This window comes from Marinibaculum pumilum (assembly GCF_042646425.1).
Lineage (GTDB): Bacteria > Pseudomonadota > Alphaproteobacteria > Ferrovibrionales > Ferrovibrionaceae > Marinibaculum > Marinibaculum pumilum.
The window spans coordinates 1-47,438 of sequence record NZ_JBHRTR010000022.1 but is presented as its reverse complement, the minus strand read 5'-3'; the positions used below and the strand labels follow the sequence as shown (position 1 = coordinate 47,438).

The window sequence follows — 47,438 nt, the reverse complement described above, 5'->3', positions numbered from 1 at the left end:
CCGCCCCTGGGCACCACCGCCTTTCTAGGCGGTTGATTTTACATTGTTTTTCGCGCTGATTGTCTCACCCGGGGCGCACTCCTCGACAGGTGAGACAATTTCGTTCCCGTCCTGGTCCAGCTGCAGACGGAAAAGCCGCATGCCCTCGTCGGCCAAGACGGCTTGGCGTGCGGCCTCGGTATACCGTTCCGCCTGCTTGATCGACCGCCAGCCGTAGATGGCCTGCAGCTGCTTCGTCGTCGCTCCAAGCTCCGCCAGGATGGTGGCGCCGGCCTTGCGCAGCCCGTGTGCAGAGCATTGCGGCAGGCCGGCCGCGTCGCACTGCCTCCTGAACCAGTTGCCGAATCCCGCGCTGCTGTAGGGCGCGCCGTGCTGGGTCGCGAGGTAGGTCAGGTGGCCGGACGGGCAGGCGTCGATGCTGCGCTGCAGGGGCGGCAGGATCGGCAGGATCCGCTGCTTCACGATCCTGGTGTTGCCCTTCGTCTCGCTGAAGTGCAGGCGGCCGGCCCGTGCCATCTGGGGGCCGAGCCGGACCGCGTCGGAGCGCCTGGCGCCAGTGAACAGCAGCAGATCGGCGGCCAGCCGTGGCTTCGTGCCGAGCGGGTGCCGCTGATAGAACTGCGCCACTTCCGCGATCGTCCAGGTGTGGAAGCCATCGGGGTTGTTCGGGCGCAGGTAGGGCACCCGGGCGGCCGGGTTGTCGCGCGCCAGGCCGACGGTGTCGTCGCAGGCCCACCGGAACAGCTGGCGCAGCGCCTTCACCTTGGCGTTGCCGGCCTCCGGGTGCTCGACATGGGGGTCGCGGAAGAACTCCCGGATGTGGCGGGGCTCCAGTCGGGCATAGGGCTTGTCGCCCTTGGCCTCGGTGATCCTGTCGAGGATGCCGCGCCGGACATATCGGGTGCGCTCCCCCAGCTGCAGGAAGTCCGTCGACTGCAGATACCGCTCGACGAGCCAGCGCAGCGTTTGCGGTGCCGCCGGCGGCTTCTGCGCCGGTCGGGCGTCAGCCGTTCCGGCCGTCCCGGCGATAGCCGCCTGATAGGCTGCCAGGAACTCCGGCGTGCCGGGCGTCTCACGAATCCGCACGCGCTTGCGCCCGGGCACGCGGACATAGAGCCGCGGATTGCCGTGGCGATCGATATCGGGCAGGAGGTAGCGCAGCTTGACCTTCACCCCGGGCGCCTCCGTCATGGGTCGGGGTCATCCCAGGGGTTCGGGGCGCCGCCGTCAAGGTCACCACCGGGCAGCTGCAGGAATGCCGCTTCGAGCAGCGGCCGGGGCCATAGCCGGCGCCGGCCGATCTCGCGTGGCGGAGGCATGCGACCGTCGCCGACCATCTCGTCGAAAGTCGTCACGCCGACACCGAGATAGGTCGCGGCCTGGGTGCGGTCCAGCCCGAACGGCCAGTCGGGCAGGCGCTCTATGGGCAGGCGGGCGGTCATCCTGCTTTGGCGGCGCGGGGCATGGTCAGTCTCGGAACCACAGTGCGGCGATGCCGACGTTGAATGCACCGGCGGCCAGCAGCGTGAAGGAATCTTCTGCCGTCATGCCGGCGAACTTGACCCCAGCCCATGCGATGGCGATGCAGGCGAGACCCAATGTTCCGTGGAGGCGGCGAAAGAACGTGTCGCTCGTCATCTGTTCGCACCCTCCTGGTGGGTGGCGGGTATCTGGTCCCAGACCTGTCCGTCGAGCATGCGGCCGGCGCGCCTTTTGCCGACGCGAACGGCCTCGGCCTCTCGGTCATAGGGGCAATGGTCATAGGCGCCGAAGCCTGGACCGCCGCCACCCGGAAGGTTTCGAAGGTCACGAACGCCGATCCACTCGCCATGCTGCTTCAGGAAGAATGCGACGCCGGCAGCCGTGCACTGATCCCGAAGGCTGTCGAACCCGCCGTCGGGTGGCGGACGGGCGCCGCCTCCGCTCTCGCCGCCGGCAATCACCCAGTCCAGGGTCGGGGTGTCGGGGTGCTGATGAACGGCGTTCGCCTCGCATCGCGGGCACACAGAGCCGAAATCCTGCTTGCCGCAGCGACAGCAGAACTCGCCGGCATTGGTGCCAATCCAGCCGCAAGCGTGGCACACGTCCTCCGGCGGCGCTGTCCCTGAGCGCCAGCCACATTCTTCGGCGCACTCGTAGCAGCCCGGCAGCCATGGCCGCAGATCTATCGGCCCGAGCAGCGGCTCGCACGACAGGCCGACCCACGGGATCCGCAGCCGTTCCTTCAGCGCCAGCAGGCGCGGCACGTCGCGGGCGGCCTCCGGCTGGTTGACCACCGTGATCATCAGGCCGGCATGCTGCGGCCATTCCGTGCGCCCGATTGCGTCGAGCCGCTTCTCGACGGCGCTGACCCGCTTGGTAAGGATCTGGAGCGCCAGGCGGTCGCAGGCCTCGATCGTCTCCCATGCCTCCCGGAACCAGTCGAGCGGCACCTCAAGGTCGAACATGTCCGACATCGACTGCAGGAAAACGCGGCGGCGGAGCGTCGGATTGATCTTGCCGATGGCGTGATCCGCTGCCCACCAGGAGTAACCGTTGTCGAGGCGGTGCAGGGTCTGCACAGCGCTCTTGATCTTGCGCCGGGGCACGCCCTGGCCCCAATGCGCGCCGCCGGCACGGCGGTCCCATGCCTCGGCATAGCAGCCGTCGCATCCCGGCCCGACCTTGGTGCAGCCCCACCAGAAATTGACCGTCGCATCGGTCCATTCGATCTTGGTGTCGTCAGCCATCGGCGCCTTCCATCATCGGTGCCGCTGCTGTCGAGAACGTCGCCCCGGGCTCGAAGCGTCGCCACTCGATAAGCACGCCATCCCAGACCGCGCCGTTCGGGAAGGGCCCATCCGGCTTGCCGAACTCGGGCGGCACGTTGTGCCTAAGCCAGAAGGCGCGCATCTCAGCCCAGGACGCGAAGCCGTCGGACACGGCGAACAGATCGAGCCAGTCGGCCCGGTGCTGCACGGCCATCGCCCCGGTGGTGGCGGCGAGGTCCACGAAATCCAGGGCGGGATCGAGGGCATGCAGAGCGACCTCGATCGCTCGGACGCGGAAGGCCTTCGCCCGGCCGACCAGCCGGCAATGCCGAGTCCGCATGCCGACATAGAGCTGCAGCTGCTCACCGGGCCGCGCATGCCGGCTGCGGCCGATCCGCGGCGCCCGGATGGTCTGCTGCTTCCGGCCGGACAGGATGGGATCCACGAACTGGCGCTGGAACGAGTAGGCCACCATTAGCTTGCGCCCCCCTCTGCCGCGCGGTTCAGCCACGGCGTTGGATCCCATGGTTGCAGCGGTGCATCGTTCGGGATTCGGTGGCGGCCGCGGGCAAGGGTGTGCTTCGGGCTGCCGTCGGCGGTGACACCGAGGCAGAGCATGTCGATGCCCGCTTCGGCGAATGCTTCGACCAGGTTGCGGCCATGCGGCAACAGGACCGGTGGCAGCCGGCCAAAGGCCATCACGACCAGCTTCGCGACGCGGGCGGTGTTGACCTTGCGACGGAGGGAACCGGGCGCCACCAACGGCACGGGCGCGCTGCGCAACGCGCGCGGATCAGTGGCGCGATAGTCGCCGACATTGATCTTCCAGTAGGCGCCGACCGGCCATTGCTCCGTGAACGCGAGCTCGCGCCGGATGGTGGGATCGTCGACCTCGGCTTCCGCCGTCGAGGGGTTCATGCCGACCCAGAGCGCGTATGGCGCATATGGCGCCGTCTCCCTGTCGCGGATCAGCCGCAGCCGATAGCAATCGCCGGGCCCTGCGAAGGTGGCGGCGCCGCGATAGCCCGGCAGCAGCGGCCAGCAGGCCTTGCCGCCGGCGTCGTGGCTGGGCGCATTCTCCCCGCCGTCGACGAGATCGCCCGGAACGTCACGCATCAGGCTTTCTCGGCCAGGGTTGAGGCGATGGCCTCGCGCACTCGCGCCGTCTCGGCCTTCAGGATCTCATCCTGCTTCGCCTTCAGTGCGGCCCGGACCTCGCGGATAGCCTCGTTGGTGGCCTTCTCGACCTCTTGCTTGAAACGATCCAACAGCAGCCGCTCGACTATCCGCTCGATACGCGGCCTGCCGTCGCTCGCCCAACCGTCTGTGGTCGGATTGCCCTCGCGGTTCACCCGCTGCGACAGGAACTCCCGACCGCACAGGCCGACGAACTCCCGCATGGAGACCGGCTCTTTGCTAGACGGGGCGGTGATCGGCTGCTCTAGGATTTCGGTGGTCACCGGGGCGAGCGTGTCGTCGATCTTCTGCGACACCAGGTCGATGCACCGGGCTTCGATCCGCTTCGCGAGGTCGGTGTCGCTGCGCCGGCCGACGATCTGCCGTGCCGCGGCCTCGACGATCAGTTCTTCCATGTCGGACAGGGTCCAGGACTTCATCTGCACGAAGAACTCGACCTTTTCGCGGGTCGGCTGTTCCGTGGCCTCCATGTGCTCCCGCGTGTAGCCGTCCTCATCCTCCGAAATGTCGGCGGTGTCGATGATGCTGTTCATGGCTTCGGTCTCCTGGTTGTCGCCGCTCATCAGGCCCACCGCTCCTGGTTCGACAGGCCGCGGAACTCCGGGGCCGTGACGGAGCATTCCGCGGCCAGCCATTCGGCCTCGGCCTGCATCTCGGTGCCGAGCGGCGCGTCATCGGACGGGGCCGGGCCGAGCATGTCGCGGAACCAGACGCGATATCCGGGATCCCAGCGGTACCCGCGCAGCCGCAGCCGGTCTTTGGTGTGGAAGGGCGAGCCCCAGGCGAAGACGCGGACCGTGCCGGCATTCCAGGAGCGCAGCAGCTCTGCGAAGCCGGTTGTGGTGGGGTGGGGATCGAACGGCGTCTCCGGGGGCTCGCCGGTCAGGACGGGCACGGCCAGGGTGTGCAGGAGCGCCTGCACGTCGGCCTCGGCACCGTGCGCGCCCTCGAAATAGAAGCCCTGCCAGTTGGCGAGGGCCTGCAGGTTGTGGCTGTGGGCGCCGAAGTCGCGCCACCCGATATCGCGGTCGCTGCACGCCCAATCCAGATCCGCCATCCAGGGCCAGAGGTTGATGCACATTGCCCGGTCGAAACGCGCGTTGTGCGCGACCACCAGGTCGACGCCATCGAAGACCTTCCGCAGCGCCGCTTCGTCGATCGCCTGACCTGCCAAGGCCTCGGTGCTGATGCCGGTGACCTTGGCCGCGCCCTCGGACATCGGAACGCCGGGCTCGCGGCGGCCGACAAAAGCCGGCTGCTGGTGGCTTGCGAGTGCCGCCGGACAGCTGTCTTTCGGGTCGAGCGGCTCCACGATCGTGACCGGCCGAGCCGCGATCTCCACCACCTCGTCATGGTCGGGGTCCAGTCCGGTCGTCTCGGTGTCGACCACGACCAGATTGACAGTGTTCACCGGGGCGGTTGGCCGCCTGGCGTAGCTGACCGTTTCATGTAGCTGGTGCTCATCGATCCGGCGGAGGACCCTATGGCGCCCGCGCTTCTTCAGCATGCCGCTGGCGATCGATTCCCAGTAGTCCAGCAGGTAGGACTCGAGAGTTTCAGCGGCGGGTTGATCGGTCATGGTGTCCCCCTGGATCTGGTTGCCGTGCATCAGACGCTCGCTCCCTTCTCGGAGGCGATGCCCCGCAGTTCTTCGAACAGCTCCGGCTCTGCCCGATCGAGCCGATCGAGCATTGCGGCGTTCTGGCGCCAGAGTTCGGAGACAGCCTTGGCGGCGCTCTGCGCCTCCAGGACACCCTTGAACCGCTCGTGCCAGGCCTCGCCCGTCGCCAGCACGCTCTGCGTCCCGCGCAACGGCTGGAACGGCCAGGGCTCCGGGTCGCCATCGCCGGCCGCGACCTCGGCGGCTCCGTCCGACTCTGGGAAATCGCCCGGGAAGTCGTCGGCGGGTTCGGGCTCGTCGTCGGCCGGTGGGGGCGACGGAGGCGGGGCGACCGCGGCCCGCGGGCGCGGCGGCTCGCTCGTTTCCAGCTCCTGCGGCGTCACGTCCCGCATGGAATCGTCGTAGCCCAGCTCCTCCGCCACATAGAGCCCGCCGAGCACGTCCGCAAAGCCGTCGCGCAGGGCAAAGCTGCGGGCGCGCATCTGCAGCATGCGCCGCGGATACTCCGTCCAGGGCCCGTTCTTGCCCCAGAGCTTCGCCCGCTTCGCGTCGCCGACGGAGAACTGCCCGACGATCGGTTCGTCCTCGTCGCGGCGCTTCGCCTTGCAGAAGGCGGTGTAGTCGTCGCCCTTGCCTTCGGTCCACTCCCGGACGTACTCGCAGGCGCCGGAGGCCCGCACCAGGCCCATGGCAGCATCGCCCCAGATGGTCGGGCGGCCGTTGATGACGGCGATCCGCTGGATGGCCTGCAGCGGCTTCAATCCGACTTCCATCCCCTGCATGATCGCGATGAGGCATTTTTCCGGGCTGTTCATGTCCCGCGGCGCCATCCCGGCCTTCACGACTGCGGAGGCGAGGCGGTAGGCATCCTCCATCGTCTGGGGAACGATGGCGCGGACGCTGCCGCCGGCGGCCAGTTCGCGGCGCGCCGGCAGGTTCTCGACAGGGGCGTTCATGCGACCTTCCTTTCCTCGCTGACCTCGACGCCGTCGATGGTGTGCCCGGCGGCCACGGCGCGCTGTGCCAGTCTGGAGATCAGGTCGCGCAGTTCGGGATGGGTGCGCATCGCCATGTAGGCCTTGTCCTGGTCGACCACGGTCGCGACCTTGATGACCTTCACCGACGCGGCCCGGCCGTAGCCGCCCTTGATGGTGGTCTGCACCGGGGCCGGCTCGGGCTCCGGCGGGACGTAGACACTCTGAACCTCCATCGCCGGCCCGCTGTTCGGCTCCGCCGCCTTGCGCGCCTCCTCCTCGGCTTTCCGGCGAGCCTCCTCGGCCTCGCGCCGGGCCTTCTCCGCGGCTCGCGCCTTCGCCGTCTCGTAGGCGCTCAGGTTCTTGGCGAGCGTGTCGGCGTGGGCCTTGGCATCCTTGACGATCGGCTGCCACTTCGCATCGACGGCCTTCCCGGCTTCCAGGTGCGGCGCCTTCTCCGCCGTCCGCAGCTTGTCGGCCTCGCGGCTCAGTTCGTTCAGCCTGGCGCGCAGGCTCTGCGCCGCGGCGGCGTGTTCGTCGTCGGCGATGGTCGCGTACTTCGGCACGCCCGCGGCGGCAGCGTCGATCTGCTCGCGGATCGCTGCGGCATCGTCGGCCGGCGGGGGCTGATTGTGGCCGGCGGTTGGCGGTGCCGCGGCGTTGTCCATGTCGGGCCAGCCGTGGCCCTCGAAAGCGCGGCGGTAGACCTTCTCGGTGACGGGGTTCTGCGCGACGAAGGTCCAGGCCTCCGCGGCGTCGATGCGCCGGGCGTCGTCGCCCACACCGGACAGGCACACCGCCTCGCGGCCGCCGTCGACGCCTGTCGCCCACCAGATGGCGACGGGCACATAGGTGCTGTCCTTCCGGCGCTGCCGATAGAACCCGGCCTGCGGGTCGCTGTCGTGGATCTTCGGCGCCTTGCCAGCCAGGGCGTCGCGCCACCAGCTGTAATCGTCTGCTGTCGTCGTCATGTCGGCCTCACAGGGTTGCGGTGGCAGCGGCCACCAGGATCACCAGCGCCCAAGCGGCGCCGATCAAAGCCGCCAGGGCGGCGAGGTTGAAAAGGAAGCGCCGGATCACCGGATCACCCATTCGCCGGGGCGCAGGTCCAGCGACAGCGCCGCGACCAGCAGAACCAGCGCGATCACGATCAGGGCGTTGCGGAGGATCAGCTTCATGGCTGCGCACTCCGCAGTTCGTCGCGCAGCCGCATCTTGGCGACGGCGTTCATGTGCCCGGCCTTGCGGTTGCACTGCTCGTGCGCCAGGCCGAGGTTGTTCTGATGGTTGGTCCCGCCGGCGCCGATCGGCACGATGTGCTCGACGGTCATGTCGTCGTCAGGCATCGGCCGGCCGCACAGGCAGCATTCGTTGCCGTCGCGGGCCAACAGCGTTTCGATCAATCGGGCCTTCTCGCCGCCGTAGTAGCGACGCCTGTTGAACCCGGCCGTCCACTTCCTGCCAGCCTTGAAGGCATCGAAGGCGTCCGACGCCTCGCCGGTGAAGGACCGCCGCCCCTTGTTGTTCTGGTAGATCACCGAGACGGACCGGGACGAACGGAAGCGCAGAACCTCATAGGGGTTCGTCGGGGCCAGGATCTCGGCACCGCGGTCGGTCAGCCACGTCTTGAACTCGTCGACGTCCTTCATTCCGCAGCCCTCCGCTCCACCGCCGGGCCGCCGGCCTGCGCCTCAGTCCATGCCGCCGCCCGCTTCGCCAGCCTGTCGGCGATAAGCGCCAGGCTCGCCGCGTCGTGCCGAGAGACCGCAAACGCTGCGTCGCAAAGCAGTTCGTTCGCCTGGGTCGCGTGCATCCGGTCGGCGGTGTCGTTGACGACGCGGGCGGCTACCTGGCCGAGGGTCTTGCAGTCCCCGGTCATGCGCGGGGCTCCCGGTCGAGGGCGGCGAACATCGGCAGCTCCAGCCGTGGCGCATCGAGGCATTCGACCCGCAGACCGCGCCCGGCCTCTTTCGCCGCCGCCAGCATCAACGCCAGCCCAGCGGACAACGGGGAGCCGGCCAAGGCCGCAACCCGGCGCCGCCTCGCCATCAGCCGCGGGAACGTCTGCGGCCCTTTGCAGACCTTCCGCTTGCGCCTTGCAGCCAGCTTGCGGCTGCGGATCTGGTCAGCCTTTCGCATCGGCCCGCCTCCCTATTGCGGTGAGTGCGGCTTCCGTGGCGCTGATCTCGCTTTCGAACTCACTCCACGGCGACGGATCGCCGTTCAGGTGCATGCCGTAGATGCCCTGGCTGTCTCCGACGATGGCAAGCCATGCCTCGCACGCCGCCGCCAGCCCCTCGACCTGCGCGCGGAGGGCGACGACCTCATCCGGCCGATCTGCTTCCGCCTTGAAGTCGGGCAGCAGCTCGGGGAACCCCTGGGGCCGCTTGGCCGGGGCGGGGGCATCGGTGTCGGTTGGCGGCCGCCAGCCCGCGGCGATCAGCACGCCGACGATGACGCCGCGGGTGTGCGCGTCGTGCGCCTGCAGGGTTGCAAGCGCCTGCTCGATCCGAGCCGCTGTTTCGGTCGGCGTCGGCAACGCCGGCTCCACTGCGGTGGTGTCGGTGCGCTGCGCCGCGTCTGCCAGCAACGCCTTGTCCATGATCTCGTTGAGGCGCTGCCGCCCGGTGAAGCTGTAGTGCAGGATCTGGCGGTCCCGGCCGAACTCCTTGCGGATTGCCAGCACCAGGCCCTGCAGGTTGGTCTCGCTCATGCCGCGTCCTCCGGCCCCAGATCTTCGCCATGGACCGGACAGAACGCCGGGCCGGGGCACTGGCCGGGCCAATCTGGATACCCGCAAAGGCAGCTGCGACGGCGGGACATGGCGCGGCGGAAGTCGATGGCCTCGCGGCGCTCGTCTTCGTCGATCTCGCGTTCGTAGGTCATGCCGCGTCACCCGACAGGGCGGCGGCCTCGTCATCGCCTTCCGGTCGGTAGCCGAACCGCTCGTCGGCCTCGCCTTCCAGGATGCGGAAGATCGCCTCATGCTCGCCGCTGCGCAGGTAGCTGCGAACGACCGGCCACAGCGTTTCGCTGGCGTAGAGGCTGGTGCCGTCGTGCCAGCAGCGACCGCCGGTCAGCGGGCAGTTCACATGCGACGGCGCATGGTCCCGCATGTAGTCGGGCGGGCTGCAATAGTGGATCTCCAGCCCGCAGGCGTATTCCCCGTCGTTGTGGCTGTACGGCCCGCTTGCGTGGAAGTGGATAGCGCCGTCCGGGCCAACCAGTTCCCAATGATGCCGCTCGCTGCCGAAAGGTTTCGTCCAGGTGTACTTGTGGTGCCGGTATCGGTTGCTCACGCCGCGTCCCTCCCTGTGCTGTCGATCTGTTCCGCCGCCCGCTCCCGCTGCGCCGCCCATGCGACGTGCATCAGCTTGCGGGCCGCCTCTTTCAGCGCCGCCGGGTCGTAGACCGGCAGCACGTCGTCGGGGCCGAACTCGGCGAGCATGTGCATGGCGCCGTAGAGGTCTTCCGCGTCCCGGCTCAGGTCGGCCAGCTGATCGCGGGCGCCCATCACTCCGCCGCCTCTGCCAGCACCGGCGCCGCAAGCGCCGCGTCGATCGCATCCGCCACCGCCGCGCGCTGTGCCGGCTCCATCGCGAAGTCCAGCAGCAGCCGGCGGGCCGGGCGGATCCTGATGTGCATCGCCCGGATGCCGACGGCCGACCGCAGCCGCGCCGCGTCTTCCGCCGCCGTCGCCCGGTCGATCTCGTAGGAGGCGCCGGACGGGCTGCGGATGCTCAGGTGGCCGCTCGAGGCCGGGGCGATCTGGTAGGGGCTGGGCATCGGGGGTCTCGCTAGTACCGTTTCGGTTCGTTGAGAGAGATATAACCATAACGGTACATATACGCAAGGGCAGAAAGTGCGAAAACGGTACTTTCTGAGGTAGGGCACGGCGGCAGCCAGGCGCTTGCCCAGCCGCCGGCCAGGTCAGAAGATGCAGCGATGCAGGAAGATGACTGGATCAGGCCGCCGGCGCCGGGCGCGCGCTATCGGTGGCGGGAGCGGCGGCACGGGCAGGTGATGGTGTGCGAATGGCTGGGTGTCTGGCACAACCCGGCGCGCAGGACGCATCATGCGCTCTGGCGGCTGCCGAGCGGGGATGAGCGGTTCGCGGAGGCCCTGGACGGGCTGGCGGAGATGCTGGGGGAGGCTTAGGGCGTCGGGCCCCAAACGGTCACGGCGATCGCGATCACCCCGATTGTGGCGGCGAACAGCGCCAGGCCGATGCCGATGCCAGCGAGAGACCAGTTGGCCACTTCTCGCGAGCTGGCCTTGTCGCCGAGCTTGTCCTCGATGCGGGTCAGAGCGTCCTTGATGTCGCGCACGTCGTCGCGGACATGCTCCATGTGGGCTTCAAGTGCAGCGACGCGTTCCATGTCGTTATATGTGCCGCCAGGGCCGCCAGTGCGCAAGGGTTGGTCGCGGAAGATGCGATCGGGAGGAAACTGGTCAACCGTCATTGCCAGAAGCCTCCATTCGGAGCCGTTTGGCACGATCGAGCAGTGCTCTCAGATGGAAAAACATCCCGTATCCGCAATTGCGGCAGAAAATCGGTACGACAACATGGCCCTTTCCGAAATACGGGGACCCAGTGTCCGCATTAATCGACGGTAAAAAGGTGACAGAAACGTCGCCGTTGTCTTCTTGGCTCAGGCTCAAGTCTTTTGAATGACAGGACGGGCACCCATCGACGAGCATCCGGCTGTCGTCTAGCGCTTCCTCGATATCCTTGCGCTGGATCACGTAGCGAGTAATTGGTGTTTCGTCCCCGCTCACAGCCGCCTCATCAGCCCGATCACCCGGCCGGCGATGCGAACCTCTTCGGCCGGCAGCTCGTATGGCTCATAGTCGTGGTTCTTGCTGCGGATGCGGAGCATCACGGGATCGCGCGTACCCATGATCCGCTCTACCTGCTTGATGACGGTTCCGCCGCCGTCCCATAGGACGAAGACGCCAGGCGGCGAGGGGTTGGTGTCACCGGCATCGATCACGACCTTGTCGCCGCTGAACAGCATCGGCTCCATGCTGTCGCCCCAGACCTCCACGACCACACAGGCGCCGGTTGCGCGGCGCATCCAGCGGGCGGGGATGCCCCAGCGCTCGATCTCCGCTTCCTCGACAGCCAGGGCACCGAAGCCAGCCGACACCCGAACGTCGTAGCCGGAGAGGATCCGCAGCCCGTCCTCAAGGTCGACGATCGGCGGCTGGTCCGGCTCCACCGGCCGTTCCTGCGGCTTCTCCAGGATCTCGCAGACCGGAACCCGCAGAACGCGCGCGGCATCGCGGATATGGCGCTCCCGCAGCTCCAGCTTGCCGCGCTCCAGGCGCGACAAGGTCTGCGGTTCCATGTCCATCTTCGCCGCCACGTCGTCTAGCGTGCGGTCCTGTGCCAGCCGGATCTCGCGAATTCGGTTCGCCATCCCGGCATCGTGCCGCGTGCGTGCCAGTCCGGTAAGGTGGGATTTCGGTACATCCACCTTGCCAGAACGTACCGATACGGTTATATCGGTCATCATGAGGCTCGCAGACTTTCTGAAACGGGAAGGCATTTCGGGCGCCGAATTCGCCAGGCGGATCGGCGTGAAGCACCCGACCGTGTCCCGGTATCTCGACGGGCAGCGAATTCCGCGCCCGGAGCAGATGCAGCGCATCCACGAGGTGACCAACGGCGAGGTCGGCCCCGCGGATTTCTACTCCACCCAACCGGCCGCACCGCCGGCGATGCAGCCGGCAGCCGAGTAACTCCCATGCCCGCCCCCGTCGTTGCCACACGCAATGACATGGCAGGCGGTGCGGCCTGGGTCACGTCGAATCAGCTTGGGAATTTCGGAAGATGACGAAGCCGCGTTCTCCGGGCACGGAGCACCATGCCATCTATCAGAGCTTCGTCGCTCTGGGCGGCCCGGACGCCGCTGGCGAGTTCATCGGCAAGCCGGGCAGCTACCTCTACGACTGCGCCGACCCGCTCCGCAACAGCCGCTTGAAGGTCGACGAGGCGATCCGCCTGGAGTTCGCCGCGGTCAGCCAGGGCGGGCGCGGGTACTTCGCAGAGATGTTTCTTGCGACCGGCGAGCGGGCCCGCAACAGCGACAGTGACTGCAGCCCTCTGCAAGCCTTCCTGAACGCCTCTGGGGCCTGGGGCAAGCTCTGCACCGACCTGGACGCAGCCATTCACCCCGATAGTGAGGAAGGCAAGCGGTTCTCCACCTCCGAGGTCGAGCAGCTGATCGGACGGCTGTCCGACATGCGCCACCTTGCCGATCGCTTCGAGCGCACCCTGCTGGCCGAACTCGACCGGCGGAGGTCTCGCCGATGAGCGCCGCATGCCAGGATGCGCTGAAGGTGCGGCAGAACCGATCACATGCGGTGATGGCGCAGCGCCAGGAGGCGCGGGACAGCCTCGACGACTTCCCGACTCAGCAGTGGGGTACGCGGGCGCTGGTGGAATACGTCATTGGGCCCGCGCTGCGACGGGCCGGCCATATCGAGATGCTGGCCCACCTGCGCGGACATTCCGTTTGGGAGCCGGCGAGCAACCGCGGCTTCATGGTGCGGCCGCTGCGCGAGTATTTCGGGATCGTCCGCAGCAGCGATGTGCACGACTACGGCGACGAGGCGGTCGACTGCCAGGACGCCGTGTTCGACTTCCTGATTCCCGGTCTGGAATCGCCCTGCATCCGCGCCCAGGGCATCGACTGGATCATCACGAACCCACCTTTCCGGCTGGCCGACCAGTTCGCGCGCCGGGCCCTGGATCTAAGGCCGCGCGAAGGTGTCGCGCTCCTGGTGCGCACCGGGTTCCTGGAGGGCTGCGGGCGCTGGGAAGCTCTTTTCCAGCCGCACCCGCCGACGATCGTCGCGCAGTTCGTAGAGCGCCTGCCGATGGTGCGCGGGCGCTGCGATCCCGATGCATCGACGGCGACCGCCTACTGCTGGCTGGTCTGGCTGAAGGGATTCGGCGGCGCGACGACGCTGACCTGGATCCCGCCCTGCCGGCGAGCCTTGGAGCGCCCTGGCGACTACGAGGTCACGGCATCCATGGAGGCAGCGGAGTGATGGTCAGCGCCAGCACCATGCGCCGATTCCAGAAGCACGAGCGCAAGTGCGCCGGCAGCGAGCTGGCCGAAGACCACGGGGCGGCTGTGGAGGGCCGCACGCGCTATCCGGCGATGGTGCAGCACCCGTCCCTGGTCGACCGGATCCTCAAGTCCGGCCACCACAACGCGAAGATCGGCCGGCTGGCGATCAAGAGCCGGTGGGCGGGGATGCCGATCTACACCCTGACCCTCGAGGAGCGCGCGACCTGTCCGCGGACCTGCCTGCAGTGGCGGACCTGCTACGGCAACAAGATGCATTTCTCGACGCGGGTGATGCACGGGCCGTTCCTCGAGGCCCGCCTGCAGGAGGAACTGGCCGAGCTGCAGGAAGACCACCCGGACGGCTTCATCGTCCGGCTGCACGTCCTGGGGGATTTCTACAGCGCCGCCTATGTGCACCGCTGGGCGGAATGGCTCTGCGACTACCCAGCCCTGCATGCCTACGGGTACACGGCTTGGCCGCGCGACAGCGAGATCGGCGCGCTCTTGGAGACCATGAGCCAGGCGCGCTGGGATCGGTTCGCGATCCGGTTCAGCGGCTGCCAGGGAGAGCGCGCAACCGAAGTCGTCGAGCGGCCCGCGGACGCAGCGCCCGGCGCTGTCGTCTGCCCGGCACAGGTCGGCCGGACCGACTGCTGCGGCACCTGCGGGCTGTGCTGGCAGACCCGCCGCCCCATCGCCTTCCTCGAGCACTGAGGCCGCAGAGTGACGGCCCACGAGATCCACAGCCCGCCGCCCCTCGGGGCAGTGGATGAGTACGGCGGGGCCACGGCGCCGTCCGAAAGCGGGCAGCCCTTCTTGGGCGTTTCCTCCCTAACTGGCCGGGCCGTCCCTCGGGGCGCCCGGCCTCTTTTCCCGGAGACCTGACATGGCCCGAAAAGCCAAAGACGAGGCGGCTCGCGTGCTGCCGGACCTGAGCGAGATCCGCACGACCCTGAAGGGTGTCGCCACCGCTTACAGCAAGCTGGAGACGGCCAAGGCGCAGTACCGGAACGCCCTGAAGGGCGCCAAGGGCATCGGCCTGGAAACCAGCGCGATCACGATGATGCTGAAGGCTGACCCGCAGCGGCTTCTGTCCGATCTGGAGACGATGCGCCTGGCTGCCGAGTATGCCGGGCATGTCGGTCGCCACGACGTTGCGAAGGCCGGTGACCTGTTCGCCGAGGCCGAAAGCCGGATGCGCGATCTGGTCGAGGCGCCGTTGCTGGCGGACGGCGAGGAAACGGACGACGACGACGACGACTTCGAGGAAGACCCGCCGCGCGAGCCCGCCGCCGCGAAGCCCGGTACGAAGCCGGCGACGAAGCACAAGGGCGACGGCGCCACGATGGCCGAGATCAAGGCCGCCACCGAAGCCGCCGGCATGACGGTGCAGTGATGCGCCTGCTGGCGCTGGATCAGAACAACGTGACCGGTGGGGCCGTCGGCGATGCCGGCGGCTCGCCGCTGTTCTGGTCGTGGCGTTTGCCCGCCGGCAAGGATGGCGACAACGGGCCGCGCTTCGCCGCGCTCTATGACCACGTCTGTGGCGCGATCCGCGAGCATCAGCCGGATCGGGTCATCTACGAGACGCCGTTCCTGAAACTCCGGCAGCGGGCGCAGACCACCCGGCTGGTGATGGGCTATGCGGCGATCGTCGAAGCCGCGTGCGTCGCCTGCGCCACCCCGTGCTGCGAGGCGACAGTGCAGGAGTGGCGTCGGTTCCTGCTGTCCGTCGTGCCCAAGGGCAGCGAGGCGGCGAAGGCGGCGACGATGGCCTATTGCCGGCGCCTCGGCTGGCAGGTTCGGAACGACCATGAGGGCGACGCCTGCGGCCTCTGGTTCTATGGGTGCTCGCTCTTCGTGCCGTCGCTCGCCGCGCGCACCGGGCCGTTGTTCCAGGGGGCGGCGTGATGTCTGAGACGATCGACAGGCCGCAGGTGCAGCTGTTCGCGCCGGACCTCGACACCGAGGATTTCAGGCCGGACCTGACCCTTGAGCACGAATTGCTCGGCACGCTGCTCGTCTACGAGGCGCAGGGCCGCACCGACGTGTTCGACGAGATCCGCGCCGCCGTCGCGGCCGAGGACTTCTTCTTCCCGGCGCACCAGACGATATGGCGGGAGATCTGCGACCTGAAGGGCCGCGGCCTGCCGGCGACGCCGAAGGCGATCTCGCCGCGCGTCGAGGGCGTCGAGGGCCTGGAGATCCACGGCGCTGCCGGCTACATCCGGGCGCTGTCTGAAGGCGCCTCCCTGTTCGACCGGGAAATGCAGTGGGCGGCCCTGGAGCTTCGGCGCAAGCGGCTGTGCCGCGGCGCGATGGAGGCGGCGGCCAGGCTCTACGAGGCGGCGCGGGATGCGCAGACGGACGGCGACCCGGAGGTTGCCCTTGCGACCGCGGAACAGGCGATCGCCGGCCTGATGGTCGACAACATGGGCGAGAGCATCACGACCATCGGCGCCGCCGCTGACCGGGTGCTGGACGCCGCGGAGGATCGCGCGAACGGCGCCCCGCTGCCGGCGGTGCGGACGGGCCTGCCGAGCCTCGACGGCATCATCGGCGGGCTGCCGATCGGCGGCATGACGATTCTCGCCGCGCGCCCGAGCATGGGGAAATCGGCCCTGGCCGGCTGGATCGCGCACCAGGCTGCCGCGAAGCACTGGGCGACGGCGGGCAAGGAGGGAGCGGAGGTTGCCTTTTTCAGTCTCGAGATGAACGCCGAACAGCTGGCGAGCCGCGTTCTCGGGATCGGCTCCGGGGTGACCTACTCCGACATTCACCAGGGGCAACTGCGGCCTGACGACTTCGGCAGTCTAGAACTCGTCCGGGCGGATCTGCACAACCTGCCGCTGACGATCATCGACAAGGCCGGCATGTCCGCCGGGGACATTGGCGCCGCCGTCCGCACCCTGCGCCGCCGGCACAACATCAAGCTGGTGGTCGTCGACTACCTGCAGTTCATGCGCTCCGACGATCGCTACCGCGGCCAGCGCGTCAACGAGGTCGCGGAGATGAGCCGGGCCCTGCGCGAGATCGCGAAGGCGGAGAAAGTTGCGATGCTGGTGCTGTGCCAGCTGAACCGCGGCGTCGAAGCCCGCGCCACCGAGCGGCGAGGCGATGCCCGGCCGACCTTGGCGGACCTGCGCGATTCAGGCTCGATCGAGCAGGACGCCGACGTCGTGCTGATGCTCTATCGGCCGGAGGTCTATCTGGCGCGGCAGCTCGACGGCGCCACCGGCGAAAAGGCTGAAGAACTGGCCCGCGACCTGGCCGCCATGCGCAACGTCGCTTTCGTCGACGTCGCCAAGCAGCGGATGGGCCGGCTCGACCGGGCGAAGCTGCACTTCCTGAAGGAGAGCGGGCGGTTCACTGATCGCGGACTGCCGTTTTCTGAACCCGAACAATTCGACCTGTGAGGCTGCACGATCATGGCAACCGGACCCTCCCGTTTCGACTGGTTCCGCTCGCACCACGGTGCGCCGACAGATCCGAAGTGGCAAATGATTGCCCGCCGGGCCGGGGTTCGCCCGGGCGACGTCGCCGCTGTCTGGTGGGCGCTGATGGACTTCGCCAGCCAGCATGAAGACCGCGGCAGCATCGACGGCTTCGACCCCGAGGAACTGGCCGCCGCCTACGGCTACGAGGAAGACGAGGTCGCTAAGATTCTTGCCGCCCTGGAGGGCAAGGGGCTGATCGCAGACGGGCGCCTGACGGCCTGGGACAAGCGGCAGACGAAGCGCGACGACGACAGCGCGGAACGGGTCCGGGCCCACCGGGAGCGGAAGCGTCAGGCCGCACAGAAGGGTAACGGTACGGTCCCCGATGACACGTCGGAAGGGTCGGATGAAACGGACGGAAACGCCGATGCAACGGCGGGTAACGAGCGTGTAACGCGATGTAACGCACCAGATAGAGAGGTAGAGGAAGAAGAAGATAAAGATTCCCCTGGAGAGGTATGTGCTCAGCCCCCCGCGCCTGCGCGCGACCCCGATCCGCCGGACAACGACGGCAAGGCGATCGTGTTCTCGGGGAGGTTCATCCGGCTCAACCGCGGCGACTTCGACACCTGGGCGGAGTCGTACCACGCCATCCCCGACCTGAAGGCCGAGCTGCGGGCGATCGACGACTGGATCGCCGCACAGCCGGCCGAGAAGCGATCCCGCAAGTGGTTCTACTCGGTGAGCCAGATGCTGCTTCGCAAGCACCAGGAGATCCTTGCCCAGCGCCAGGCGGAGGCGAAGGCCGAAGCGGAGGAAATCCCGTGGTGGCGGAGGCTTGACGAGCGGCCGGCCTGGGCAGATCCGCCGCCGAAGCGCGATGATGCCGACAGCGTTCACTGAGGAGGCGAGCATGCAAGGGCAATTCGAGATCAAGGACGGCCGCGAAGGGGCGGTGCACATCGAGGCGAACACGGATGGCAGGGCGCGGCCTGTGCACCTGGTGGTCGGCCACAGCATGGAACCGAACGACAGTTCGCAGTGGCAGGAGATCTGGTTGACGCCGGACGAGGCGGAGGCCATCGGCGCAACCCTGATGGCGGCCGGCCGCATGGCCCGAGAAACTGAGAGGCTCAAGCGCGGACGATGACCGCCCCGCGCCCCACCACCCCTGCCGAGGTCAAGGCGCTGCTGATCGAGGCGCTGCAGACGCTGGCGGCGCTGCCGGACCCGGAGCGGCGCTTCCTGCGGCAGAAGGGCACCGGCTGGCCCGAGACACTGCGGGAGGCGCAGGAGGTGTTCAGCAACGCTGTCGACGCAGGTGGCCGCTTCGAGGCAATGCGCGCCCCGCGGTCTGCGCCGGCACCTGCTGCCATCGATCGGATGTGGCTCGTGCTGCCCTGGCTGCACGGCGTCGACAGCGACGATGCATGGATCTTCGTCGCCCGGGCCCGCGGCTGGCATTGGCAGTGGATCGGCGACCGCCTGGGGATCACCGACCGCGGCGCGAAGAAGCGGGCCGACCGGGTCGCGACCACGATCCTGGAAAAAGTGCAAGGGGGCAGTTCCCAAATTCGGGAACTTGTGGCATTTTCGCTGTCATCGTCGCGAGACGCGCGACACTGAACCGGCCGCCAGGGCAACCTGAGCGGCCTTTTGCGTTTCTGGGGGTAGCATGACCGACCAGCCGAAGCAGCCGAAGGCCGACGCCAAGCCGGCCCCGAAGGTGCACTTCCTCAAGGCCAACGACCTGACGATGCAGCCGCCGAAGCTGGGCACGCCGGGGCAGAAGCAGCCGAAGTGACACCGAAGCAAAAGCGCTTCGTCGCCTCCTACCTGGTGACCGGCAACGCGACGCAGGCAGCGATCGATGCAGGGTACAGCGAGAAGACCGCAGCTCGCATAGGGTCGGAAAACCTCCGGAAACCTGTAATCGCTTCCGAGATCGCGGAAGCCGAAGCGAGGCGCGCCGAGCGCGTCGAGATCAACGCCGACCAGGTCGTCCTGGAACTGCGCCGGATCGGCATGTCGGACCCGCGGGCGCTGTTCGACGCCGACGGCCGGCTTCTGCCGGTGAAGGACTGGCCCGACGATATCGCCCGGGCGGTGTCGAGCTTCGAGGTTGTGACGAAGCGGATCCCGGGTACCGACCCGGTCGAAGTCGAGCACGTCGCGAAGGTGCGTTTCTGGCCGAAGACGGATGCCCTCGGGCTGCTCGGCAAGCATCTCGGCATGTTCGTGAACCGGCACGAACTGACCGGCAAGGGCGGCGGTCCCATCGAAACGAAGCGCGCGGAGCTGACACCGGAGGAACTGCGTGCCGAGCTTGAGCGCCGTGGCCTCCCGACAGAGATCTTCGACCGCTGAGGCACTGTCCTCCGCGGACCTGATCGAACAGCTGGCGCGGCACGAGGCCCGCGAAAGCTTCTGGGCGTTCCGCCAGTACATGCGCCCGACCCTGGTCAAGGGCTGGTGGGCGCGCCTGGTGGCGGCCGAGCTGCAGCAGTTCCTCGGGCAGCTCATTGCCGGGGAGAACCCGACGCTGCTGCTGCAGGCGCCGCCGCAGCACGGCAAGTCCTGGACGGTGATCGACTTCCTGGCGTGGGCATCGGGCAAGCACCCGCATCTGCGGTCGATCTTCGCCAGCTTCAGCGATCGCCTGGGTGTCCGGGCGAACCTGGCGCTGCAGCGCTACTACGACAGCCCGCGGTACCAGGCCGTGTTCCCGGCCCTGCGGATCGCATCGAAGAACGCGGTGACCGTCAGCCAGCAGACGCTGCGCAATCGGGAGATCATCGAGTACGCCGACGCCGACGGCTATTTCCGGAACACCACGGTGCTCGGGTCGATCACCGGCGAGAGTCTGGACCTCGGTGTCATCGACGATCCGATCAAGGGCCGGAAGGAGGCCAACTCCGAGACGGTGCGGAACGGCACCTGGGACTGGCTGACGGACGACTTCATGTCGCGGTTCAGCAAGGCCGCCGGCCTGCTGATGACCATGACGCGCTGGCATGTCGACGATCCGGCGGGGCGGCTGCAGCAGGAGGGCTGGCCGGTCCGGGTCGTGAGCTTCCCGGCGATCGCGACGGAAGACGAGGAGTACCGGAAGAAGGGCGACGCGCTGTTTCCCGCGCTGAAGCCTCTGTCGTTCCTGCTGGCCCGCAAGGCGCTGATGATCGATGCCTCATGGGAGGCGCTGTACCAGCAGCGGCCATACATCCGCGGCGGCGGGCTGTTCCCGGTCGACCAGTTCCAGATCGTGGATGCGCGGCCGCCGTCGAAGGATATCGCCGCGTCGGCGCGCTACTGGGACAAGGCCGGGACGGCCGGCGACGGCGCCCACACGGCCGGCGTGCTGATGCACCGCCTGCGCGACGGCCGCTACTTCGTCGAGGACGTGGTGCGCGGCCAGTGGTCTGCCCTGGATCGCGAGAAGCGGCTGCGCCAGACGGCGGAGGTCGACGGCAAGGGGATCCGGATCTTCGTCGAGCAGGAGCCGGGCTCCGGCGGCAAGGAGAGCGCAGAGGCGACGATCCGGATGCTGGCCGGCTGGCGGGCCTTCGCCGACCGGGTGACGGGCGACAAGGAAACGCGGGCCGAGCCCTACGCGGCTCAGGTCCAGGGAGGCAACGTGATGCTCAAGCGCGGGGAGTGGAATCGGGCATTCCTCGACGAGCACGAGAGCTTCCCGGCCAGCAAGTACAAGGATCAGGTCGACGCAGCGGCCGGCGCATTCGCCAAGGTCGCAGTCGCGGGCCTGGATTACGAAGCCCTGACCAGGATGTGACATGGCGGAATCCCGCGTGACCAAGGCGCTGTCGGCCATCCGGGGCGACGGCTGGGCGAACCTGCTGACCCGCATGGGCACGCGCGGCGACCGCATGACCCGGACCTCGCACAGCAGCACCGTGCGGCGCCTCGATCGCACCGAGCTGTCGGCGATCTACCGGAGCGACGGCATCGGCCGGCGGATCATCGACATCGTGGCGCAGGAAGGCACCCGCGAGTGGATCGAGGTCGAGGGCGATGCCGAGGGCGAGCTCGTCTATGTGCTCGACCAGCTGAAGGCCAAGCACCATTGCCGAGACCTGTGGCGGTGGGCGCGCCTCTACGGCGGCGCCGTCATGGTGATCGGCGTCGACGACGGGATGGAGTTCGATCAGCCGATCAACACGGCAGCGGTCCGCCGGGTGGAGTTCCTGCGGGTCTACGATCGGCACCGTGTGACCTGGACCGAGCAGGATCTCGGCCGCGATCCGATGCGGTCGACCTATGGCGAGCCCGAGGTCTACACGATCCAGCCGTACACCATCGGCACACCCTACCGCGTCCACGCCGACCGGGTGATCGTCATGCAGGGCGCGGCGATCCCCGAGGAAGAGCGCGTCAGGAATCAGGGGTGGGGCGACAGCGAACTGCAGCCGGTCTACGAGGCGCTGCGGACCTTCGGCACCGGCTATAGCGCCTCGGCCAACATCCTGACGGACTTCGTGCAGACGGTCCTGTCGGTCAAGAACCTGTCGGAGCTGATCGCAGGCGGCCAGGACGAACTGGTGCAGAAGCGCCTGCACCTGATCGACATGAGCCGATCCGTCCTGAACACCATCCTGCTGGACGCTGACGAGCAGTACGCGAAGCAGGCGTCGTCGGTGGCCGGCCTGGCGGACCTGCTGGACCGCTTCGGAGGCTTGCTGTCGGGCGTGACTGGCATTCCGCAGACCAAGCTGCTGGGGCGCTCGCCGGCGGGCCTGAACGCCACGGGCGACGCCGACATCCGCAATTTCTACGACGAGATCCGCGACGAGCAGGAAGACCGCCTGCTGCCGGCGCTCAACCGGCTCAAGGATCTGATCGTCGCGAGCAGGGAAGGGCCCTGGCGCGGCGCGGAGCCCGCCGACGGCCTGGCGATCACCTTCCGGCCGCTCTGGCAGATGACGCAGGAGCAGGAGGCGACCTATCGGCTCAACGTGGCGCAGGCCGACAAGATCTACCTGGAGACGGGTGTTGTCGATCCGTCCGAAGTGGCGATCTCCCGCTTCGGCGGGGACGCCTGGTCTGCCGAGACTGAGATCGACGCGGCCAGCCGGAAGGTGACGGCGCCCCCCTCGGCACAGGAAATCGAAGCGCAGGAGCAGGCGGCACGAGAGGCACAGGCAGCCGCTCTTGCCGCGCAGCAGCCGGCCGGCACCAACCCCGGCGCTGCCGAAGAAGACACGGAATAGACGGGTGTTCAGCAAGGCGCGCGGCAGCGTCAGGTCCCGGCCATATCCCCGGGAAAAAAGGCAGGATGAAGTGGCTCCCGTCGCGCCTTCTGCAGGCCGAATTCTGCCATCTGCCGCACCCTCCGCCACGCGGGCCGATCGTGAGGAAGCCTTCCTGCGCGCGCTCCGCCACCGGCAGGCGACGCAGGGGCGGCGAGGGCTGCGCCGCCGGCCGCCGAAGGCCATCCCGCCGGACAGCGTCGAGCGGGAATATGCCCGCGCCCTGCTGGCGATGGTCCAGGCGTTCAACGACGACGTGCGGCGGATCCTGCTGGATCGCCTGCCGTCAATCGGACGGGAAGCAGATTTGGCCAGGCCCGATCGCCGGGCCGACGACTGGCCGCAGCAGCTGCAAGAGCTCGTTGCCACCCTCCGCGTGCGGGCGCAGCAGCGCACGGCAGAAGCGGAGGCGACGGCCAGGGAGTACGGCGAGCGCACGGCGGATTGGAACCGCGCCCAATGGCGCCGGCAGATCAACTCCGTCCTGGGTGTTGATGTGCTTGCCCGCGAACCCTGGCTGACAGACCAGTTGCAGAGCTTCGCCGCGGAGAATGCGGCGCTGATCAGGTCGATCCCGGAACAGCAGCTGACGCAGGTCGAGGGCATCGCACAGCGCGGCATGCGCAGCGGCACCCGGCCGGAAGAGATCGCACACGAGATCGGGCAGCGCTTTCAGGTGGCGGAATCCCGGGCCCGGCTGATCGCTCGCGACCAGGTGGCAAAGCTGAACGGGCAACTGACGGAACTGCGTCAGACGAACATCGGGGTGACCGAATACATCTGGTCGACGTCGCGCGATGAGCGCGTGCGACCCAGTCATGCCGCCAAGGAAGGCAAGAAGTTCCGCTGGGACGATCCACCCGCTGACACGGGGCATCCCGGCGAAGACTACCAGTGCCGCTGCACGGCACTGCCAGTGCTCGACGACGTCATCGACGAATTCACCGGCTGACAAGGAGATTTTCAGCAATGTCCTACATCAACCCGCGCGTGCTCGATGAGGGGCTGACGGTGCTCGACACCGAGGCCACCCGCCTTGATATCTGCGACACGGAGCCGAGCGACTATACCGAGGCGACCGACACCTACAGCCTGGGCAACAAGACCTCGCTCAGCATCGGCAGCCCGGCCGACCGCAGCCCGTCCGGCCGGCAGGTCACGGTGGCGCAGATCACCGATGGCACGATCGATGCCGACGGCACCGCCGCCTTCTACGCCATCAGCGACACTGCCAACAGCCGGCTGCTGGCGGTCGGCGACCTGTCGTCTTCGCAGGCCGTGACTACGGGCAACCAGTTCAATCTGGCAGCCTTCAACATCGGCATGCCCGGCCCGGCCTGATAGGAGGCCGATATGGCCCGGACCCTCGTCAACACCGTCACCCTGACCTCGGGGAGCGGCACCTATACCGTGCCCGAAGGCGTCAACGAGATCGACGTCACGGTCATCGGTGGCGGCGGCGCCGGCGGCGGCTCGAATAATGGCTCCGGCGGCGGCGGCAAGGGCGGGGGCTGCGCCTTTGCGACACGGTCCGTCGTGCTGGATCAGGAGTTCAGCTATTCGGTGGGTGCCGCCGGCACCGGTGTCTCCGACGGCAAGGGCAACACCGGCGGCACATCGACCTTCGACGACCTGTCGGCCCTGGGCGGCGAGGGGGGCACCCAGGGCGGCAACGGCCCCGGCGGCACGACCGGGGGCACCGCAACCGGCGGCGACGTCAACACCGAAGGCGGTGATGGTGCCAACGGCCTGAGCGGGTCTTCTGGCGGTGGCGGCGGCGGCGGGGCTGGCGCGTCTCCTGATGGCGACGGTGCGAACGGCAGCCAGGCGGTCGCGGGCGTCGGCGGTGCCGGCGGCGTGGGCGTCGCCCCGGGCGGCACCGGTGGCAAAGGCGCCAACGACAACACCAACACCAACGCGACCGCTGTCGGGGCGATCTACGGGGCGGGCGGCGGCGGCGCCTCGCGCGTGGCCGCCTCGCCGCAGCCCGGCGGCAATGGAGCGGCCGGTGTCATCATCATCGAGGAATACCTCGACGACACCGTCGACCTGACGGCCAACGACCTCGACACCGGCGCCGTCGTCCTGGGCTCGCCCGCCCTGACGCAGGTCTACATGCTCGTCGCCAATGACCTGACGATGGGCGCCGTGACGCTCGGCAGCCCGGAGCTGACGGAGTACGAGCCGCCGACCGAACTGACGGCAGACGACTTGACGATGGGGCCGGTGGATCTCGGTTCTCCCGCGCTCACCCAGGTCCACTACCTGACCGCCGACCCCCTGACCATGGGGGCAATCAGCCTCGGTGAGCCGCAGCTGGTGTTCATGGCGGATCTCGGCGTGCTGTCGCTGTCCGTTCTGCCGGCGGCGGCCGCCTACGACGTCGGCGACCTGCTCGACCTGCAGGCGTCCTTTGCCGCGATCGGGGGCGCGCCGGTCGATCCGGACTCGGTGCGCTTCCTGATGCGAGATCCGGCCGGCGAACTCACGACCTACGTCTATGGCGAGGACGTGGAAGTGCAGAGGCTCAACACCGGGCTCTATTCGGTCCGGTGGAGTGTCGAGATGGCCGGGCCCCATTGGTGGCGCTACGAGGGTGTCGGCGCCGGCCAGGCGGCGGAAGAGAAGCGCACCCTGGTGAACGTCTCGCGGGTGCTGGGCTGATGCTCCATCCGCGGCCGTTCGCCGGGCAGCGGGTGTTCGTGATCGGGGGCGGCGCGTCCATCGATCCTGCCGACCTGCCGCGGCTGCCGCGGCCGATCGTGGCGGTCAATGCGGCCTATGTGGATCGGCCCGACGCCGATGTCCTGTTCTGGATCGACCATCGGTTCTATCGCCAGCACCGGGACGGCATGGCCCGTCACACCGGCCGGAAGGTGGCCCGCGGCGACCTGCCAGAACGGCCGCCGTATCGGGTGGAGATCGTCGGCCGCACGCAACCGCGCGGGCCGAAGAAGGTCCGGCCGCTGTCGCATGACCCGCGCCGGGTCGGAGGCTTCTGCAGCGGTGCCGGAGCGCTCAACCGCGCCTACCTGGACGGCGCGGCAGAGATCGTCCTGCTCGGCTTCGACATGGGCGGTGGCGACTACCACGACCGGCACCGCGTCCCGCCGGCGGAATGGCAGTACGAGACCCTGTTCGCCAAGCACTTCGAGGCCTTCGCGCCCGAGCTGGCCGCCCGGGGCGTGAAGGTCTGGAACACCTCGCTGCAGAGCCGCCTGGACTGTTTCGAGAAGCGACCGCTGAGGGAGTTCCTGTGATGGACATGCGAGGCTGGACCGATAAGGACAGCAAGCGCCCCGAATATCGGGTGCTGTACGAGCGGCACGACTTCCTGTCCGCCTACGCGCAGCACACCGACATGAGGGTCGGCCTGGACCCGAAGGGCGCGATCGGCCGGGCCGACGAATGGGAGACGCACGCCGACCTGCAGCTGCAGTTCCTGCGCGCGCACGGGCTGACCGCGGGCTCATCCCTGTTGGACATCGGCTGCGGTACCGGGCGCCTGGCGCGCAAGGCGGTGCCCTTCCTGGACCCGGACCGCTACACGGGCGTCGACATCTCCCCTGCCGCGCTGGACCACGCGAGAGCGCTTGCCGAAGCCGAGGGCTGGGCGGCCTCGCGGCCGGAGTTCGTGCTGTCGGAGGGGGCGCTGGCCGAGTTCCGGGGCCGGCGGTTCGATCTCGCCTGGGCGCATTCCGTCTTCACCCATCTGCCGCCCGAGGCAATCCGGCGGATCATCGGCAACCTGGCCGAGATGGAGTTCAACGCCGTCCTGTTCACCTACAAGGTCGCCCCGCATGCGCGGCGGTCGGGCCTGAAGCAGTTCCAGTACCCGTTCTCGTTCTTCGATGTAGCGGCGCGCTCTGCGGGCTTGCGCGCGGGGCCGCTGCCGGAGATCTGGCCGGCCTCCCAGCGGACGGGGTTCATCCGGCATGCCTGACTTCACGCTGATCGTGCCCTACTACCGCAACCCCCAGATGCTCGCCCGCCAGGTCGAGGAGTGGGAGAAGTACCCGCCGGGCATCCGGATCATGGTGGTCGACGACTGCAGCCCGGAGCCGGCGGCCGACGTGATCGGCGAACGGCGGCGGGTCGACATCTACCGGATCCTCGACGACATCCCCTGGAACCGGAACGGCGCCCGGAACCTGGGTGCGAAGATGGCGCTGACCGAGTGGATCATGCACGTCGACATCGACCACGTCCTGCCGGCGGAGAGCGCCGCCAGGCTGCGGGCGAAGCGCCTGGACTCCGATCGCTGGTATCGCTTCGCGCGCTATCGCGTGGGTGCGGCTGACGAGACGCGGCGGAAGGACGATCTGCCCGACGACTGCGAGTTCGGGCCGGTCAAGCCCCATGTCGACAGCTACATCTGCCCGCAATGGCTCTACTGGACGGTCGGCGGCTACGACGAGGCCTATTCCGGCTCGCTGGGCGGATCGGCACCGTTCCTGTCGCTGATGACCAAGGCAGCGCCCGTGGATGTCCTGGCCGACGTGCCCCTGCACGTCCACACCCGGCACTCGGTCCCCGACGCCTCCGACACGACCCTCAGCCGCGACAGGTCGCGCTATGACGCGATCAAGGCCGCGCAGGGCGTCCGCAAGGCTGTGAACCCGATCCGCTTCCGCTGGCAGCAGGTGGGCTGATGAGCGCGCCGCCGACCGTCGTCGTCTTCTGCTGGGGCGGGGAGAGGGAGTACACGCTGGCCCATGCCAAGACGGTGCAGGACATGATCCGGCGGCATTGTGCCGAGCCTGTCCGCTTCGTGGCGATCTCCGACGAGCCGCCGATCGACGGCTTGGAGGTCATGCCGATGCCCGAGGGGGCGAAGGCTCTGGCGCACCTCAAGACGCCCGAGGGCGACCGCTTCCCATCCTCCTACCGTCGCCTCTGGCTGTTCTCCGACGAAGCCCGGTGCCTCGGAGAGCGCATCCTCCTGACAGATATCGACGTGGTGGCCACCGGCGACTGGTCGCCGTTCTGGCAGTCCGGCGCCGACTTCGTGGGCTGGCGGCCGGTCGAGCAGTGGGGGCGCGGCCCGAACCGTCTGGCCGGCGGCATGTGGCTGCTGCGGACCGGCACCCGGCCGGAGGTCTACGACAGGTTCGTCCGGGATCCGGCCGCCTGCATCGCCGAGGCGCGGGCGGCCGACTATCGCGGATCGGACCAGGCCTGGATCAGCTATTGCCTGGCGCGCTCGGCCGAGGTGTGGCCGGCTGGTGCAGGGATCGGCAGCATCCGGCATCTGGCGAAGGGCCATCCGCAGGGACGGACCTTCAGTCCCGGCCGGCTACGGGTCGTCCATTTCAATGGCCGCGACAAGCCATGGCACGCCTCGGTGCAGGCCAAGCATCGCTGGGTCGCGCAGCACTGGGGGCCGCCGTCGAGCCCAGGCCGGGAGATGCCGCGCGGCATGGGCACAGCAGCGGCCGGCCGGCACAGCCTGCATCGGCGCCGAGCCAGGCGATGACGGAGGAAGCAATGCTGGCTTGGGTTGCCGGTCTGATCCGGCAGGCCCAATCGAGCGGCACCTACGGCACCGTCACCATCCACCTGGAGGCGGGGAAGATCCTCCGCGCGCAGGTGGCGGCGAACTACAAGCCGCCGGCCGCCGGGGTCAATGCGCGGGAGACGGGATCTTGACATTTGCCCCGGTCGGGAGTAGCCGGGGGATGCAGGTATTGAACCAATCAAGCCCGCATGGCTCCGGCCGTGCGGGCTTTTTTCGTTTCTGAGGGCCGCCGGTGACTGACCAGATCCGCTACGACAAAGGCGAGGTGAAGGGCGCGGCGAGCCGGACGGACGAAGGCTATGTCCGCGCCGAAGCCATCGTGACCCGGACCGGGGTCTTCGACTATCGCAACGCGGACGGCAGCGTGCGGCGAGAGCTGCGCCATCCCGATCAGGTCTTCGAGCGCGCCTCGCTCGACACCATGAAGATGATCCCGATCGTCAACGGGCATCCTGCGCAGCAGCTGGTGAACGCTTCCAACAGCAAGGATCTCGCCATCGGCCACACCGGCGAGACCATCACTGTGGACGGCCGCTACGTGCTGGCGCCGCTCGTCGTCACCAGCGCCGACGGCGTCGAGGCGATCGACGGTGGCCGGCGGGAACTTTCCCTGGGCTACACGGTCGAGCTGGTCCGCGAAGACGGCGAGTACGGCGGCCAGCGCTACACCCATCGCCAGACGCGCATTCGCTACAACCACCTCGCCCTGGTCGACAGGGCGCGCGCGGGCGCAGCGGCCCGTATCAACCTGGACGGCGAATCCGCCGCGCAGATCGACGAAGAGGAGTCCCGCAGCATGGGCGAGAAGACGCTCAAGACCGTCACCCTCGACGGCATCGACTACGAGGCCGCGCCGGAAGTAGCGAACGCGCTCGCAAAGGCGCAGGCCCGCGCCGACGAGGCGGAAGAGAAGCTGAAGACGGTTGAGCCCGAGCGCGACCAGCTGAAGGCCAAGCTCGACGCGGCCACCGAGGAACTGGAGACGCTGAAGAAGGCGGACCATTCCGAGGCGGTCGCCAAGGCGGTGGCGGCTCGGATCGGCCTGGAGCGTGCCGCGGCGAAGGTGCTGCCGGCCGATACCAAGCTGGACGGCAAGACCGACCGCGAGGTGATGGAGGCCGTCATCCTGGCGAAGTCGCCCAAGGCCAACCTGGACGGGCAGACCGATGTCTATGTCCAGGCCCGGTTCGACGCAGTCATCGAGGGGCTGCCGGATGGCAAGGCCATCGGCGAGCAGCGCAAGGCAGCGGCCGAGAAGGTCACCGGCGAGGTCAAGGCCGACGCGGCCGAGGAAGCCCGCCAGAAGGCGCAGGACGAGATGGCCAACATGTGGAAGAAGCGCGACAAGAAGGAGGCCGCGTGATGTCGCAGACCGATCCGACCACCTACGGCTTTGACCTGGAAGTCGCGCAGGCCGGCCAGAAATACGATCTGAGCTACGACCAGGTCGACAGCTTCGCGGCCGAGGGCGCCGTGCCGTTCGGGGTGGCTGTCGTCGCCGGCACCGATCCGAACCAGCAGGTTGCCCTGGTGGAGACCGCCAGCGATGTGTTCCGCGGCATCGCCCTCTTCACCCACACCCGCGAGCAGGGCTTCAACCGCGCAGCAACGCCGGCATCGACGGGGGCCCAGTACCTGGACACCGAGACGGTGTCGGTGCTGAGCCGTGGGCGGGTCTGGGTCAAGGCCTCCGGCAACGTCACGGCAGGCGCGCTGGCCTATGCGGACCTGGCCACGACCTTCAACGACAGCTTCACCGTCACCAGCACCGACAACCTGAAGGTCGGGCGGTTCCACACCTCCGGCAGCGATGGCGAGCTGGTGGTGCTCGAAGTCGACAAGGCGGCCTGATCGGAGGACATGACATGCCCGCATTTGTGAACCTCGACGAGGCGCAGACGATCTTCTTCGAGCGCGAGCTCGAGCATCGCAAGGCGCAGACCTATGACGTGGTCCGCGCACCGCTGAAGGCGATGGAGCTGATCCCGGTGTCGACCGACGCCGGCGCCGGTGCCGAGAGCATCGTCTATGAGCAGTACGACATCACCGGCATGGCGAAGGTGATCGCCAACTACGCCGACGATCTCCCGCGCGCCGACGTGAAGGCCCGGGAGTTTACCGCGCGGATCCGCTCCATCGGCAACAGCTACGGCTATTCGATCCAGGAGATCCGCGCGGCGCAGATGGCCGGCAAGGCGCTCGAGCAGCGCAAGGCCTCCGCGGCTGCCCGCTCGCAGCGGGAGTCGTGGAATCGCATCGCCTGGTTCGGTGACGCCGACCACGGCCTGCAGGGCTGGCTGGACAACGCCAATGTGCCGCGGGCGGCGGTGGAAGATGACGGCGCCGGTGGCGGCGGCGGCTCGACGCTCTGGATCAACAAGACCCCGGCGCAGATCCTCCGCGACATGAACGACCTGGCCAACGGCATCGTGTCGCTCACCAACGGCGCGGAGGTCCCGGACACCCTGGTGCTGCCCATCGAGCAGTACACGCTGATCGCGACCACGCCGCGGTCGGACAACAGCGACACCACGATCCTGGAGTATTTCCTGCGCAACTCGCCCTACATCAACTCGGTCGAATGGGCGAACGAGCTGAAGAACGCCGGCACCGCGAACAGCGACATCATGATCGCCTATCGCCGCAGCCCGGACGCCCTGACGCTGGAAATGCCGGTGATGTTCGAGCAGTTCCCGGTCCAGGAGCGCGGCCTCGAATTCGTCGTGCCGTGCCATTCCCGGATCGGCGGCGTGCTCATCTACTATCCGCTGTCGCAGTCGATCGGGGAGGGCATCTGATGCGCCTCCGGCTGACGCTTCCGACTGTCATCCACGGCAAGGGGCTCCGGCTGATGCCGGGCATCAACGTCGTGGACGACGCCGCCGGCGAGGCGTTCCTGCGACACCCGCTGATCGCTGCGCGGGTCGCGATGGGGCAGATCCAGGTCGTCCGGCATCTGCCGCCGGCCCCGATCGATGAGACCGACGACAATGATCCGGGCGCCGGTGGCGGCGAGGGGGCGGGCGACGAACGCCCGGCCGGCGAGATCGTGGCGGAGATCGCGGAGACCTACGACATGGCGCGGCTGCGGGAATATCTCTCCCACCCGCGCAAGACCGTGGCGGCCGCGGCTGAGAAGCAGATCGCCAAGATCGACAAGGAAGCGGCGCCGGACGCCGACAGCTGATGGCTATGGCCCCGGAGAACATCCTGCCGATCGTGGCGCCGGAACTTGCCGACACCGATCCCTATCGGATCGCGGGTGCGGTGGAGCTTGCCGGCGGTCAGGTCGGGCAGGTGTTCGGGGCGAAGCGCGACACAGCCATCGCCTATCTCGCGGCGCACATGCTGACGATCGCCAAGCGAGACGGCGCCGGCGGCGTGGTGACCTCGCAGCGCGAGGGGGATCTGGCCGTCAGCTTCGGCGCTGTCGGTGGCGTGGTCGGCATGACGGAGCTGCACACCACCTCCTATGGCCAGGAGTTCGTGCGCCTCCGCCGGGCCACGGTCTTCGGACCGCGCACGCGGGTGACCGCATGACGGCCGTGCGTGACATCGATCGGGGCTGGGACCGGATCAAGCGGGACCTGGCGGCAATGAAGAAGGCCTCCGTCAAGGTCGGCGTGCAGGAAGATGCCCCCCCGGCCGAGGGCGGCACCAGCATGGCCCTGGTGGCCGCCGTCAACGAGTTCGGCAGCGACGACGGCCATGTGCCCGAGCGTTCGTTCCTGCGGTCCGCTGTCGATGCCGGCCGCAACCGCTATCTGCAGGATCTCGCGAAACTGCTGCGCGGCGTTGTGGCCGGCCGCGGCAGTGTGCACCGGGCCCTGTCGATCATCGGCGCGGGCATGCAGGGCGACATCCAGAAGCGCATCGTCGATGTCCGCGAACCGCCGAACGCGGAGTCCACCATCGAGGCGAAGGGCAGCTCCAATCCGCTGATCGACACCGGCGGCATGCGGCAATCGGTCCGGTATGTCGTCGAAGGTGCCGACTGATGTTCCGGAAACCCCTCACGGTGCGCCGCAAGCTGCCCGGCGCCTGGGCCAACGGCGTTTGGGTCGACGGGTCCGACGTGGATCTGTCGATCATGGCGAGCGTGCAGCCGGCGACGCCGGAGGACATGCAGTCGCTGCCGGAGGGGCGGCGCAACATGGCCGCTTATCGGCTCTACACCTCGACGGAACTGCGATCGTCGGAAGACGACGAGACGAACCCTGATCGGGTGACCCTCTTCAACGACGACTACGAGATCACCCAGGTCGGTCGCTGGCAGAACGGCATCCGGTCGCACTATCGAGCCATCGCCACGAAGGCCCGGCCATGATGGCGTCTCAGACATGGGCCGCGGTGCGCCTGTGGGGCGTCGCGGAGCTGGGTGCCGCCGTGACAGAGGTCATCCGGGCAGACCAGAACGCACCGCGGCCGGCAACGCCCTTCGCGACGGTGAAGGTGCTGGCCGATGCGCCGGTCGGCCATGCGCACATCGCCGATGTTGATGACGACGGCATCGTTCGGATCGGGCAGGACAGCGAGCTCACCGTGAGCCTGCAGGTCTTCGGCGGCGAGGCCATGGACCTGGCGCAGGCCCTGCAGCGCAGCCTCGACCGGACCACGGTGCAAGAGGACTTCCGCCGCGCCGGCCTGGTCTACGTCGATCTGCTGACGCCTGTTTCGGACACGACCGCGGTCACCGGTTCCGGGTTCGAGAGCCGCGCGCAATTCGACCTGCGGTTCCGCACCGCGACCGAGATCACCGACGACGTGGGCCTGATCGAAACCGTCATCGGCACCGGCACGATCAACGGCGTTTCGACGCCCTACGAAGTGACGATTTAGGAGGCTGCCATGCCGCTGCGCGATATCGTGGACGTGTTCATTGACCGCCAGACGACCGTGGTCACCCGGGCCGGGTTCGGGGTGCCGCTGTTCGTCGGCCCGACGGCGGCCTTCACCGAGCGGGTGCGCGCCTACCAGAACATCGACGCGGTGGCCGACGACTTCGCGGCGACCGACCCCGAATACCTGATGGCCGAGGCGGCGTTCAGCCAGCAGCCGAGCCCGCGGCAGGTCAAGATCGGCTGGAAGGGTGGCGGGGAAACCTGGACCGAGGCCCTGCAGGCGATAGTCGACGAAGATGACGAGTGGTACGGGCTCGCGATCGACAGCGAAACCGCGGCGGACATCCTGGAGGTGGCGGCCTTCGTCGAGCCCCGCACGAAGCTCTACATCGCCCGGTCGGCCGATGCCGACATCCTGACGGCCGCGGATGACGACGTGGCCTCGGATCTCGTCGCCTCCGCCTATGCGCGGACGGCGCTGATTTACCACAGCCAGGCCGCGGCCGAGTATCCGGACGCCGCATGGCTGGGCAAGCAGTTGCCGACCGACCCGGGCTCGACGACGTGGATGTTCAAGACGTTGGCCGGCATTCCGGCCGACAGTCTGACGGCGACGCAGTACAACTTCGCGCTCGGCAAGAACGTGAACATCTATACCGCAGTCGGCGGCGTGAACATCACCCAGCGCGGGACTGTGGCGGAGCCCGAATACATCGACGTGATCCGCGGCGTCGACTGGCTGACGGCCCGCATCACCGAGCGTGTCTATACCGCCCTGGTGAACCAGCCGAAGATCCCCTTCACGAACGCCGGCATCGCGATCATCGAGACGCTGCTTCGCGAGCAGCTGGATATCGCGGTGGAACGCGACGTGATCGCCCCGGAACCGCCCTACACGGTGACCGTTCCGGACGTGCTCGACGTCGACCCGATCGACCGGGCTCAGCGGATCCTGCGGGACGTGAACTTCAGCGCCCGGCTGGCCGGCGCAATCCACGAAGTCATCATTCGCGGCACCGTGACGCCGTAAGGAGGGCCGGACCATGGCAGTCAAGACCTACGACCCGCGGGATGTGCAGGTCATCATCGGCGGGTTCTCAATGACCGGCTACGCCGATGGCACCTACGTGAGCGTGACCTCCGACGAGGCCGCCTACAACAAGACGATCGGTGCGGACGGCGAGGTCAGCCGGGCGCGGACGAACAACCGGTCCGGCACAATGACCCTGACGCTGAAGCAGACCAGCGCCAGCAACGACGTGCTGACCGGCTTCGCGATCGCCGACGAGACGGCGAATGGCGGGGTGTTCCCGGCGATGGTCAAGGAGGTCGGCTCCGGTCGCACCCTGCTGTTCGCGGCGGCGGCGTGGATCCAGCAGTGGCCGGACGTCGGCTACAGCAAGGAGATCGGCAACCGCGAGTGGACCATTGCGCTGGCGACCATCGACCGGTTCGTCGGCGGCAACGCGGATTCGGGCGCATGATCGAGCATCGCGAGAAGACCATCGGCGGCCACGAGTATTCGGTCACGCAGTTCCCGGCCATGCAGGGCCTGCGGATCGCGGTCCGGCTGGTGAAGCTGGTCGGCCCCGGGATGGCGAAGGCCTTGGACGGCAAGGGCCTGGCCGGCGTCCTGGACAGCGACATCGGCGTGTCGGACATGGTCGGCGCCCTGGTGGACCGTCTCGACGAAGGCACCACGCCGGAGTTCGTCCGGCAGCTGCTGTCCGCCACGGTGCGCGATGGCCGCGACCTGTCCGACGAGCGCAACTTCAACGACGCCTACGCGGCCAACTATCGCGAGCTGATCGGCGCGCTCGGGTTCGTCCTGGAGGTGAACTACGGGGATTTTTTCGGCGCGGTCACGGCGGGTATTGGCGCAGCCGGCGGCCGCCCGGAAGGCACCCCGACCTACCGGGAGAGCTAGACCCGGACCTGGCGCAGGAGTGGCCGCTCTGGCGGCTGGTGCTGGAGCGGGTCGCGACCCTTGAAGAGCTGGAGCGGCATTGGTCGCTCGATGATGTTTCGCGGGCCAATGCGCTTCTCGACATGAGGGGCGACATCGAAGCCCAGGCGAGGGAGGCAGCTGGCAGATGATCGTGCGCGAGCTGGTCGCCCGCCTTGGGCTCGATTCCGATGACGCGGAGCGCCAGGCGAAGAACTTCGACCGGGCGATCGACGATCTGAAGGTCGGCCTGCTGGCCGTCGTCGGGGCGGCGACCGCGGCCGGCGCGGCGCTGTTCGGCGTCGTCTCATCGACCGCCAGCTATGGCGACGAGGTCGCGAAGACGGCCGACAAGCTCGGCATCGGTATCGACGCCCTGGAACAGCTGCGCTTCGCGGCGGAGCGCTCGGGCGTGGCGCAGAACACCCTGGACATGGCGCTGCAGCGCATGACCCGGCGGCTGGCGGAGGCCGCGCAGGGCTCCGGCGAGGCGAAAGACGCGGTGGCCGAACTGGGCTTGAGCGCCGCCGCACTCGGCCGCATGGCGCCGGAGGATGCGCTCAACGAGATCGCCGACGCGCTATCGAAGGTGAAGAACCAGTCCGATCGCGTGCGCCTGGCCTTCAAGCTGTTCGACAGCGAAGGCGTCGGGATGGTCAACCTGATCGGCAAGGGCTCCGAGGAGGTCCGCAAACTGCGGGCCGAGTTCGAGCTGCTGTCCGGCGGTCTCACCGAAGACCAGGCCCGGGCGGCCGAGGCCTTCGACGACAGCATGACGAACATCCGGACGGCTCTGCATGGACTGCGCCTGCAGCTGGGCGCGGAGCTGCTGCCGGTCGCCGTCGAATGGATCGACGCGCTGAAAGACTGGTATCTCGCCAACCGGGAGGTCGTGCGCCAGAACCTGAGCCGGATGCTGCAGGGAATGGTCGGCGCGCTGCGCTCGCTCTGGCACACGTTGCGGATGATCGCGCTGGCGATCCACGGCGTGGTCGAAGGCACGGTCGGCTGGGAGAGAGCCTTCCGCCTGCTGGCGAGCTTGCTGGGGGCTTTCGCCTTCATGCGGATTGCGCGCGGCCTCTGGGCTATCGCGGCGGGGCTGTGGGGCGCCACCTTCGGCGCCAAAGGCCTGCGGGCCGCCCTGAAGGCCTTTCCGGGGGCGATCCTGCTCGTCCTGCTTGGTCTCGCCGTCGAAGACCTGATGGCCTACTTCTCCGGCGCTCCATCCGTCATCGGGGCGGCGGTGGCGGAGATCCGGGAGATCCTCAGCGACCCCGAGTCTTGGGGCAGCCAAGCACTGCGGATCGCGACCTTCGTCTTCGACAGCATCGTGAGGGGCGCCTACATGGTCCGGGACGGCGTGGCCGCGGCCGTGGCGTATATCCGCGACATGCTGAGCGATCCGGACTCCTGGGGGCGGCAGGCGGCCGCGGTGGCCGCGTTCGCATTCGCTAGCATCGCCCGGGGCGCCGGCATGGTGGCCGACACAATCGGTGCCGCGTGGGACTTCATAGAGCGTGTGATCGTCGACGGTTGGGCGGGTGCGGTAGCGGCGACGAACAGCGCCATCGACACCTTCCGGCGCATGCGCGACAGCGTCGTCGGCTGGGCGGAAGACATATGGCAGGCCGTCGAGCGCATCGTCTCCGCGCTCGGGCGCCTCTCTGGCCTTGGTGGCATCGACCTTGGCGGGCTGACTTCCCCGTCGTCCTGGTTCGGCGCCGGCGCGGAAGCGGGCCCGGCGCAGACAGTGCCTATCACGCGCCCGGGCGCCGCCGTCAGCGTGCAGATCCAGGAAGACGTGACCGTCAACGTCCCGGCTGGCACGAGCCAAGAGCAGGCCCGGGCGATCGACCAGCAGGTGCGGACGGCGGTCGCGCGGGAGTGGCAACGCGAGATCAATGCGGCCATGGGCGATTTCCCTGCCTACCAGGGGGCCTGAGCGATGCCGGACCTCTCCATCCTGTTCGCCACGCCGCGGGCGCGCCGCACCGTCATCGACAGCATCGTGCTGGACGCGACGGTGCGGGAGCTGCACGAGTTCGCCAGCCAGGTCACCGAGCACCCGATCGAGACCGGCTCGTCGGTCGCCGACCACATCTACAACGAGCCGGCGCGCGTGCTGCTGCAGGGCGAGATCAGCGATAGCCCGGTGCTCCAGGGGCCGGAGGTGGTGGGAGTGACCGAGCGGCGGCTCGAGGCCTTCGACCAGCTGCGCGCGATCCATGACGACCGGCGCGTGGTGACCATCGTCACCGGGCTGGCGGTCTACCCGGACATGGTCATGCTGGTGCTGAGCGTGCCCCGCGACCGCGGTACCGGCCGCCGGCTGCAGTTCACCGCTGAATTCCAGCAGATCGTGCGGGTGGCGACCGAGCGCGTGGCTCTGCCGCCGGAAGCCATCCAGGAAGCGCAGCGCAGCACCGCCCAGTCCGGCCGCGATATCGGTCGCCAGCAGACGACGGCCGCCACGGAGACCCAGGCGGAGGCCGGAGACACGGCGCTCGGGCAGTGGCAGACCGGCTCCATCCTGAGCGAGATCTTCCAGTGATGCAGGTTCTGGCCTGGCGCGCATTCTCGGCCTTCCGGCAGTCCGTCCTGCTGGGCGATCGGCGGTTCATCGTCGAGGTGAAATGGAATGCCTCGCGAACCTACTGGACGCTGGACCTGCGGACGGCGGCCGACGAGCTGATCATCGCGGGCCTGAAGCTGATCGCGGGTGTGCCGGTCCTGCACAAATACCAGGACCCCCGCCTGCCGGATGGGCAGCTCGTCGCCGTGGACCTGTCGTTGCCGACCGGGCGGATCGGACTGGAGGACATCCCGGACAGCGCGATCCTGGCCTATTTCGACCCGGGCGAGCCCTGGTTCGAAACGGTCTGGACCTGGTGGGACACCCTGCAGGGGCGCCTGAACGCGCCGCTGCAGATCCCGCCGCCGGCCGACCCGCCATTCCTCTGGCCGCTGGTGGCCAACGACCTGACGATGGGGCCCGTCGAGCTGGAACAGCCGGCCTTGACGCAGGTCTATATGCTGACGGCGGACGATCTGACGATGGGGGCCGTGGACCTTGGCGCCCCGGTCTTGCCGGATCCGGCCGCCATGATCCTGGAGGTCAACACGCTGCTGGAAAGCGGCACGCAGGTGACCATCCCGCTGGGCGGCGCCGGCGTGAACGTCAACATCGATTGGGGCGACGGCTCCGACGACGACTACACGACGAGCGGCAACAAGACCCACACCTACGGGGCGGAGGGCACCTATTCCATCGTCATCACAGGCACCCTGGCCCGGTTCGGCCTCGCCAGCCCGCTCGACGCCAACTATGCCAACGTGGCGAAGATCGTCGGCTGCAGCCAGTGGGGCAACCTGGGACTGACCATCCTCGTGGGCGCATTCAAGGGCGCGGCGAACCTGCAGTATATGCCCCCCGACTTGCCGTCGACGGCCACCAATCTGGCGGGCCTTCTGAGGCTCTGTTCATCCTTCAGCGGCGATCTGTCCGGGTGGGACACGTCGAACATCACCGACATGTCCTACATGCTGCAGGGCACGACGTCGTTCGACGGCACCGGGGTTGCGAACTTCGACCTGTCCAGCCTGGCCAGCGCCGGAGCGCTGACGTTCTTCGCGCAGAGCACCAGCTTCAGCACCCCGAACTATGCCGCGCTGCTGATCGCGTGGGAGGCCGCCAAGGCCGGCTATCGCACCGATCTCACGCCGTCCTTTGGCGGCTCGGAGTACAGTGCCGGCGCCGCCGCGGCCGCGCGCGCCGCTCTGGTGTCCTATGGCTGGACGATCACCGACGGTGGCCCGGCATGACCCAGTTCCGGCGCCTTGCCATCCTCGATGTCGAGACCCGCGGCGGAGAGGCTGTGCGCATCGAGGGTCTGCGGATCGGCTTCGACATCCTGAAGACCCGCACGACCACGACGAACACGGCCACCATCGAAGCCTGGAACCTCAACGCCGACACACGCGCGCGGATCCTGGAGCGAAACGCCTACTGCACCCTGTCGGCCGGCTACGAGGACGACACCGGCCCGGGCGTGCTGTTCGTCGGCCGCGCGCAGGCGATCGTGCACGAGCGCGCCTCGCCCGCGATCATCACTAGGATCGAATGCCAGGACGGCGTGCAGGAGCTGCGGGAGATCAGGGTCACGCTGTCCTACGCCGCCGGCACCTCTCTGCGCCAGGTGCTGGCCGGGCTCGCGGCGAAGCTGTCGCTCCCCTTCCGACCTCTCGGCGCGGTCACCGGTGAATATCCGAACGGTTACGCCTACGCGGGCCCGATCCGGGACGCCCTCGACCAGGTCTGCCGGCGCGGCAACCTGGAATGGAGCATCCAGAACCAGGAACTGCAGGTGATCCCGCGTCGCGGCAGCACGGCCAGGACGGCGTTCCTTATCAGCCCGCAGACGGGCCTCGTGCGCTCACCGGAGCGGATCAACTACATCGAAGGGTTTCTGGACGGCGACGCGGTGCCTGCCGCCTTCGTGGACGACAGCAGCAAGGCTCAGAAGCGACAGATCCGGCGCGAGACCCGCCGCGGAGATGAGCCGGCGCTGCGCATCACGGCGCTCCTGCAGCCCGATGCGATCCCCGGTGACCGGATCGTCCTGGAATCTGCCGACGTGTCCGGCGCCTTCCTGATCGACAGCGTCCGGCATGTCGGAGACACGCGCGGGCGGCCTTGGTATTCCGAACTGGAGCTGATGGACAATGCCGACTAGCACCCTGTCCGACCTCCTGCGCAGGGCCGGCGCCGGGCTGGCCGGCGGCATGCGCGTCGCCATCCCCGGCGAGGTGGTGACCTATGATCACGCCAGGCAGAAGGCGTCCGTCCGGCCGCTGGTGAGCCGCGCCTATGCCGACGGGCTGGTCGACGATGCACCGATCATCGAGGGCGTGCCGGTCATCTGGCCGCGCTCGGGCGGCGCCAGCCTGACATTCCCCGTCCAGGCCGGCGACGGCGTCCTCATCCTCTGGTGCGATATCGACATCGAGCGCTGGCTGCAGTTCGGCGGCAGCCAGCCGGCGGCGGATCTGCGCCAGCACGACTGGAACGACGCGGTCTGCGTCCCCGGCCTCTACAGCTTCGCCGAACCGTCGCTGTCGGAGAACAACGACGATGTGCTGCTGATCCACGGCGGCAGCACCGTGCGGCTGCGCGGCAACGGCGATATCGAGATCGACGCGGCCGGCGATGTGCTGCTCGGGCCGGCTGGCGACCGCAAGAAGGTGCTGCGCGACGGCGACCTCTGCCATGTCGGGTCGGGCTCTTCCGCCGGGCAGTGGCCGGTCTACGCATCCACTGAAAAGGTCTGGAGCGGCTGAGATGGACCTGGCGCTGGATCTCGACACGCATGACCTGATCGTCCGGGACTACGACCTTGCCCTGGTCACCGGCATCGACCTGCTGCGCCAGCGGCTCAAGCAGCGGCTCTGGTTCTTCCTGGGCGAATGGTATCTCGCCGTCGATCAGGGCGTGCCGTACTTCCAGAGCATTCTGGGCAAGCCCGTCGACATCAACCAGGTGGAAGCGATCCTGAAGGCGACGATCGTGCAGACCCAGGGCGTGGATGCGCTGCTGGAATTCGACATCTCGTTCGTCAACGCCACCCGCGAGTTCAGCCTTTCGTTCAGGGTCCGGGCGGACGGCGACATCCTGGCTATGGAGGTGACCTCGCCATGACTGGACTCTCGCCGCTGGGGTTCGAACGCAAGCGCCTGCCGGAGATCAAGGCGGACATCGAGGCGCGCCTGCGGGATGCGTTCGGGCAGGATATCGACCTCCGCCCTGAGAGCGTGTTCGGGCAGCTGGTCGGCACCCTGGTGCTGCCGATCGCGGAGCTCTGGGAAGAGGCGGAGAACGTCTACCTGAGCCAGGATCCCGACTTCGCCGAGGGCTTCTCTCTGGATGCGGTCGCGGTGCTGACCGGCACGACCCGCCTGCCGGCGACGCCGACCACGGTGGTGGCCGCCGTGCTGGGGGATTTCGCGACCGCGATCCCGGCCGGCTCGGAGGCGCAGAACAGCGCGACGGGCGCCACCTACCTGCTGCAGACGGGCGTGGCCATCGGCACCCAGAACCTCTTGCGGATGGTGATCACCGTCGGCGAGGTGGCGAACAGCACCGCCTACGACGTGGTGATCGAAGGCAACAGCTACGACATCACGAGCGGCGGCGCGGCGACGGCGTCGACAATCCTGGGCGACCTGCGGGACGCCCTGGAATATGCCGAGGCGGTCACTGCGGAACTCGATGGCGAGACCCTGATCATCACGGCAGAAGATGGCGAGACGGCATTCACCGGCACCGTCTCCGCCAACCTGACTGTCGCCGAATACTGGTCGCGCAGCCTGTGGGAGGCGCAGGAGCCGGGCGAGCAGATCCTGCCGGTCGGAGCTCTCGACACCGTGCAGACCCCGCTGGCCGGGTGGGGCGGCGTCGAGAACCTGGTGCCCGGCCTGACCGGATCGGACATCGAGAGCGACCAGGCGCTGCGGCTGCGCCGCCGGCGGTCGGTTGCCTTCCCGGCGACGGGCGTGATCGATGCGATCTACGCGCGCCTGGCGCAGCTGGTTGGCGTGGTCGACGTCGTGGTGCTGGAAAACACCGGCACGACGACAGACAGCAACGGCCTGCCGCCGCAGCATATCTGGGCGGTCGTGCTGGGCGGAGATGACGACGAGATCGCGGAGACCATCTTCGCGATCCGCGCCGCCGGCATCGGGATGCAGGGCGACACCGTTGTGCCGGTGACCAGCCTTTCCGGCCAGGCCTACGACGTGCGGTTCGATCGGCCCGACCCTGTCGACATCTGGATCAGCATCGAACTGGAGAAGAACGGGAACTATCCGCTGGATGGCGACGACGCGATCAAGGCGGCGATCCTGGCCTATTTCGACAGCGACATCGGGATCGGCGACGACTTGCGCTATTCCCGCCTCTACACCCCCATCAACTCCGTCCCTGGTCACGAGGTGACGGACCTGCGGATCGGCACCGCGCCGGCGCCATCCGGCACCGAGAGCATCGCCATAGCGATCGACGAGATCGCCCGGACAGACGTGGCGAACATCGTCATCACCGAGGCCGCCTGACATGCCGCGCACCGCACAGGCGCTTGGCCTGCTGATCACGCAGTACCGGCGCTCGCCCCGCGCCCTGGCGCTGATCGGCGCCTTCGCGGCCGAACTGGACGGCGTCGACGCGACGGCCGTCGACCTGCTGACGAAGCGAGCGCTCGACACGGCGGAAGGCGCGCAGCTCGATGTGATCGGGAAGATCGTCGACCTGTCCCGCCCCTTCTTCGATCCCGATCCTGATCTGGTGTTCACCTTCGACGGGCCGGCCGGGCTCGGCTTTTCCAGCCTGGATCGCCCGGACCTGGGGGGTTACTTCCGCGGCCTGGCGCTCACCGGCGGCGACCTGGTGACCGACGAGATATACCGCGGTCGCCTGCGCGCGAAGATCATCCGGAACACGACGAACGCCGGCATCAACGAAATCACGCGCTACCTGCTGTTCCTGTTTCCCCACGACATGACCGTCCTGGAGGGAATCGGCTTCGTGAGCGTGTCGATCCACGCCCCCCTGACCCTGACAGAGCAGGCACTGGTGCGGACGACGGTGCCGTTGGCCGCCGGCGTGCGGCTGATCTACGCGGCCTTTGCGCTGGGCCCGAACCCGTTCGGTTTCGCCGGATCGCAGGGGCTGAATACCGGCTTCGGCAGTGTCGAAGCGCCGCAGGACGGCAGCGGCTTCGTGAAGACGATCTAGAGGGAGGCCAGCACATGGCACAGGAAGTCGGCAACAGCGTGCTCATCCAGACCTGGGCGAGCTCCGGGGCCATCATCGCGCCGGACAGCGGCAAGATCGATCTCGGATGGCAGGAAGGCGAGCAGCCGCCGCACGAGTACATGAACTGGATCCACAATGCGCTGGGGCAGAAGGTCAATCACTGCCTGCAACACGGCATCGCCCGGTGGAACGACGCGACGACCTATGCGGCCGGCGACGTCGTCAGCCACGATGGCGCGATCTATGTGGCGATCTCCGGCAGCACTGACAGCGAGCCACCGTCTGCCAACTGGGTGCTGGCCCTGCTGGAAGGCACGGCGATCCCGGCAAGCTCCGTCCGACCCGGGCAGGTCGTGCAGGAAGTGGTGGCGACGCACGCCACGACCGTGACCAGCACCTCGCTGACCTTCGCGACGGCCGGTCTGCAGGCGGCCATCACGCCGGTATTCTCCGATTCCGTGATCGAGGCGCAGGCGTTCGTGCCCCGCGCCGATGCCCGCCGCAATGCCGGCACCCCCGTGGACATGCGCGGCCGCTTCCGCATCCAGAACGTCACCAATGCCGCTGCGAGCCCGGAGTATTTCTTCGGACGGGTGCTGATCGCCGGGACGTCGGAGCTGGCGCAATCGACCTCGCCGATCGCGATCCAATGGCGCTACACCGTGAACTCTGTCGCGGAGCGGACCTTCCAGCTGCAGATCGCTGCCGGCACAGATCCGAACGTCATCATCTCGACATCGGCTGCCGACAGCGCGATCAGCATGATCCTCCGCGAGATCCGACAGTAGGGCGCGCCGATGCTGGCCATCCTGATAGCCGCGGCGGCGGGTGCGATCCTGTTCCGCCTGCGCGGCGACGCCTGGTTGCGCGCGGCGCTGCCGTGGTGGGGCACCCTCGAGGGGCGCCTGCTCTATGCCGGCGGCACGGCGGCCGTGGCGGTGGCGATCGCCGGCGCGGCATGGTGGTGGCTGCCGATCCTGGTGGCCGCCCTATGGCTCGGCAGCGTGTTCGGCTGGTGGCAGACGCTCGACATGGGCACCCAGACTGGCAGCCGGGCTCGAGACATCGCCCTGCACAGCCTGCGGGGCGTCTTGTGGACCCTGCCGGCCGGCCTGGCGGTGGGTGCGGGCCTAGACCTGCAGGCGGGCGCCCTGCTGGCGCTCTCCGGCGCCGCGGCGGGACCGCTCTACGCGCTGGCCATGCTGGTGCCCTGGCAGGCGGCGGCCGGGCCGGTCTGGATCAGCCGGCAGGACGGCAACGGCGTGAACACCGAGGCCGGCGAGTGTCTGTTCGGCGCCTGGATCGGCGGCGCGCTGGCGCTGGCGCTGGCATAGAAGAACAACGGCTGCGGGGCCGAGCATGGACACGAAGACGAAGGGGGTGCCCTGATGGACGACCCTATCCAGCACCTGATCGGCGCAATCACGAAGGAAAACTTCGGCCTCGCCCTCGCCCTCTATTTCTGGTGGCGCCTGGACAAACTGGCGCGTGAGGCGTTGTCACAGATGGCGGCGAATTCGCAGGCCATGCGGAAGCTGGCCAGGAAGATCAAGGGCACTGACGATGACGACGACGACGCCTAAGTGGTGGCAGCGCGTCCTGCCGCCACGGTTCTGCAAGCAGCTGCGGGCAGCCCTGGAACAGCACCGTGCGGCGAGCCTGGAGCTGGAACAGGCTATCGACGAGGCGCCCCCGATGAGGCGCAGTCGACCGCGCCCCCCGCCCCCGCAGCGCGCCACCGCCAGCCGCTGACCGCCCACCACCACCCACGACCAACCCAGCCCGGCCACCGCGCCGGGCTTTTTTCATGGAGAACTCAGATGCCCCTTCCCCGCGGAATTCGCAATAAGAACCCTGGCAACATTGAGCTGGGCGAACGCTGGCAGGGCATGGCCCCGCAGCAGACGGACGGCCGGTTCATCCAGTTCTCGGATGTGCTCTGGGGCATCCGCGCGATGGCGCGGATCCTGCGCAACTACCAGCGAAAGCACGGGCTCAAGACCGTCCGCGAGATGATCGACCGCTGGGCGCCGCCGGTCGAGAACGACACCGGCAGCTACGCACGGGCGGTCGCCTCCGGCATGGGCCTGCGCGGGCCGGATGAGCCGGTCGACCTGATGCAGGTGGAGACCCTGGCCGACATGATCCAGGCGATGGTGAAGCACGAGAACGGGCTGCCGAACGCCGACAGCCTGCGGGAACTGTACGGCGGCCGACCGCCATCCGACCTGGTGCCGGGCCGCTGGTACCGGCGCGCCGACATCCGGGCCGGGATCGGGCTGGAATGATCGCCGCCATCCTTCCCCTGCTGACCGGCCGGGCCCTCCCGTGGGTGCTGGGCGGGCTCGGCATCGCCGCGGCGGCCGGCTGGATCTGGATCCAGGGCCAGCGCATCGACGGACTGCAGGCGGATCTGGCCACGGCTCAGGATCGCGCCGCGGCTGCCGAGTCCGCCAACGCCATCCTCGCCACCGAGCTGGACCGCCAGGCCGTTGAGCGCGAGCGCAACGAAGCCGCCCTGGCGCGTGCGGCTGCCGAAGCCTCCGCCCGGGCCGAAGCCCGCGGCCGTGCACTGACGGAGATCCGCAATGCCCCCGACGCCAATGCCGCTTTCAGCCCCGCTGTTGGTGCTGCTGTGCGCCGCCTGTACGGCGCCCCCGCCAGTCATCCAGACCCGACTGATTGAACGTCACGTCCCGCCGGCCCTGCTGGACTGCCAGGGCGTGCCGGAGACCGCGCCGGACCTGTCGACGCAGGGCGCCGTGGGCGAGGCCCTGGCAGAGGCCCTGACCGGCTGGCGGGAGTGTCACGGCCGGCTGGCTGCGGTGCGAGGCCTGCTGCTGGACGTGCCGGCGGCCCCGCCGTCGCCTTGAGGGATCGCCTGTTCACGCAGGCGCTTGTTCTCCGCCAGCAGATCTTCGATGACCTGGGCGGCCTTCAGGTAGCGCCAGTTGCCCGGCTTCGATCGGAGGAACGCCACCAACTCGGTGATCGGAATCTCCGGTAGGGGGCGGTTAGCGATCATCGGGGCTACTTCTGCCGGTCCGACACCTGGATGATGACCTTGTCGCTCGGCCTGAACAGGATGCCGAAAATCCCCAGCGGCACCACGACGACAGCCCAGATGATGAAGTGCATGCCCATCCCGAGACCGGCAACGGCCGTCTTCACGTCCTGGTCACCGGCGGTTTCGCCGACGGTCCCCGTCATCATCATGCACGACGCAAGGCTGAGCAGCGTCCAGAGCACCGCGCCGATAATGCAGATCCAGTAGATTGTACGCCGCATCATCCCACCCCCTGGTTGTGTCCGCCGATCAAAGCAGGGATGGCAGGGTTGTCAACTGCTGGCGGGCTTCCCCACCAGGATGCCGGGCTTGCCGTCGCGCTCGATGAACTCGATGCCGGAGGTCTCGAAGAAGCGTTGCAGCTTCTGAGCCGTGGAAAGCCGGGCGTTCCCGGTGTTCTCGAAGCGAAGGATTGTGCTGGTCGCAATGCCGGTTTCCTCGGACAGCTTCATCATGCTGAGGCCGAGGGCATTGCGGGCGAGCTTTAGCTGTACCGGGTGCATACGGACAATATGGATAGCGAACATAAAATGCGCAATCGGCTCTTGCGCAGGTTCGCATAAACGACCATGTACATGTTCGTAAGCGGCTGACGCCAGGGATTGCGGCCCCGGCGCCAGCCTAACCACCGACGATCCTGCGAGAGAGGACCGACATGGCTGACGAACAGGTACGCCCGACGAGCGCGGGCTTCAAGAACATGACCGCCCGCGAGCTGTCGATGATCTACGAGGCGACGGAGGCCAGTGCCGAGGCGCTGACCTCGGTCATCAACCAGCCGCGCTGCACCGATCGCGTCGAGCAAGTGCTGTGGGCGCTGAGCGATGCGCTCTACGACACCCGGCGCGAAGCGGTCGCCGCGGCGCGGGTGCTGCGTCCCAAGACCGAGTGCGACCAGTGGGAGCAGGAGCGCATGCTGCTGACCGAGGCCGTCCGGTACGGCGACCTGCCGGACGTGATGGCCGCCTTTGGCACGGTTCTGCAGCGGCACATGAAGCAGGCGAACGGCGGGAGGGCCGCGGCATGAACACGACGATGCAGACCTTCGGTTTCGAGGGATGGGGCGTCCGGGTGGTGATCCGGGACGGCGAACCCTGGTTCGTGCTGGCCGATGTGTGCCGGGTGCTGGAGATCGGGAACCCCAGCGACGCGGCGCGGCGTCTCGATGATGATGAGAGGGGTGTCGATAGTATCGATACCCCCTCCGGTGTGCAGGAGATGCTCATCATCAACGAATCCGGCCTCTACTCGCTGATCCTGACGAGCCGGAAGCTGGCGGCGAAGCGGTTCAAGAAGTGGGTGACGGCGGAAGTCCTGCCGACGATCCGGCGGACGGGCGGCTACGGCGCCGCGGTGGTCGACATGCGCGACCCGGTGCAGCTTGCCGCCGCGGCCGCGCAACTGGTCGAGCTGAACCGGGATCTGCAGCAGCGCCTGGACTCGGTGCTGCCGACCGTCCGGGCCTTCGAGCGGCTGGCGGTGTCGGATGGCTCGCTGTGCATCACCGACGCGGCCAAGAGCCTGCAGGTGAAGCCGCGGGAGCTATTCCGCTACCTGCGGGCGCATGCCTGGATCTACAGCCGGGGCGGGCAGGCGACGGAGGTTGCCTACCAGGACAAGCTGAACTGCGGCTGGCTTGAGCACAAGGTCACCACCGTCACGCGGACGGACGGCACCGAGAAAGAGGCCACGCAGGTTCGCGTCACGCCGAAGGGTCTGGCGCGGCTGGCGAAGGTCTTCGAGACGGGGCTGCAGGCCGCGCTGGTGTGATGGCTGGACGGGCGCTCATGGGGCGGCTTCGGCCGCCCCATTCGGTTCCCGAAAGGTGAGTCAAACGCATCTGGGAAATGGCGGATTTCTGCGGGCTGAGAGAATGTCTCACCGGCGCGCAACCCATTGATCCTACTGGAGAAGGCGAGCCCGCCCCTGGGCACCA

72 protein-coding genes are annotated in these 47,438 nt (G+C 68.3%); 49 read left to right on the top strand and 23 right to left on the bottom strand.

Annotated features, from left to right (window positions below):
* Positions 1-24: 24 nt before the first annotated feature.
* The 17 genes from ACFOGJ_RS09090 to ACFOGJ_RS09010 form a co-directional block, all read right to left on the bottom strand.
* Positions 25-1,191, bottom strand: a complete 1,167-nt coding sequence (locus ACFOGJ_RS09090; protein WP_379899549.1) for a tyrosine-type recombinase/integrase — start codon at positions 1,189-1,191, stop codon at positions 25-27.
* Positions 1,188-1,442 carry a helix-turn-helix transcriptional regulator gene (locus ACFOGJ_RS09085; RefSeq protein WP_379899548.1) on the bottom strand — a complete coding sequence of 85 codons (255 nt, stop codon included), beginning with the start codon at positions 1,440-1,442 and terminating at the stop codon, positions 1,188-1,190. Before ACFOGJ_RS09085 ends, ACFOGJ_RS09090 begins: the two co-directional genes overlap by 4 nt.
* 25 nt (positions 1,443-1,467) lie before the next feature.
* Complete coding sequence (locus tag ACFOGJ_RS09080; protein WP_379899547.1) at positions 1,468-1,638, bottom strand: hypothetical protein; 171 nt, start codon at positions 1,636-1,638, stop codon at positions 1,468-1,470.
* The gene (locus ACFOGJ_RS09075; RefSeq protein ID WP_379899546.1) at positions 1,635-2,729 is read right to left on the bottom strand and encodes a DUF5131 family protein; all 1,095 of its coding nucleotides are present in this window, start codon (positions 2,727-2,729) and stop codon (positions 1,635-1,637) included. Before ACFOGJ_RS09075 ends, ACFOGJ_RS09080 begins: the two co-directional genes overlap by 4 nt.
* On the bottom strand, positions 2,722-3,261 hold the full coding sequence (locus ACFOGJ_RS09070) for a hypothetical protein (protein WP_379899545.1): 540 nt from the start codon (positions 3,259-3,261) through the stop codon (positions 2,722-2,724). The genes ACFOGJ_RS09075 and ACFOGJ_RS09070 overlap by 8 nt, the downstream gene beginning before the upstream one ends.
* The gene (locus ACFOGJ_RS09065) at positions 3,225-3,866 is read right to left on the bottom strand and encodes a DUF1643 domain-containing protein (protein ID WP_379899544.1); all 642 of its coding nucleotides are present in this window, start codon (positions 3,864-3,866) and stop codon (positions 3,225-3,227) included. Before ACFOGJ_RS09065 ends, ACFOGJ_RS09070 begins: the two co-directional genes overlap by 37 nt.
* Positions 3,866-4,510: a hypothetical protein gene (locus tag ACFOGJ_RS09060; RefSeq protein WP_379899543.1), complete on the bottom strand. Its 645-nt coding sequence runs from the start codon at positions 4,508-4,510 to the stop codon at positions 3,866-3,868. The genes ACFOGJ_RS09065 and ACFOGJ_RS09060 overlap by 1 nt, the downstream gene beginning before the upstream one ends.
* Entirely contained in the window at positions 4,510-5,556 is a 1,047-nt protein-coding gene (locus ACFOGJ_RS09055) for an exonuclease domain-containing protein (RefSeq protein WP_379899542.1), read from the bottom strand. The genes ACFOGJ_RS09060 and ACFOGJ_RS09055 overlap by 1 nt, the downstream gene beginning before the upstream one ends.
* A complete protein-coding gene (locus ACFOGJ_RS09050) occupies positions 5,556-6,524 on the bottom strand; it encodes a recombinase RecT (protein ID WP_379899541.1) in 969 nt (322 codons plus the stop codon). Before ACFOGJ_RS09050 ends, ACFOGJ_RS09055 begins: the two co-directional genes overlap by 1 nt.
* Positions 6,521-7,513, bottom strand: coding sequence for a hypothetical protein (locus ACFOGJ_RS09045; RefSeq protein ID WP_379899540.1), 993 nt, complete (start codon positions 7,511-7,513; stop codon positions 6,521-6,523). Before ACFOGJ_RS09045 ends, ACFOGJ_RS09050 begins: the two co-directional genes overlap by 4 nt.
* Before the next feature lie 203 nt (positions 7,514-7,716).
* Entirely contained in the window at positions 7,717-8,190 is a 474-nt protein-coding gene (locus ACFOGJ_RS09040) for an HNH endonuclease (protein WP_379899539.1), read from the bottom strand.
* On the bottom strand, positions 8,187-8,420 hold the full coding sequence (locus tag ACFOGJ_RS09035; RefSeq protein ID WP_379899538.1) for a hypothetical protein: 234 nt from the start codon (positions 8,418-8,420) through the stop codon (positions 8,187-8,189). Before ACFOGJ_RS09035 ends, ACFOGJ_RS09040 begins: the two co-directional genes overlap by 4 nt.
* 246 nt (positions 8,421-8,666) lie before the next feature.
* The gene (locus ACFOGJ_RS09030) at positions 8,667-9,254 is read right to left on the bottom strand and encodes a hypothetical protein (protein WP_379899537.1); all 588 of its coding nucleotides are present in this window, start codon (positions 9,252-9,254) and stop codon (positions 8,667-8,669) included.
* The gene (locus tag ACFOGJ_RS09025) at positions 9,251-9,427 is read right to left on the bottom strand and encodes a hypothetical protein (protein ID WP_379899536.1); all 177 of its coding nucleotides are present in this window, start codon (positions 9,425-9,427) and stop codon (positions 9,251-9,253) included. The genes ACFOGJ_RS09030 and ACFOGJ_RS09025 overlap by 4 nt, the downstream gene beginning before the upstream one ends.
* Positions 9,424-9,840: a hypothetical protein gene (locus tag ACFOGJ_RS09020; RefSeq protein ID WP_379899535.1), complete on the bottom strand. Its 417-nt coding sequence runs from the start codon at positions 9,838-9,840 to the stop codon at positions 9,424-9,426. The genes ACFOGJ_RS09025 and ACFOGJ_RS09020 overlap by 4 nt, the downstream gene beginning before the upstream one ends.
* Positions 9,837-10,055 carry a hypothetical protein gene (locus ACFOGJ_RS09015; RefSeq protein ID WP_379899534.1) on the bottom strand — a complete coding sequence of 73 codons (219 nt, stop codon included), beginning with the start codon at positions 10,053-10,055 and terminating at the stop codon, positions 9,837-9,839. Before ACFOGJ_RS09015 ends, ACFOGJ_RS09020 begins: the two co-directional genes overlap by 4 nt.
* A complete protein-coding gene (locus tag ACFOGJ_RS09010) occupies positions 10,055-10,327 on the bottom strand; it encodes a hypothetical protein (RefSeq protein ID WP_379899533.1) in 273 nt (90 codons plus the stop codon). The genes ACFOGJ_RS09015 and ACFOGJ_RS09010 overlap by 1 nt, the downstream gene beginning before the upstream one ends.
* Before the next feature lie 159 nt (positions 10,328-10,486).
* Between ACFOGJ_RS09010 and ACFOGJ_RS09005 the strand changes: the two genes are divergently transcribed.
* Positions 10,487-10,699 carry a hypothetical protein gene (locus ACFOGJ_RS09005; RefSeq protein ID WP_379899532.1) on the top strand — a complete coding sequence of 71 codons (213 nt, stop codon included), beginning with the start codon at positions 10,487-10,489 and terminating at the stop codon, positions 10,697-10,699.
* Here the strand turns inward: ACFOGJ_RS09005 and ACFOGJ_RS09000 are convergent.
* The 3 genes from ACFOGJ_RS09000 to ACFOGJ_RS08990 are packed head-to-tail and all read right to left on the bottom strand — an operon-like array spanning position 10,696 to position 11,964.
* Positions 10,696-11,004, bottom strand: a complete 309-nt coding sequence (locus ACFOGJ_RS09000; RefSeq protein WP_379899531.1) for a hypothetical protein — start codon at positions 11,002-11,004, stop codon at positions 10,696-10,698. The genes ACFOGJ_RS09005 and ACFOGJ_RS09000 overlap by 4 nt on opposite strands.
* A complete protein-coding gene (locus ACFOGJ_RS08995) occupies positions 10,994-11,320 on the bottom strand; it encodes a hypothetical protein (RefSeq protein WP_379899530.1) in 327 nt (108 codons plus the stop codon). Before ACFOGJ_RS08995 ends, ACFOGJ_RS09000 begins: the two co-directional genes overlap by 11 nt.
* The gene (locus tag ACFOGJ_RS08990) at positions 11,317-11,964 is read right to left on the bottom strand and encodes an XRE family transcriptional regulator (RefSeq protein ID WP_379899529.1); all 648 of its coding nucleotides are present in this window, start codon (positions 11,962-11,964) and stop codon (positions 11,317-11,319) included. Before ACFOGJ_RS08990 ends, ACFOGJ_RS08995 begins: the two co-directional genes overlap by 4 nt.
* 58 nt (positions 11,965-12,022) lie before the next feature.
* Between ACFOGJ_RS08990 and ACFOGJ_RS08985 the strand changes: the two genes are divergently transcribed.
* From ACFOGJ_RS08985 to ACFOGJ_RS08760, 46 genes are all read left to right on the top strand, one after another.
* Positions 12,023-12,286: a helix-turn-helix domain-containing protein gene (locus ACFOGJ_RS08985; protein ID WP_379899528.1), complete on the top strand. Its 264-nt coding sequence runs from the start codon at positions 12,023-12,025 to the stop codon at positions 12,284-12,286.
* A gap of 91 nt (positions 12,287-12,377) precedes the next feature.
* Positions 12,378-12,860, top strand: a complete 483-nt coding sequence (locus ACFOGJ_RS08980; RefSeq protein ID WP_379899526.1) for a hypothetical protein — start codon at positions 12,378-12,380, stop codon at positions 12,858-12,860.
* A gap of 53 nt (positions 12,861-12,913) precedes the next feature.
* On the top strand, positions 12,914-13,600 hold the full coding sequence (locus ACFOGJ_RS08975) for an SAM-dependent DNA methyltransferase (protein WP_379899525.1): 687 nt from the start codon (positions 12,914-12,916) through the stop codon (positions 13,598-13,600).
* Entirely contained in the window at positions 13,600-14,337 is a 738-nt protein-coding gene (locus ACFOGJ_RS08970; protein WP_379899524.1) for a GP88 family protein, read from the top strand. Before ACFOGJ_RS08975 ends, ACFOGJ_RS08970 begins: the two co-directional genes overlap by 1 nt.
* 172 nt (positions 14,338-14,509) lie before the next feature.
* Positions 14,510-15,019 carry a hypothetical protein gene (locus ACFOGJ_RS08965; RefSeq protein ID WP_379899523.1) on the top strand — a complete coding sequence of 170 codons (510 nt, stop codon included), beginning with the start codon at positions 14,510-14,512 and terminating at the stop codon, positions 15,017-15,019.
* On the top strand, positions 15,016-15,534 hold the full coding sequence (locus ACFOGJ_RS08960; RefSeq protein WP_379899522.1) for a hypothetical protein: 519 nt from the start codon (positions 15,016-15,018) through the stop codon (positions 15,532-15,534). Before ACFOGJ_RS08965 ends, ACFOGJ_RS08960 begins: the two co-directional genes overlap by 4 nt.
* Complete coding sequence (locus ACFOGJ_RS08955; RefSeq protein ID WP_379899521.1) at positions 15,534-17,039, top strand: replicative DNA helicase; 1,506 nt, start codon at positions 15,534-15,536, stop codon at positions 17,037-17,039. Before ACFOGJ_RS08960 ends, ACFOGJ_RS08955 begins: the two co-directional genes overlap by 1 nt.
* 12 nt (positions 17,040-17,051) lie before the next feature.
* Positions 17,052-17,963 (top strand): hypothetical protein, encoded by a 912-nt coding sequence (locus ACFOGJ_RS08950; RefSeq protein ID WP_379899520.1) that lies wholly within the window; start codon positions 17,052-17,054, stop codon positions 17,961-17,963.
* 10 nt (positions 17,964-17,973) lie between these two features.
* Positions 17,974-18,210 carry a hypothetical protein gene (locus ACFOGJ_RS08945; protein ID WP_379899519.1) on the top strand — a complete coding sequence of 79 codons (237 nt, stop codon included), beginning with the start codon at positions 17,974-17,976 and terminating at the stop codon, positions 18,208-18,210.
* Positions 18,207-18,686 (top strand): DUF6362 family protein, encoded by a 480-nt coding sequence (locus tag ACFOGJ_RS08940; RefSeq protein ID WP_379899518.1) that lies wholly within the window; start codon positions 18,207-18,209, stop codon positions 18,684-18,686. Before ACFOGJ_RS08945 ends, ACFOGJ_RS08940 begins: the two co-directional genes overlap by 4 nt.
* A gap of 49 nt (positions 18,687-18,735) precedes the next feature.
* Complete coding sequence (locus ACFOGJ_RS08935) at positions 18,736-18,864, top strand: hypothetical protein (protein ID WP_379899517.1); 129 nt, start codon at positions 18,736-18,738, stop codon at positions 18,862-18,864.
* A complete protein-coding gene (locus ACFOGJ_RS08930; RefSeq protein WP_379899516.1) occupies positions 18,861-19,427 on the top strand; it encodes a terminase small subunit in 567 nt (188 codons plus the stop codon). Before ACFOGJ_RS08935 ends, ACFOGJ_RS08930 begins: the two co-directional genes overlap by 4 nt.
* Positions 19,378-20,850, top strand: a complete 1,473-nt coding sequence (gene terL / locus ACFOGJ_RS08925) for a phage terminase large subunit (RefSeq protein ID WP_379899515.1) — start codon at positions 19,378-19,380, stop codon at positions 20,848-20,850. The genes ACFOGJ_RS08930 and terL overlap by 50 nt, the downstream gene beginning before the upstream one ends.
* A 1-nt stretch (position 20,851) precedes the next feature.
* Positions 20,852-22,285 (top strand): anti-CBASS protein Acb1 family protein, encoded by a 1,434-nt coding sequence (locus ACFOGJ_RS08920; RefSeq protein ID WP_379899514.1) that lies wholly within the window; start codon positions 20,852-20,854, stop codon positions 22,283-22,285.
* A 4-nt stretch (positions 22,286-22,289) separates the two neighbouring features.
* The gene (locus tag ACFOGJ_RS08915) at positions 22,290-23,276 is read left to right on the top strand and encodes a phage head morphogenesis protein (protein WP_379899513.1); all 987 of its coding nucleotides are present in this window, start codon (positions 22,290-22,292) and stop codon (positions 23,274-23,276) included.
* A 17-nt stretch (positions 23,277-23,293) separates the two neighbouring features.
* On the top strand, positions 23,294-23,665 hold the full coding sequence (locus tag ACFOGJ_RS08910) for a hypothetical protein (protein WP_379899512.1): 372 nt from the start codon (positions 23,294-23,296) through the stop codon (positions 23,663-23,665).
* 12 nt (positions 23,666-23,677) lie between these two features.
* Positions 23,678-24,988, top strand: coding sequence for a glycine-rich domain-containing protein (locus ACFOGJ_RS08905; protein WP_379899511.1), 1,311 nt, complete (start codon positions 23,678-23,680; stop codon positions 24,986-24,988).
* Positions 24,988-25,584 carry a hypothetical protein gene (locus ACFOGJ_RS08900; RefSeq protein WP_379899510.1) on the top strand — a complete coding sequence of 199 codons (597 nt, stop codon included), beginning with the start codon at positions 24,988-24,990 and terminating at the stop codon, positions 25,582-25,584. Before ACFOGJ_RS08905 ends, ACFOGJ_RS08900 begins: the two co-directional genes overlap by 1 nt.
* On the top strand, positions 25,584-26,267 hold the full coding sequence (locus ACFOGJ_RS08895; RefSeq protein WP_379899509.1) for a class I SAM-dependent methyltransferase: 684 nt from the start codon (positions 25,584-25,586) through the stop codon (positions 26,265-26,267). The genes ACFOGJ_RS08900 and ACFOGJ_RS08895 overlap by 1 nt, the downstream gene beginning before the upstream one ends.
* Positions 26,260-26,976 (top strand): glycosyltransferase family 2 protein, encoded by a 717-nt coding sequence (locus ACFOGJ_RS08890; protein WP_379899508.1) that lies wholly within the window; start codon positions 26,260-26,262, stop codon positions 26,974-26,976. The genes ACFOGJ_RS08895 and ACFOGJ_RS08890 overlap by 8 nt, the downstream gene beginning before the upstream one ends.
* Complete coding sequence (locus tag ACFOGJ_RS08885; RefSeq protein ID WP_379899507.1) at positions 26,976-27,800, top strand: hypothetical protein; 825 nt, start codon at positions 26,976-26,978, stop codon at positions 27,798-27,800. Before ACFOGJ_RS08890 ends, ACFOGJ_RS08885 begins: the two co-directional genes overlap by 1 nt.
* Positions 27,797-27,973, top strand: a complete 177-nt coding sequence (locus ACFOGJ_RS08880) for a hypothetical protein (protein WP_379899506.1) — start codon at positions 27,797-27,799, stop codon at positions 27,971-27,973. The genes ACFOGJ_RS08885 and ACFOGJ_RS08880 overlap by 4 nt, the downstream gene beginning before the upstream one ends.
* A 101-nt stretch (positions 27,974-28,074) precedes the next feature.
* Entirely contained in the window at positions 28,075-29,205 is a 1,131-nt protein-coding gene (locus tag ACFOGJ_RS08875; protein WP_379899505.1) for a DUF2213 domain-containing protein, read from the top strand.
* Positions 29,205-29,693, top strand: coding sequence for a structural cement protein Gp24 (locus ACFOGJ_RS08870; protein WP_379899504.1), 489 nt, complete (start codon positions 29,205-29,207; stop codon positions 29,691-29,693). Before ACFOGJ_RS08875 ends, ACFOGJ_RS08870 begins: the two co-directional genes overlap by 1 nt.
* A gap of 14 nt (positions 29,694-29,707) precedes the next feature.
* Positions 29,708-30,640: a DUF2184 domain-containing protein gene (locus tag ACFOGJ_RS08865; RefSeq protein WP_379899503.1), complete on the top strand. Its 933-nt coding sequence runs from the start codon at positions 29,708-29,710 to the stop codon at positions 30,638-30,640.
* On the top strand, positions 30,640-31,029 hold the full coding sequence (locus ACFOGJ_RS08860; protein WP_379899502.1) for a hypothetical protein: 390 nt from the start codon (positions 30,640-30,642) through the stop codon (positions 31,027-31,029). The genes ACFOGJ_RS08865 and ACFOGJ_RS08860 overlap by 1 nt, the downstream gene beginning before the upstream one ends.
* Positions 31,029-31,382 (top strand): DUF4054 domain-containing protein, encoded by a 354-nt coding sequence (locus ACFOGJ_RS08855; protein ID WP_379899501.1) that lies wholly within the window; start codon positions 31,029-31,031, stop codon positions 31,380-31,382. The genes ACFOGJ_RS08860 and ACFOGJ_RS08855 overlap by 1 nt, the downstream gene beginning before the upstream one ends.
* Positions 31,379-31,840, top strand: a complete 462-nt coding sequence (locus ACFOGJ_RS08850; RefSeq protein WP_379899500.1) for a hypothetical protein — start codon at positions 31,379-31,381, stop codon at positions 31,838-31,840. Before ACFOGJ_RS08855 ends, ACFOGJ_RS08850 begins: the two co-directional genes overlap by 4 nt.
* Positions 31,840-32,169, top strand: a complete 330-nt coding sequence (locus ACFOGJ_RS08845) for a hypothetical protein (protein WP_379899499.1) — start codon at positions 31,840-31,842, stop codon at positions 32,167-32,169. The genes ACFOGJ_RS08850 and ACFOGJ_RS08845 overlap by 1 nt, the downstream gene beginning before the upstream one ends.
* Positions 32,166-32,681: a phage neck terminator protein gene (locus ACFOGJ_RS08840; RefSeq protein ID WP_379899498.1), complete on the top strand. Its 516-nt coding sequence runs from the start codon at positions 32,166-32,168 to the stop codon at positions 32,679-32,681. Before ACFOGJ_RS08845 ends, ACFOGJ_RS08840 begins: the two co-directional genes overlap by 4 nt.
* Positions 32,682-32,690: 9 nt before the next feature.
* Positions 32,691-33,713, top strand: a complete 1,023-nt coding sequence (locus tag ACFOGJ_RS08835; protein ID WP_379899497.1) for a DUF3383 family protein — start codon at positions 32,691-32,693, stop codon at positions 33,711-33,713.
* Positions 33,714-33,726: 13 nt separating this feature from the next.
* Entirely contained in the window at positions 33,727-34,167 is a 441-nt protein-coding gene (locus tag ACFOGJ_RS08830; RefSeq protein ID WP_379899496.1) for a phage structural protein, read from the top strand.
* Positions 34,164-34,610, top strand: a complete 447-nt coding sequence (locus ACFOGJ_RS08825; protein WP_379899495.1) for a phage tail assembly chaperone — start codon at positions 34,164-34,166, stop codon at positions 34,608-34,610. The genes ACFOGJ_RS08830 and ACFOGJ_RS08825 overlap by 4 nt, the downstream gene beginning before the upstream one ends.
* A 166-nt stretch (positions 34,611-34,776) precedes the next feature.
* Positions 34,777-36,570, top strand: coding sequence for a hypothetical protein (locus ACFOGJ_RS08820; protein WP_379899494.1), 1,794 nt, complete (start codon positions 34,777-34,779; stop codon positions 36,568-36,570).
* 3 nt (positions 36,571-36,573) lie between these two features.
* Positions 36,574-37,179 carry a phage baseplate protein gene (locus tag ACFOGJ_RS08815; RefSeq protein WP_379899493.1) on the top strand — a complete coding sequence of 202 codons (606 nt, stop codon included), beginning with the start codon at positions 36,574-36,576 and terminating at the stop codon, positions 37,177-37,179.
* A complete protein-coding gene (locus ACFOGJ_RS08810; RefSeq protein ID WP_379899550.1) occupies positions 37,179-38,450 on the top strand; it encodes a phage baseplate plug family protein in 1,272 nt (423 codons plus the stop codon). Before ACFOGJ_RS08815 ends, ACFOGJ_RS08810 begins: the two co-directional genes overlap by 1 nt.
* Positions 38,447-39,361 carry a hypothetical protein gene (locus tag ACFOGJ_RS08805; RefSeq protein WP_379899492.1) on the top strand — a complete coding sequence of 305 codons (915 nt, stop codon included), beginning with the start codon at positions 38,447-38,449 and terminating at the stop codon, positions 39,359-39,361. Before ACFOGJ_RS08810 ends, ACFOGJ_RS08805 begins: the two co-directional genes overlap by 4 nt.
* On the top strand, positions 39,351-39,965 hold the full coding sequence (locus ACFOGJ_RS08800) for a Gp138 family membrane-puncturing spike protein (protein WP_379899491.1): 615 nt from the start codon (positions 39,351-39,353) through the stop codon (positions 39,963-39,965). Before ACFOGJ_RS08805 ends, ACFOGJ_RS08800 begins: the two co-directional genes overlap by 11 nt.
* Position 39,966: 1 nt before the next feature.
* Positions 39,967-40,323, top strand: a complete 357-nt coding sequence (locus tag ACFOGJ_RS08795) for a hypothetical protein (protein ID WP_379899490.1) — start codon at positions 39,967-39,969, stop codon at positions 40,321-40,323.
* Positions 40,320-41,735 (top strand): baseplate J/gp47 family protein, encoded by a 1,416-nt coding sequence (locus ACFOGJ_RS08790; RefSeq protein WP_379899489.1) that lies wholly within the window; start codon positions 40,320-40,322, stop codon positions 41,733-41,735. Before ACFOGJ_RS08795 ends, ACFOGJ_RS08790 begins: the two co-directional genes overlap by 4 nt.
* A gap of 1 nt (position 41,736) precedes the next feature.
* Positions 41,737-42,414 carry a DUF2612 domain-containing protein gene (locus ACFOGJ_RS08785; RefSeq protein ID WP_379899488.1) on the top strand — a complete coding sequence of 226 codons (678 nt, stop codon included), beginning with the start codon at positions 41,737-41,739 and terminating at the stop codon, positions 42,412-42,414.
* A 14-nt stretch (positions 42,415-42,428) separates the two neighbouring features.
* Positions 42,429-43,223 (top strand): hypothetical protein, encoded by a 795-nt coding sequence (locus tag ACFOGJ_RS08780; RefSeq protein ID WP_379899487.1) that lies wholly within the window; start codon positions 42,429-42,431, stop codon positions 43,221-43,223.
* 9 nt (positions 43,224-43,232) lie between these two features.
* Complete coding sequence (locus tag ACFOGJ_RS08775) at positions 43,233-43,769, top strand: hypothetical protein (RefSeq protein ID WP_379899486.1); 537 nt, start codon at positions 43,233-43,235, stop codon at positions 43,767-43,769.
* Positions 43,770-43,823: 54 nt separating this feature from the next.
* Positions 43,824-44,018 (top strand): hypothetical protein, encoded by a 195-nt coding sequence (locus ACFOGJ_RS08770; protein WP_379899485.1) that lies wholly within the window; start codon positions 43,824-43,826, stop codon positions 44,016-44,018.
* A 306-nt stretch (positions 44,019-44,324) separates the two neighbouring features.
* On the top strand, positions 44,325-44,723 hold the full coding sequence (locus ACFOGJ_RS08765) for a hypothetical protein (RefSeq protein WP_379899484.1): 399 nt from the start codon (positions 44,325-44,327) through the stop codon (positions 44,721-44,723).
* Positions 44,720-45,121 carry a hypothetical protein gene (locus ACFOGJ_RS08760; RefSeq protein WP_379899483.1) on the top strand — a complete coding sequence of 134 codons (402 nt, stop codon included), beginning with the start codon at positions 44,720-44,722 and terminating at the stop codon, positions 45,119-45,121. Before ACFOGJ_RS08765 ends, ACFOGJ_RS08760 begins: the two co-directional genes overlap by 4 nt.
* Positions 45,122-45,241: 120 nt before the next feature.
* Here the strand turns inward: ACFOGJ_RS08760 and ACFOGJ_RS08755 are convergent, their stop codons facing one another.
* Genes ACFOGJ_RS08755 through ACFOGJ_RS08745 form a run of 3 tightly spaced genes read right to left on the bottom strand, consistent with a single transcriptional unit; the run spans position 45,242 to position 46,029 of the window.
* Entirely contained in the window at positions 45,242-45,460 is a 219-nt protein-coding gene (locus ACFOGJ_RS08755; protein ID WP_379899482.1) for a hypothetical protein, read from the bottom strand.
* Between the two features lie 5 nt (positions 45,461-45,465).
* The gene (locus tag ACFOGJ_RS08750) at positions 45,466-45,726 is read right to left on the bottom strand and encodes a hypothetical protein (RefSeq protein ID WP_379899481.1); all 261 of its coding nucleotides are present in this window, start codon (positions 45,724-45,726) and stop codon (positions 45,466-45,468) included.
* 48 nt (positions 45,727-45,774) lie between these two features.
* Entirely contained in the window at positions 45,775-46,029 is a 255-nt protein-coding gene (locus ACFOGJ_RS08745) for a helix-turn-helix domain-containing protein (RefSeq protein ID WP_379899480.1), read from the bottom strand.
* A gap of 128 nt (positions 46,030-46,157) precedes the next feature.
* Here ACFOGJ_RS08745 and ACFOGJ_RS08740 point away from each other — a divergent pair, with 128 nt between their 5' ends.
* Both ACFOGJ_RS08740 and ACFOGJ_RS08735 read left to right on the top strand, forming a co-directional pair.
* On the top strand, positions 46,158-46,529 hold the full coding sequence (locus tag ACFOGJ_RS08740; protein WP_379899479.1) for a hypothetical protein: 372 nt from the start codon (positions 46,158-46,160) through the stop codon (positions 46,527-46,529).
* Entirely contained in the window at positions 46,526-47,272 is a 747-nt protein-coding gene (locus ACFOGJ_RS08735; protein WP_379899478.1) for a phage antirepressor, read from the top strand. Before ACFOGJ_RS08740 ends, ACFOGJ_RS08735 begins: the two co-directional genes overlap by 4 nt.
* Positions 47,273-47,438: the final 166 nt, after the last annotated feature.

Coding starts and splice junctions, on each gene's coding strand:
- ACFOGJ_RS09090 (WP_379899549.1), bottom strand. CDS start 1,191: ATGACGGAGGCGCCCGGGGTGAAGGTCAAGCTGCGCTACCTCCTGCCC.
- ACFOGJ_RS09085 (WP_379899548.1), bottom strand. CDS start 1,442: ATGACCGCCCGCCTGCCCATAGAGCGCCTGCCCGACTGGCCGTTCGGG.
- ACFOGJ_RS09080 (WP_379899547.1), bottom strand. CDS start 1,638: ATGACGAGCGACACGTTCTTTCGCCGCCTCCACGGAACATTGGGTCTC.
- ACFOGJ_RS09075 (WP_379899546.1), bottom strand. CDS start 2,729: ATGGCTGACGACACCAAGATCGAATGGACCGATGCGACGGTCAATTTC.
- ACFOGJ_RS09065 (WP_379899544.1), bottom strand. CDS start 3,866: ATGCGTGACGTTCCGGGCGATCTCGTCGACGGCGGGGAGAATGCGCCC.
- ACFOGJ_RS09060 (WP_379899543.1), bottom strand. CDS start 4,510: ATGAGCGGCGACAACCAGGAGACCGAAGCCATGAACAGCATCATCGAC.
- ACFOGJ_RS09055 (WP_379899542.1), bottom strand. CDS start 5,556: ATGCACGGCAACCAGATCCAGGGGGACACCATGACCGATCAACCCGCC.
- ACFOGJ_RS09050 (WP_379899541.1), bottom strand. CDS start 6,524: ATGAACGCCCCTGTCGAGAACCTGCCGGCGCGCCGCGAACTGGCCGCC.
- ACFOGJ_RS09045 (WP_379899540.1), bottom strand. CDS start 7,513: ATGACGACGACAGCAGACGATTACAGCTGGTGGCGCGACGCCCTGGCT.
- ACFOGJ_RS09040 (WP_379899539.1), bottom strand. CDS start 8,190: ATGAAGGACGTCGACGAGTTCAAGACGTGGCTGACCGACCGCGGTGCC.
- ACFOGJ_RS09035 (WP_379899538.1), bottom strand. CDS start 8,420: ATGACCGGGGACTGCAAGACCCTCGGCCAGGTAGCCGCCCGCGTCGTC.
- ACFOGJ_RS09030 (WP_379899537.1), bottom strand. CDS start 9,254: ATGAGCGAGACCAACCTGCAGGGCCTGGTGCTGGCAATCCGCAAGGAG.
- ACFOGJ_RS09025 (WP_379899536.1), bottom strand. CDS start 9,427: ATGACCTACGAACGCGAGATCGACGAAGACGAGCGCCGCGAGGCCATC.
- ACFOGJ_RS09015 (WP_379899534.1), bottom strand. CDS start 10,055: ATGGGCGCCCGCGATCAGCTGGCCGACCTGAGCCGGGACGCGGAAGAC.
- ACFOGJ_RS09010 (WP_379899533.1), bottom strand. CDS start 10,327: ATGCCCAGCCCCTACCAGATCGCCCCGGCCTCGAGCGGCCACCTGAGC.
- ACFOGJ_RS09005 (WP_379899532.1), top strand. CDS start 10,487: ATGCAGGAAGATGACTGGATCAGGCCGCCGGCGCCGGGCGCGCGCTAT.
- ACFOGJ_RS09000 (WP_379899531.1), bottom strand. CDS start 11,004: ATGACGGTTGACCAGTTTCCTCCCGATCGCATCTTCCGCGACCAACCC.
- ACFOGJ_RS08990 (WP_379899529.1), bottom strand. CDS start 11,964: ATGGCGAACCGAATTCGCGAGATCCGGCTGGCACAGGACCGCACGCTA.
- ACFOGJ_RS08980 (WP_379899526.1), top strand. CDS start 12,378: ATGACGAAGCCGCGTTCTCCGGGCACGGAGCACCATGCCATCTATCAG.
- ACFOGJ_RS08975 (WP_379899525.1), top strand. CDS start 12,914: ATGGCGCAGCGCCAGGAGGCGCGGGACAGCCTCGACGACTTCCCGACT.
- ACFOGJ_RS08970 (WP_379899524.1), top strand. CDS start 13,600: ATGGTCAGCGCCAGCACCATGCGCCGATTCCAGAAGCACGAGCGCAAG.
- ACFOGJ_RS08965 (WP_379899523.1), top strand. CDS start 14,510: ATGGCCCGAAAAGCCAAAGACGAGGCGGCTCGCGTGCTGCCGGACCTG.
- ACFOGJ_RS08955 (WP_379899521.1), top strand. CDS start 15,534: ATGTCTGAGACGATCGACAGGCCGCAGGTGCAGCTGTTCGCGCCGGAC.
- ACFOGJ_RS08950 (WP_379899520.1), top strand. CDS start 17,052: ATGGCAACCGGACCCTCCCGTTTCGACTGGTTCCGCTCGCACCACGGT.
- ACFOGJ_RS08945 (WP_379899519.1), top strand. CDS start 17,974: ATGCAAGGGCAATTCGAGATCAAGGACGGCCGCGAAGGGGCGGTGCAC.
- ACFOGJ_RS08940 (WP_379899518.1), top strand. CDS start 18,207: ATGACCGCCCCGCGCCCCACCACCCCTGCCGAGGTCAAGGCGCTGCTG.
- ACFOGJ_RS08935 (WP_379899517.1), top strand. CDS start 18,736: ATGACCGACCAGCCGAAGCAGCCGAAGGCCGACGCCAAGCCGGCCCCG.
- ACFOGJ_RS08920 (WP_379899514.1), top strand. CDS start 20,852: ATGGCGGAATCCCGCGTGACCAAGGCGCTGTCGGCCATCCGGGGCGAC.
- ACFOGJ_RS08910 (WP_379899512.1), top strand. CDS start 23,294: ATGTCCTACATCAACCCGCGCGTGCTCGATGAGGGGCTGACGGTGCTC.
- ACFOGJ_RS08905 (WP_379899511.1), top strand. CDS start 23,678: ATGGCCCGGACCCTCGTCAACACCGTCACCCTGACCTCGGGGAGCGGC.
- ACFOGJ_RS08900 (WP_379899510.1), top strand. CDS start 24,988: ATGCTCCATCCGCGGCCGTTCGCCGGGCAGCGGGTGTTCGTGATCGGG.
- ACFOGJ_RS08895 (WP_379899509.1), top strand. CDS start 25,584: ATGGACATGCGAGGCTGGACCGATAAGGACAGCAAGCGCCCCGAATAT.
- ACFOGJ_RS08890 (WP_379899508.1), top strand. CDS start 26,260: ATGCCTGACTTCACGCTGATCGTGCCCTACTACCGCAACCCCCAGATG.
- ACFOGJ_RS08885 (WP_379899507.1), top strand. CDS start 26,976: ATGAGCGCGCCGCCGACCGTCGTCGTCTTCTGCTGGGGCGGGGAGAGG.
- ACFOGJ_RS08880 (WP_379899506.1), top strand. CDS start 27,797: ATGACGGAGGAAGCAATGCTGGCTTGGGTTGCCGGTCTGATCCGGCAG.
- ACFOGJ_RS08870 (WP_379899504.1), top strand. CDS start 29,205: ATGTCGCAGACCGATCCGACCACCTACGGCTTTGACCTGGAAGTCGCG.
- ACFOGJ_RS08865 (WP_379899503.1), top strand. CDS start 29,708: ATGCCCGCATTTGTGAACCTCGACGAGGCGCAGACGATCTTCTTCGAG.
- ACFOGJ_RS08860 (WP_379899502.1), top strand. CDS start 30,640: ATGCGCCTCCGGCTGACGCTTCCGACTGTCATCCACGGCAAGGGGCTC.
- ACFOGJ_RS08855 (WP_379899501.1), top strand. CDS start 31,029: ATGGCTATGGCCCCGGAGAACATCCTGCCGATCGTGGCGCCGGAACTT.
- ACFOGJ_RS08850 (WP_379899500.1), top strand. CDS start 31,379: ATGACGGCCGTGCGTGACATCGATCGGGGCTGGGACCGGATCAAGCGG.
- ACFOGJ_RS08845 (WP_379899499.1), top strand. CDS start 31,840: ATGTTCCGGAAACCCCTCACGGTGCGCCGCAAGCTGCCCGGCGCCTGG.
- ACFOGJ_RS08840 (WP_379899498.1), top strand. CDS start 32,166: ATGATGGCGTCTCAGACATGGGCCGCGGTGCGCCTGTGGGGCGTCGCG.
- ACFOGJ_RS08835 (WP_379899497.1), top strand. CDS start 32,691: ATGCCGCTGCGCGATATCGTGGACGTGTTCATTGACCGCCAGACGACC.
- ACFOGJ_RS08830 (WP_379899496.1), top strand. CDS start 33,727: ATGGCAGTCAAGACCTACGACCCGCGGGATGTGCAGGTCATCATCGGC.
- ACFOGJ_RS08825 (WP_379899495.1), top strand. CDS start 34,164: ATGATCGAGCATCGCGAGAAGACCATCGGCGGCCACGAGTATTCGGTC.
- ACFOGJ_RS08820 (WP_379899494.1), top strand. CDS start 34,777: ATGATCGTGCGCGAGCTGGTCGCCCGCCTTGGGCTCGATTCCGATGAC.
- ACFOGJ_RS08815 (WP_379899493.1), top strand. CDS start 36,574: ATGCCGGACCTCTCCATCCTGTTCGCCACGCCGCGGGCGCGCCGCACC.
- ACFOGJ_RS08810 (WP_379899550.1), top strand. CDS start 37,179: ATGCAGGTTCTGGCCTGGCGCGCATTCTCGGCCTTCCGGCAGTCCGTC.
- ACFOGJ_RS08805 (WP_379899492.1), top strand. CDS start 38,447: ATGACCCAGTTCCGGCGCCTTGCCATCCTCGATGTCGAGACCCGCGGC.
- ACFOGJ_RS08800 (WP_379899491.1), top strand. CDS start 39,351: ATGCCGACTAGCACCCTGTCCGACCTCCTGCGCAGGGCCGGCGCCGGG.
- ACFOGJ_RS08795 (WP_379899490.1), top strand. CDS start 39,967: ATGGACCTGGCGCTGGATCTCGACACGCATGACCTGATCGTCCGGGAC.
- ACFOGJ_RS08790 (WP_379899489.1), top strand. CDS start 40,320: ATGACTGGACTCTCGCCGCTGGGGTTCGAACGCAAGCGCCTGCCGGAG.
- ACFOGJ_RS08785 (WP_379899488.1), top strand. CDS start 41,737: ATGCCGCGCACCGCACAGGCGCTTGGCCTGCTGATCACGCAGTACCGG.
- ACFOGJ_RS08780 (WP_379899487.1), top strand. CDS start 42,429: ATGGCACAGGAAGTCGGCAACAGCGTGCTCATCCAGACCTGGGCGAGC.
- ACFOGJ_RS08775 (WP_379899486.1), top strand. CDS start 43,233: ATGCTGGCCATCCTGATAGCCGCGGCGGCGGGTGCGATCCTGTTCCGC.
- ACFOGJ_RS08770 (WP_379899485.1), top strand. CDS start 43,824: ATGGACGACCCTATCCAGCACCTGATCGGCGCAATCACGAAGGAAAAC.
- ACFOGJ_RS08765 (WP_379899484.1), top strand. CDS start 44,325: ATGGCCCCGCAGCAGACGGACGGCCGGTTCATCCAGTTCTCGGATGTG.
- ACFOGJ_RS08760 (WP_379899483.1), top strand. CDS start 44,720: ATGATCGCCGCCATCCTTCCCCTGCTGACCGGCCGGGCCCTCCCGTGG.
- ACFOGJ_RS08755 (WP_379899482.1), bottom strand. CDS start 45,460: ATGATCGCTAACCGCCCCCTACCGGAGATTCCGATCACCGAGTTGGTG.
- ACFOGJ_RS08750 (WP_379899481.1), bottom strand. CDS start 45,726: ATGATGCGGCGTACAATCTACTGGATCTGCATTATCGGCGCGGTGCTC.
- ACFOGJ_RS08745 (WP_379899480.1), bottom strand. CDS start 46,029: ATGTTCGCTATCCATATTGTCCGTATGCACCCGGTACAGCTAAAGCTC.
- ACFOGJ_RS08740 (WP_379899479.1), top strand. CDS start 46,158: ATGGCTGACGAACAGGTACGCCCGACGAGCGCGGGCTTCAAGAACATG.
- ACFOGJ_RS08735 (WP_379899478.1), top strand. CDS start 46,526: ATGAACACGACGATGCAGACCTTCGGTTTCGAGGGATGGGGCGTCCGG.